The following is a 57,671-nucleotide window of genomic DNA, read 5'->3' as shown; positions in this document are numbered from 1 at the left end:
CTTTCGGAACCGACGGATCCCAGGTTTAGTCCCAACATGGAGGCAATTCCGGAGATGTTCCCCAAACCTCCCATCTCGGACTGTTCCAGCACAAAAGTAGTATCCGCATGGTAAACCGGCTTTTTTAGCAGCGCTACGGCTACTCCCAACAGCGCCCCTAGTAGCACCATTGCTGCCAGAAATCTCCATTTTCGAAGAAACACAAAAAGCCATTGATACAACCTTTCCACGAGTTCTCCGAAGGTTAGTTTGTCATCGAGAATATGTTGGTTTTGCTGTTGCATCAATTGAGTAGTTGGGTGATTACCAGGGCAAGGGTAGCCAGCCCAGTGGTGATACCGACCAAATCGCCGGGCCGAATGGGGAGTCTGGGACCCTTGGTAGGTACAATGATCTCCGATCCCGGTTCCACCTTGGGATACACATTAAATAAGACAAAATTTCTCGTGCGCGCTACCTGCCCATTGGCATAAACCACGTAGGTGCGCCCCTTTTTTGCACGCGTCGCAAAGCCTCCAGCGCGGTTGATGTAATAGGACATGGATCGGAAATCTTCGTGCCGGACAGTGGTGGGATAGATCACGTCGCCCCGCAACCGTACCGTTTGCAATTGACGCGGGACGCTTAAAATATCGCCTTCCTCCACAATCAAATCGTACTTGGAACCTGGATTAGCCAGGATCGCTTCCAGGTCAATTGCGATCGCTTCCGTTTCCCTGATTTTAATCGGCGCCACGTTTTCGCGGGATTCTGAGATTTCATTCAGCAGGTTTTCCCTGGCCTGAATTACCCGCTCCTCCAAGTCGGTACGCGCAGAATCGGGGTTTTCAAACAGATAGTTGCTTATCCGCTCAATCAATTCCTGCTGCGATTCCGTCGGGTCCAGTTCCTCCCGATTGATCCGTTCCAAAAGGTTGAGGAGGCTTCGCTCGTTGCGCATGTCCTCTGATTCGGTTTTGTAGAATTCGGTACGCCGAATCAATCGGGCCCCTTTGGCATAGGCAAAGGCCGTCAGTCCGCCGGCGCGATTAATCAAGTCGGATATTCTTTCCTCGGCATGCTGAATGGCAAAGGTTCCCGGTGAATTCACCTGTCCTTCGATACTGGCCATTCGCTCCAGGCCAAAATTGGTTTTTCTTCGGACAGTTAGCTGATCAAAGGGACGCAGTTCAATGGGCGTTTCGGGCAAACTCAGGTCCCGGCTGATGGGGATTGGGATGATTTGTGAAAACTCCCTCCCTTCAACATCCGAGGCCCGTCTGGCGAGTTCCACACTGGCTTCGGACGCCGCTTCTTTCAACCCGCCTGCCATCAATATCAGGTCCTCCGGAGTCATCTCCTCGGAATAAGGATAGGTGCCCGGCTGAACTACTTCTCCGGCTATTTTTACATATTGTTCTTCCCGTAGCTCATAAATGGACGGTATCCGGATCAGGTCTTCCCGCTTCAGCGGAATATCCGATTCGTTGCCATTCCGGATTTCTTCGAGGTTTACCTGCAACATGCGGGTACTTAGGTCTTCGTTGGTTCGCAAAATTTGTATGCGCTTGCTGTACGCTTCTCCCCGAAGGCCCTCTGCCTTTTCCAAGAGTTGGGTCAGGGTCAACCCCTCCTGATAGGCGTAATTTCCCGGCCTGAAAACAGCTCCTTTTATTTGAATACGGTTGGTGTACCGGTCCAGCACTTCCCCCACCTCGTAGCGGTCACCCCCCTTTACCAAAAACATGTGAAACTGGTCGTTGTAAATATCCGATACCGATCGCTGTTTATCGGTAATCCGCTCCACGTTTACCTTATCCCTGAATGCCTGATCGGTAAAGCCTCCGGCAAAGGACAACACATCGGCGAAAGTCTCGTCTTCTTTCACTTCAAATATTTTGGGCCGCTTGACGGCTCCTTCTACGGTAACCCTACCCAAATAGGGAGGAACCAAAATGATGTCCTGATCCTGCAGCATGTCGTTCATACTGGGGTCTCCATCTGTCAGAAAATCATAAATATCAATTTCCGCAATCTCTTTACCACTTCTTATCAACCGAACACGCCTCATACTCCCGTTTTGATTGGGCCCCCCGGCTGCATACAGGGCATTAAAGACCGTACTAAACGCACTGAGGGTAAACGTGCCGGGTAGCCGGACTTCGCCGACCAAATTTACTTTAATGGTGCGTATATTGCCCAAGTTCAGTTGCAAGAAGGAGGTCGGCCTGCTTCCGCCAAGACCTGCGTAAAAGGTAGAAAGCCGGTTCTTGACAACCTGCGTAGCTTCTTCCAGGGTAAGCCCGGAGACAGAAATGGGTCCAATGTTTTCCAGAATTAGTTGGCCCTCCGGTGTGACCGATGCTTCGTAATACCGCTCTGATTGCCCGTAAATATCGATGTATACCTCGTCCCCAGGACCCAAAATATACGTTCGGGGTGTCGCCATGTTGACGCTCGGTTCAAAGGTCAATCGCCGGTTTTTACTATAAAAAAGATCCATCCCAAAAATCGGATGCTCTTCTGCCAGGTCTGTCCCGACATCTTCCGGAGAGGGAATAATTCCCCGGGTTATTTCATTGAAGTCCAGTTGCCTCCGGGGTTCCCGTTTTCCCTGACGTGCTCCGGAACTTTTCCCATTCGTAAGGCCGAAAACCATCCCTTCTAACCGTTCTTTTAATTTTTCTATTTCCGCAGCCGGTACTCCTCTTACCTGGGCCATTTGTAACAACTCGGCCTCCGAAAGCCCCGCTTCCATGGCCCTGTTCATTAGTACCTGCAATTGTTGATCCGATAACTCATCAACGTCGAGGGACGAGATATCCTGAAGCGATTGTGCCTGCAGCAGGAAAGGCAGCAGAAGCATCATTCCAATAAAAAATAATCGGTACGGGTTTACATGCCTAAAACAAATCATGCGGCTGATTTTAACGTTGATACACAGCTTCGCCAGGTTACCCACAGGCAGTATTCCATGGGGTTATCCAGCATGGATTTAGAAAAATCCGAAAAGCACCCGTAAAGATACGTATTCCTTTCTTTTTGGAACGGATGTTTGGAGATTAAAGCGGAAGAGAAAAAGTATGCAGGTATTTTTTTACATGAAAAATAAGGGAAGCGCAAATGCCAATGATTCGGCATGAAATCCGGGAATAAAAAAAACAGGCACCGACATGGCACCTGTTTTCCACAAAAAAACCCAATATCCAATTTATGGTACCAAGACTTCGTCGATGACGTGAATGACCCCATTGGTAGCGTGTACGTTCAACAAGTCCGGAACGAGCCCGGAAGTGTTGATTTCCAGATTTGCCAGATTAACCGACAACTCTTCTCCCTCGAGCAGGGTAGGCAAATTGGCTCCTTCCCGTAAGTCCTGAGAGAAAGCCCTTGCAGGAACCACGTGGTAAGTAAGAACTGCCGTTAACGTTTCCAGCGGAATGTCTTCGTATCCATCTACCTCCAAGGCCTCGTAGAGTGCTTCGAACGCGGCATCCGTCGGCGCAAATACAGTGAGGTTATCGTCCACTCCACCGCTGACCGCATCTACCAAATTTGCCCTGGTCAGCGCACCGACCAATTGCGTAAATTCAGGTGTTTCTGCCTGTGAAAATCCTACCGCAATCTCAGCGATGGATTGTGTAGGAGGTGTAATGACATAGTCGATCACATGGATTATGCCATTGTCCGCCTCAATATCTGTGTTAACGACCTGGGTGTTGCCGTTTATCCAAACGTTATCATCGGGATCAATGCTCACATAAAACGGAACTCCCGAGAGACTGGGTACACTTCCAGCAACTACTGCAGATGCAGGCACTTCTCCATCTACCACATGGTAGGTCAATATGGAGGCCAAATCAGGCGACTGCAAAAGCTGCTCTGCTGTCAACCCATTGTCTGTAAGGTAAGCTTCCAAGGCCGCATTCGTAGGAGCAAATACGGTAAAAGGCCCCTGCTCCAATAGCGTTTCGTCCAGGTCGGCAGCCAAAACCGCTGCGAGCAGCGTGGAGAAATCCTCATCCCCCATCACAATATCAGCGATGGTGTTGCTTTCCTCTTCCGGCATAAGAATCCCATCAATCGCGTGTATGACACCATTGGATGCAGAGAGATCTTGTGTGATAACGGTAATATCATCGTTGATGGTGATGGTGCCTCCATCGACAACAACGTTGAGGTTAAATCCTTCAAGCAGGGTAGGTACCTCTCCTGTGCTCACCTGACTGCCCATCACCCTTCCATTTACTACATGGTACAATAGAATATCTCGGAGTTGTTCTACAGGAACAGCGTTAACATCGGTAATACCTGCGTCTGTGAATGCTTGATTGGTTGGAGCAAACACCGTAAATGGTCCGGCAGCATTCAGCGCATCTACCAGATCAGCCCGCTGAATGGCGGCTACCAATGTTGAAAAGTTCGTGTTACCGGAAGCTATGTCAATGATGCTTTCCTCCTCGGGTGGCATCGGCGCCGGATCGTCATCCGAACAACCGAATGAAAATAAAAGCGCTGCTGCGAGGAACAGACTCATTAATTTCTGCATTCTCTTTAGGTTTAGTTCCATAATAAATATTGGTTTAGTTAAAACGTAATACAGGGAACAAACAACTAAGCAGGCAGATAGTTTGGATTCAAAAAATAAAAATCACAAATAAGTAAATGAAATAATCATTTATATAAATGAAAATCAATGTATAGACAGCTACCTGAACTTTTTTTGGATTCCATCAACCTTTTCCTAACCATATTCCTACAAAAACCAGGTCCTGTCCCTGTCAACTAGCCATTCCTTTGCAGCAATGTCTTATCTTTGCAGCTATGAAAAGAAGTGCGTATGGAATATCCCTGGGATTCGTTTTCCTGATTTTTTCTAGTTGCGGGAATTCGAACGAACGCTGCACCCTTCCAGATTCCTATTTGGAGATCCCGGTTGAGGTGCGCCTACACCGGATGGAACAACTGTTTTTTGAGGATTTAACGGAAGAAAAACTGACCGAACACCTCGAAAACTATCCCGAGTTTTCCTCGGCTATGTTTGGAAACATGGGCTTTGAAAACGAGGCACAACTGAAAACAGAGCTATTACTCATCCACAGCGATAGCGGCATGCAGGAATTGTACGAGGAAGTAGCCATTCATTTTGACACCGTTGCCGAGATTGAGGAGTCTTTGGAGGACGCCTTTCGAGGTATTTTGTTTCATTTCCCAGAATTCAAGGTTCCTGAGGTATATACGTTTGTGACCGGCTTTGGTACCGACTTGATTGTCGAGGAAGACATTATCATCATAGGACTCGACTATTTTCTACCGGAGGACCATCGCTTTCAGCCGCTAGAACTGCCTCAATACATTGTAAAGCGGTATACCGAGGAACACCTGATTCCTACGATTGTGACGGCAATTTCCTCCCAATTTAATCAGACCGATTTGGGGGATCGCACACTTCTGGCAGAAATGATTTTTTACGGAAAAGCCTACCATTTCACCAAAAGTATCCTTCCCTGCACGCCAGACGAGTACATCATCGGCTACGAGAAAAAGGAAGTCCTCGGAAGCTATGCCAATGAAGAAATGATTTGGGGGCATTTTATCGAAAACGAATTGTTGTATGAAACCAATGCCTTTGAAATCAGACGGTATGTTGGCGAGGCACCCTTCACGGATGTCATAAGTCCGGATGCACCCGGGAGAATCGGCCGGTGGCTGGGATGGAATATCGTGGACGACTACCGGATCAATAATAACCTGAGCCTCTCCGAGTTGATGAAGCAGCAAGACGCCCGGGAAATCTTTAAATTATCGGGATACAAACCGCGCTAAGCCGGTTCGGTCCTTGTTTTGGCAAAATTCGACTACATCTAATAGCGAAGCGACGGCCCTGTCCTTCGCAAAAGAGCGCTCTGCCAGGGATCGGGCATTTTTCCCCTTCCGCGCCAATGCCTCCGGGCAATGTTCCAGCGCCTCCAAGGCCTCCAGCAGGGGTTCGTACGGCTGCTCGTCCTGGTACCAGCCCAGGTCATGAGCGCTGACCAAATCGTTAATCCAACCCTTGAAATTGATCAGAACCGGCATACCCATGGCCAGGGCATCAAAAAATTTATTGGGACTGCTAACTTCCAAAACCCGGAGCCGAAGAAAGGAAATATAAGCTATGTCGGCAGCTTGCATCCGCTCTCGTACTTCCACTTTATTTCCGAAAGGAATGAATTCCACGCGGCTCAATCCTCTTTTAGCTGCCTCCTCTTTTAGTGCAGGCAGCCATTTCCCTTTGCCCATGAGCTGAAACAACCAATTCTTTCCTTTCCTCTTTGCAGCTTCTGCCAAATCCAGGTACTGCAGCAGTCCATTTACTTCTCCTATTGCCCCGGCATACAAAAACGTCAGGGGCTGTTGGTCAAATTGCCTGTTCGGGTAGCGATCCTTCCGGACCTGAAAAAAATCCAGGTCTGCAAAATTTGGAATAAGGACTACCGGTTGTTGCGAAACTTTCTGTTGAATGTACTGCTGCATCCCAGGAGAGAGGGCGACGATTTTCCAGGCCTTCCGGTAAATGGTTTCCTCCATCTTGTACAAGACCTTTTTCAACAGGGAATTGCGGATACTTTTGATCGCAATGGGAGCTTTGGGCCATAGATCCCGGACTTCAAAAACAAAAGGAATACCCCATTTTCGCCGGGCCCAGGTACCTATGAGCCCGGTTGAGAGCGGGGTGGATGTAATGTACAACAAGTCAGGCAAAGGCATGCGACCAAGCAACTTTTTTGCAGCGCGTACAAAGGCAGCAAACGCCCACAGCCGCCGAAAGGCAGAAAAGTTGTTGTCGTAAGGCACTGGTAAAAGGTGTACCTGAACTTTTCCGTCCCACCGGACTTCGTAATCCGGTCGGTTGTGCGCGGTGACCACAGTTACTTCTACCCCTGCAGCGGCCATGCCCTGGGCCAGGTGGTAAGAGCGGATGGCTCCACCCTCCTCGGGCTTAAGGTAATACTGATGGATGTAACAGAGCTTCATAGCTGATTTTCTTCGATCCAATCGTTCAAAAGAAATAGGTTGTACAAGAGCAAATAGTGGTTGCCCAGGTGTTTTTCCGGGTGGCGCGTTAGTGGTTTCCATTCGCTCGGAAGAACCTCCTCAAATCGACGACCAAAATGGATGACGGAAGGCACAACGCGATTCCGAAATCCAGCATGACCCTGCAGCCATTCTTTCAGTGGCAGGCCAAACCCAAATTTCGTTCGCCTGGCATGCGCCGCCAGCCCTTCCTGTCTTAACAACGATTTGATCCAGTGTTTGGGGGCGGCATTCCGTCTATCCGCTTCGCTTCTCCGAAGGCTCCAGTCCACCACTTGCCAATCCAGAAAAGGGACCCTGCCTTCAATCCCATGTGCCATACAAGCGTTGTCATGAATTTTCAGCAAATCATGCACCAAATAAACCTTTTTGTCCCATGCCAGGGCATTGGTAAACGGTCCCTCCTCTTTCGGATACAAACCGCTAAGCTCAGTGGCCAGGCCATCCGGCAAGGGGTAAAGCCCCGCAAAATTCATAAAGGTTCTAATTGGATCGGGGTGAATTCCCCCCAAAAACTGCCGAAGCCTCCTTCCACCCACCGGGAACCTTTTGCCTACCGATGCGGCCCGGTTCCAGAAAACGGGGTTTGCCAGGTACCTCTTGTACGCTGCATGGCGATTGTATCCGGCAAATAACTCATCCGCTCCAGCCCCGCTTAGTAGGATCTTCACCGTATTTCGGGCTTTTTTGGCCACCGCCCAGGTAAGGTAGCTCGCCGCATCGCCAACCGGCACATCCAACTCCCGGATGTAGTCGGGCCAGGTTTCCAGAAACCAATCCGGAGAAATGGTAATTTCCTGGTGAAACGCCCGCTTGCCTGCCACCAACCTCGCGGCAAAATCCGCGTCAGCAAAAGCCCGGCGGTAAGGCCGTTGAAATCCAACGGTAAATGTCGGCACCGCTCCTCCACCGTGTTTGTTCCAAAGGTGGTAAATCAGGGAGCTGTCTGCTCCTCCACTTAAAATCAATCCTGCTGGGACATCGGCGTGAACTTGCTTCAATACAGCATCCGTTAACAACTCTTCGGCGTTTTCACCGGTCTTTGCAGGCTTTGGACCTGCTGCTTCGAAGGGGATTTGTCTCGAACCCAGAGGCTTGCCCTGAAGGTCCCAGGTCCTCAGTTCTCCGGGGAGCAATTCCTGCACCCCCCTGAGGAAGGAATGGGAAGGCAAGGCATGGCGCAGATACATATAAGGTACTATCTGGGCTTCATTCAAGTGGCCAGGTACCAAGCCGGATCGTCGCAGGCATCGAAGTTCAGAAGAGCAAAGCAACACGCCCTTCTCCTGCGCGTAGTACAGCGATTTTACGCCCAGCGGGTCCCGGGCCACCAGGACCCGTTCGTTCTTCCCATCGACGAAGGCAAAGGCATACATTCCCTGTAGCCTACCGACTCCGGCTGCCCCTTTGCGAATCAGCCAGTGAAGCAATACTTCACCGTCCGAAGCAGTTTCAAAATGCACCCCTTCCTGGAGCAATTCATTTCGAAGATCCTGGTAATTGTAGAGGAAGCCATTCCAGGCCAAGTGGGCCTGGGCCGCCCTGTAAACCAGCGGCTGATTGGCCCGATCGTGTAGATCCAGTATTTTTAGCCGGTTAGCCCCGAGGTAGACTCCCGGCGCCACCTGCGACCAGGCCGTATGGTCCGGGCCCCGGTGCCGACAAGTTTGGGTCATGGCTTGTATGGCTTCCTTGTTCCGTTGAGGAAAGGTCAGCAGCAGGTGTACCCCACACATGCTATTTTTTTACGGATTTGGAAACGGAAGGCTTTCCCATTGCCAACGACCCCCCGCTTTTCTCGTAGTAGCGGCAAATAGCCGTGATGCTACAGGCCTCACATTTGGGACTCCGGGCAACGCAGGTATACCGTCCGTGAAGGATCAGCCAATGATGTGCTTTATGAACCACTTCGCTGGGAAGGTGACGAATCAGGTGTTTTTCTACTTCAAGTGGAGTTTTGGCACTTTGGGGCACCAGGCCCAGTCGTTTGGAAACCCTAAAAACATGTGTATCCACCGCCATATTGGGTTGGTTCCAAATGACACTGGTGATGACATTGGCCGTTTTTCTACCTACTCCGGGTAGCTTCACCAACGCTTCGACCGTTTCAGGCACCTCTCCGTCGAATTCTTCCACAAGCATCTTTCCCAATCCAAGCAAATGGCGGGTTTTGTTATTGGGATAGGAAACCGACCGCAGGTAGGGAAATAATTGGTCAAAATCACTGGCTGCCAGGTGAGCCGGGGTGGGAAAATCCCGGAAAAGAGCCGGAGTAACCATGTTGATGCGCTTATCGGTACATTGGGCACTCAAAACGACTGCCAGCAGCAACTGATAGGGTGTCTCGTAGTGAAGTTCTGTTTCTGCCACGGGCATATTTTCCGTGAAATGTGCAACGAAGGCCCGATACCTTTCTTTTTTTAACATATCCGCTGTCGTTCAAGGTGATTTCTATATGCCCGAAACTACTACATCTTTTCGATTGAAACCACAGAAATAAAAAATCCTACCCACGGAAAGCCGTGGATAGGAAATAATCTTTTTTGTTGGTGTTACACTTTTTCCAGTCCTTGAGACCGGGCCTTTTTCTTAATGGCGTTTACGATGCTTTCGGAGGGTTCTACTACTAGGTGATTCAAGTTTTCCAGGGTGTCCAACAAGTCCATGTACTCTTGCATCAAAAATGGTTGGTGTCGCAGGGCTTGTACCACTTGTTCACTTTCCTCCTCCGTCATTTCCTGATAAAGATACCTTATCAGATCACTTTGGGTAAAAGATTTGGTCATAGGCGATATTTATTTGTTTTAGTTTTTTCCTTAAATTGATCAGCGCATACCGCATGCGCCCAAGGGCGGTATTGATACTAACTCCCGTCTGCTCGGCAATTTCCTGAAAACTCAAATCCATGTAATGCCGCATGATCAATACCTGCTTTTGACTCTCGGGAAGCTCTTCGATCAACTGCCTAACCAATGCATAGGTTTCATCCTTTACCTTGATCTCCTCCACATTTTCTTCCGCAAAATGCAGGGTATTAAACACATTTGATCCGTCTTCCATCACCACCATGGGGTGCCGCTTCACTTTCCGGAAATGGTCGATCGCCAGGTTGTGGGCTATACGCATGATCCAGGGATGGAATTTTCCCTCTTCGTTATACCGATCAGAGTTGAGTGTCTGTACTACTTTTACGAATACGTCCTGCAATAAATCTTCTGCCACTCCCTGCTCCTTCACTATCATCAAAATGGTCGTGTACACCTTGTTTTTGTACTTGTCAACCAGCCTTTCAAAAGCAAGCTCACTTCCATTTCTGTATTGTGAGATTAACTCACTGTCTTTAGGTCCTACCCTTTTACTCATAAAACTGATGTTTAAATAACGTAGAGTTTTATCCCATATTGTGGTATTTAAGGTCAATAAAAACGTATCGCATTTTCAAATGTATCGAATCGAATAAAATAACGCAATCATTTTTGTATTTTTTTGCAACAAATGGTACCGTACACCAAACAGTTCAGAATAATATCCTTTTTGTTAAATTTCCTGCCAAATACACTACGGTGAGGATGCCCTGTGGACCGTACCTTAACAAGAACAATACCAAAATAAGAAGCAATCTACGGTTGATCCAGTTCCGGAGCCTTGGAAAACCCTTTGGCAAGTAAACTGTACACGGTCCCTACCAATCCCAGTACTCCACTGATGTAGGCCGATGTTTCGTTCAGAATGGTGGGGTCGTAAAAACTGATCAAGGCGATGGAAATCAATACAAAGCTAAATACGGCCGCTTGTATCATTTTGGCGTTGCCTGATTTCCGTTCGTCTTGTTTGAATCGTTCCACGTCAGCGTCACTCACAAAAAGGCAGACGAAATTCCGAAAGCTATTGCTAAACAATACCAGTCGGTCCCGTTCCGCATTCATTTTGATAATGCCCTTTTGGATCAGCGCTGTCATGGTTTCCTTATTAAAAAAATTGATGAACCCTTCTTTGGCATAATTGTACACCATCTTGCGTTCCTTCAGGCTCAATTCGGCCCATATATTCATAAAATAGGCTTTGTTGTACCGTTGGATGGACAAAATGCACTTTTCATAACGCTCCTGAGAAAGCGGTTCATCCAGCGGATCTCTGGAAAGCTCCTCCGTAATGAGGGTAGCGATCACGGCTGCATGAGGACTGCAGGAAATTTCAGCGGCTAACTCCTGCGTTTTCTCGTCGTTGAATAGCCTGCTGCCGACCTGCATCTTTAACACCTCCCGCTCCGTTTTGTCCATGGATTCCCACGCCTGACCGGGAAACGGGAGCGAGATGGAACTGCTTTCAAAATCCAATGGGACGTATTGGAAGAGAAAGTCAGAGAAAATCTCCGTGATCAGCAGGCGCTTTGATCGGGCGGTATTGGGCTGGATGATCTCCTGTAGTGGCTTTCCAGAGGTAACGAAAAGCCACCGGTTTTTGTCATTGTAAACGTGTTGAAACGTCCTTACTGCCTCCAGCAGGCCGTCGGCTCCTTCCAGGCAATGAATATTTTCAAAAACTACCGCCTGATGCAGGGGTTCCGGATCGGGCATTTCTGTCGGGACCGAAACCGCATTTACCCGCAACACCTGGTGCTCGGACAGGCCAAACTGCCTGAGGATCCAGTTCCTGCTCTGGGCAGCATCCACCCCGATAATAAAGCTTTTCTGCTGCTTGCGGGAACGTTCGGGGAGCAAGGCTATACCATGAGTAAAATGGTAGTCGATAAGGTAGATTTTATTTCCGAGGCGCATGATCATCTGAAAAAACCAGATAAGTACCACGGCCAAGCCAACCAAAACCAGGAGATTCCCTTTCAGCATTTGCAGAAAACCTCTCGTGGATAGGAATTCTTTGAAGCTAAAGTTTGGCGGCATATGAAAAGCTTGCACCATGACCTCGTGTGGGGGTGCCACAAAATTGCGAATCAATTCATCTTCGTGGTTGGAAAACCTGCCAAAGTTGGTTCGCCTAAATTCTTCATGCACCTTGATCAAACCAAAATAAACCTTGTTATTGGATTCCTTGGGCACATCCAATTGGTACGGCTCGTCTTGTTCCACCAAGTTCCAGATGAAACGCTCCTGGCTGAAAATCTGTCTGTGGATAAAATATCCCGGCAAAAACCCGATTATCAGTAGCCATAACAGAAAATTCAGGGCATAGACCCGTTTATCAACGGGCACTCCGGTGAGACGGTTCCAAAAGTCACTAAGCCGTTGGTGTATCCGTTGTAATCCGGCATGTCCTTTCCAGCTACCCGGAGCAAGCGAAGGCAGTTCACGTACACGTGCAAGGCGAAAACACAGGACTTGTAATAGCCCAAGTAAGAGCAAGAAAAACAAGGTCAAAAACAGGTGAAAATCTATCGATTGCAACCAGGACAGCTGAAGCAACAGGTAAGCGGCAAGCAGCCAAAGCAGCACCGAAGCGATGGAAAAGGCAGTGCTATTTTTCAAGTGCCGGACCTTCGGGGAACTGGAAAGCAGTAGAAAATTGCAGGTACCCGATTGGATGGCAAACAGGGCCGACCAAAGGAAAATTTTGAAAATACTCAGTGGCAAAAACAAGTAGACAGCGACAAAGAGCAAAAGATCCAGAAACAATACCAAATTAAGCCAAAGAAATTTGTTTCGCTTGGTTGGAGAAGGACTGTACCACTCAAAGGAAAAGGGAGTATATGCGAGGTAAATACTTGATTTGCTGGTGACCAGGGTTAAAAGTGCCAGTAGTACCAACACCAATACGTAAGGGATAAAAACGGTCAACGCCTCCAGGGAGGAAAGAGAGTGAAGGGAGTGCTGCAGGTTTTTATTTTCCAGGTAGAGTAGCCAGTTTTCAGCGACGAATTGCCCGGAAGGTATTCGGCTAAGCAGCGCCTCGTATTCGTAACCGTTGACATAGATAGGCGTTTTCCATACCTGACTTTCTCCGGCATGGCGGTTGTTTTCGATGAGCGTCTTGATCTCATCCCACTTTTCAGCACCTATTCCTTCCTGCAGGTAATTGATGGGAATATTTACCTTCTGGCTTTTCAAAAGCACTTTTCCATCCGGCTTGAAAACGAAAAAGCGCTGATTCCTACTGATTTTTGGCGCCAACGAATCCAAACGAAAAGTCAACGCATAGCCAATTTCTCCCTGGCTTTTACTGATTACCCCCTCCAGGTTGCCAGTGGATTTGGAGAAGTGTGCGCTAATAAAGTGTTTTTCCGGCTCCTTGGGTCGTTCCTGTACGTAATCCCTGTTTGCAATGGATACAAAGGGAAAATCGCCAAAATCAATGGTTCCATCTACCGCATCGGCATCAGGAATGAGCATGTTAAGGATTTTTCCTGAACCATCAAATTCCAGAAATTCATTGGCATTTTTATCGGGATTCAAAGAATCTGCCCAATTTGCAGCTCCATTGTGGGTGCGGAGTTCCCTGCTAAACCGCCCCAGGTTTTCTATTAGACCATCAATTTCGTCAGAAAAAGCCTGCTTTAAATCCCGCACGTAGTCATCCGCCGGTGAGATGCTGCGGTAATTTTGCACCAGGGAAAAGGAAAAAAAACCTAGGATCAACATCACCAGGATCAACGAAAGTCCCAATCCCATCACTCGTTTTTTCGTTAGCACATCGCCGTCACCCAGGTTGAAAACGCTGATAATCGGAATGGAAACGAAAACCAGCAGCAATAAGGTGAGAAAGGTACTCAAGAGTCTGAAATCGATGCGGAGTGCTACCCGCTCAAATTGGGCTTTTTCTTTGATTCCCAAAAGATAAAACACGTTATTACCAATGATTGCCGGCGACAAAAAACCCTGGTATTCATTGCCAGAGAGTTGTAGGCTGAGTTTTTGCTCGCCCACCGACCGACGCCCACCGAGGGAATCCAGCGGAACCACAGTCAATCCGGCGACATCCCGTGGGTAAATGGCCGTACCGGAACTATCCAACACAAACATCCGGTCAAAAAAGAAACTCTGCAGGTTATTTTCCATCAAGGCATGCACCGGAAGCTCGTGGTCCACTTCGAAGGCCCTGCCGAACAGGGAATCTTGCTCCAGCCTGACTCCCAGCTTTTCTTTGAGGCTACGCGCCAGAAGTTCAGCGCTCAACTCCGGAAGCGTCCCCTGCCGCGTTCGCTCGTCCAGAAAAAAGCGAAAGCCCTTAACACCGATTACATACAAAGAATCTTTCTTTGCCAGTGAAATCCCCCGATGGTGGAGAACCGACCGGTCGTGAGTGGGATCCATTTCAAACGACTTGATCCCCTTGATTCCAAACCTTGATTTGCTATCAATTAGTTGAACCATACGGGAAGCCGCATGGTGCTTCTCAGGTCCAGCCCAGTTGTAGAAATTTCGCTTGAAAAACCCTTCTAATTGAACGTGGTAATTATAAAAAGCTTCGACAAAATTTTGCCTGGCAAGGTGGACTGCCTTGATTCCCTGAGTTTCCAGTTGCTTCTGGTTCGTTTTGGAATGCTGGTACAGGTAGGCACCGATCAGCAGCATGCCGCCAAAAATAAAAATCCAAATGCGTAAGTCCTTGAATTTCATGGTTGGGAGACCCTATTTCTCGGTGGAGGATCAATTTAATGAAATCGACTTACAATAAAAATTTTACAATCGGAATCTCTCCAAATAAACGAACCCAAATTAAATTCCGAACGGTTAAAAATTTCGAAGGGCCTGGGTACGACACGTTCATTTACCCTTCTTCAGAGGCAGCGTCCTTTTCATTCATCCACAGGGGCGCTGTCACAAACCAAAGTACGGTACCCAAAAACATCAATTGTTTGCAGGTATCCGTGTCCATTTCTGCGGAAAAGACCAATATGGCTGGAATGATCGTTAATCCCAGGCCGATAAAAGAAAGGAGTTTTAGGATAATTTTTTTCATTTTTTCTGATTGATTTTACTGGCTACGACATACACCAAAACGGCTACGAACCACCCGGGCAAGCCGAGAAAGAATATTTCCACCCCTGCGACCAAATTGAGCAGCAAACAAAAAACCAAGGTAACCAACCAGGTGACGGCTACGGAACCATTGAGGCTGCTACCACTCACAGCGGCATAATTGGATTGGAGCCCCATCTTCTCCAAGAGGTACACATCCATAAAGATGACGGCGCCCACGGGCATCAGGATCAGCCCGTATAGCGCAACGAATTCCAGGAGCATCATAACCAGGGCGGGGAAACACGCCGCAATTGTCGTAAACAAGCCTACAAATAAGGTTACCTTCCAGGTTTTCCATTGGGGATTGATGGATTGGATGGCCAGGCCTGCCCGATACAGCGTAGGGTTTGCGGTGGTCCATCCGGCAACGACCACACAAATGGCTCCCGCCACCCCTACCGCGCTGTAAGCGATGGGGCCCGGGGCAAACGTGAGGCTTCCCTCGGACTCAATTAAAAACAGGGAATACAAAATACCCGAGGCTATCCAGGCAATAAAATGCCCCAGAAACACTCCTGTGGCAGAAGAAAACCCATACTCCCATTTTTTGGCGTAGCGCAACAAGGAGAGGTCCGCCATGCCTATGTGCATGGCCATGTTGCAAAACCAGGCAAAAAACAAAATGTGCCAGAATCCAAATTTACTCTGCCCTTCCAGAGGCACTCCGGTCCAAATGGTGCTTTCGGCAACAGACCAAAACGACCCCAAATCCGTCACTCCGAGCCGTGGCAAGACGGCCAACGCTGCAGCAATGAATACCATGATCATCCAGGGAGCCGCGACCATAGCAAATTTCGACACCTGTTCGAAACCAAACATGGCGATGATGGTCGTGATGGTACCGACGGCAAACACGGTAACTACCCATCCCAGGTTGTTGGGGTAAATATCCGTGAGTTGCGGCATCGCCATATCAAACGGAATGCCCACCGCCGTGGCGGCTACAGCGATCATGGACCCAGCCAAAAAGCAGAACAACCCGGCATTTACCAGGTTGTAAATCAGCGTAAACCGCTTACCCGCAATTTGCTCCAGTAAATAATACAGCGTAACCCGGGTCTTTACGGCTATTTTTGCCGTCAAAAAAGCCCAACTCAACACCGCCAGTATGTTTCCAAAAATCAAGCCGGTAACCAAATCGATGGCACTCGCACCATGGGCCACAAATAGCGGTCCAATGACGAATTCCGTTCCGGCGGTGTGTTCACCGGCATAGGTTCCCAAAAAACTCCTCCAGCCCTTTAGCTTATTGGTAGGAATGGGCTGTTGCTCGTATTCATTGACCGAGTTTAAGCGGGCTACCAGACTAGTATTTTTTTTCATAGTGAGTCGATTCCTCAGGTAGTTGGGAGCGAAAAGCTCGTTGATATTTTTGATTACAGTTTGAATTTCTTGAAAAAAGCAACAAACCCATGCTTTGGCCCCCGCAGTGCGCAGCGGCGACTAGACGAGCCGGTCACTTGAGGTAGGGAATCCCTCCAGAGTCATCCTAGACCGAGCCCCGATTGATAAACTTAAACACGTTTTTTACGGATTCCTTCTTGTTCTTTTTTATCATGTAGGCAGCGGTTTCACCCATAAGCTTGAAATCCGTGGAAACGACGGTAATACCCAAAAGTTCTTTTAAGGGAGTGTCATTATAGGAAATGATCCCAATCTCTTTACCCAATTCGTAATTTTGTTCCCGGACCTGTTTTACCAAATTCACCAGGTCATTTTCTTCGATTACGATGTACGCATCCTTGGCCCGCAATTCCATGTCTGAATAGACGGTTTCCAGAATTTCAAAATCAAAATCAAAATCCTGACAGAACTTTTTAAATCCTTTGAGTATTTCCTTTGGATAGGGATACACCGTATCGCGGGGATAGACAAGCATGAGCTTTTCGTAATGCTGCAACTGAAAAATGCCCTCGCACAGTGCGTTGTAAATGTCATTTTTAAAATCCTGGTAAATCGCTGCCACCTTTTCTCCCAATTGGGGCACCTGATTGTCCATGATTACTACTTTATCCGCAGGTAGTTTTTTCAGACAGTTCATCACCTCAGCATCCAGGTTGTAATGCGCGTGCTTCTCGTCTTTAAAATGGGGCATGAGCACGTAATAATCATAGGCCCCGAGGTTTTCATTCAGGATATTGATCAACAGTTTGGGATCGCAATGGTAAATGGTTAGATCTACTTGCGCATCTGCACCCATGCTATCAATGAAGGAATTGTACGTCTTAAGCTTATAATTACTGAGTTTGTTCAATAAAAACAGCACACGTACCTTCGACGTAGAAATATTCTTGGCGACGTAGTATCCCTTCCCCTTGACCGAGAGAATGATCTTTTTTTCCTTTAGCTGATTGTAGGCCTTCTCTACGGTGTCCCGTGAGAGGTAATGCTCTTCGCTGATTTCATTGATGGAAGGGATTTTATCTCCTACCAGCAACTGGCAACTTTCGATGTCCTCAATTATCGAATTGACAATTTGCTGGTATTTGGGAATTCGCGAATTTTCATCCAGGCGGATGAGGGTCTTTACTTCAATCATGGGATTCAGGTTATTTTAAGCAGCTACAATCCATCGCACTTTTCCATCCAAGTGCTCTCTAAATTTAATTAAATATTCCACAAAACGTGCAATTCGTTTCAATTAATTGAATTTGGGATTGCCTTCAACCAATAATTTTATTAATGGTGGATCTCGAGGGTAACCGGCCCTACAAGCCCGGAAGGCATTACTTCCCAGGAAGAAGCGTCAAACGGCTGGTAATCGATGTTTACAAAATTGATTTCGTGGTAATTTCGCCAGGTCACCCCTTGCTGATCCAGGTAGCGAATGCGGTTGGCCATCAGGTTCGCCACCTCTACGGTAATTTCATTGATCCCGTCTTTCAGGTAATCTCCTACATCCAGTCGAAAGGGTATACCGAAAGCAAAGCCAACTTCCTGCCCGTTGATCCAAACACGGGCACTTTCCCGTACCTTGCCAAGAGAGAGCTCGTAACGGGCCCCTTGCTCCAGGTTTAGGTCCAGGCTGGTTTCGTACCGGGCCTGCCCGGAAAAATGCAGGCTAAGCGTATCCGCCGACTCGGTCCAGGGCCCAATTTTTTGCAATTGCCGGGATTTGGGTAACGCAGGTCCTCCTTGGTGAAACGTTAGCTTCCAGGGGCTTTCCAGCGTACGTATTTCCGGATCTGAAACCCGGTAATGCCAGTTCGGAATGCCTTGACCCTCGTTGCGCAACACATGCACGATCAGCGATTCGCCCGGTTCCAGGTGTACCCGAACAGACAGTTTTCCATTTTCCCGCCTGGTTTCCGCCAACCCCACTTTCCCTTGCTCCGGAGCCATCAACACAGCGGCTTCTCCCTCCTGGTTTAGCGGAATAGGGGTAGCGATGGTCTCTGCGGTATGGTTGACCAAATAGTAATACCGTTCACCGGCCAAATTCCTACGGATAAACCGAATCCCCTGATCCACAAGGGTTTCCCGTTCCAATCCGGCCAGCTTCATGCCCTGAAGCAAGTCTTCCGACAGAATAACCTTGCCTTTCCCAAAAGTCGCCACCTGGGTAGATGCACTCGTTTCGAAGGAAAGGGTCTTCCAGATGCGCTCTAATGCTTCCCTTCTTTCTGCGTAGTCCTTAAAGCCCGGTACATCCGCAGGCTGCTCCTGAAAAACGACCGTGGCCCCTGACTCGGCCAGCGATAGGAGTCGCTCCAGGGTGGCAAGGGGCAGGTAGCGAAGCCCAGGCACCACCAGTACCTGCGCGGTATACGCGCCATCCGCTGCGGACAGCTGTCCCTCCGTAACCTGCAACTCCTCAATCAGGGCATCCGAGACGAAATCCAAACTGTATCCCTTTTCCATTAGCAGCTTGGAACCTTTATAAAATGGCGTCGGATGCAGCCACTCATCGATGCCGTGCACGGTCAGCATTTTGGATACCCCCTCCGGGTCGGCCCAAACGTCGTACACCGGCCAGTACATAAGCAGTTCGTTATCCGGGGTTCCGGATTGCAGCACCGACTGAACACGCTGTATGTACTCATTAAAGCCTCTAAAATGGGGCCATAGGCTGTTATGTGTATTCAGATTTAAAGAAGCATAAAATAACCATCCCGGAAAATCCACCTCTTCGGGAGAGTAGGTTACTCCATGGTAAAACATGTGGTTGATTCCCGCCAGAAAGGCCTGTTCCAGTTCGGGTTTTGCCTGGGAGAAAGCGGATTTAAAATGCTCTCCCAGCCAGATAAAGGTTTCGGTGGACACCAGGTTTTTACCCCTCAGGTGGGCTGCCGAAGAGGCAAATTTCAGCATGATGGGGTCGGGATCCACGTTTCGGATATCGGCACTATCCCTTCGGATACCAGGAATGGGGAAATAGCTGGAACCAAAGGTTTCGCCTTCGGGAATGTCTACCCGCGCATAAAGATCCAGCAGGTTTCCCGGCGAGCCATGTGCTTGATTCTTGGTCATTTTTCCCCGCTGATTGGCCCAGTCGGTCCATTGCCCGGTAAAGTTTTCTAACAGCATGTCATGGATGGTCTCCCGGTAATCGGACTTGACTCGGCTGCTGCGCTCGGCCGGTTCTTCTGCCAGCAACTCGGGCAGGTAATCCCGTAAGTCATACCCGCGCTTTTCCAGAAAATACCGAAAAAAATCCTGTGTAAAATCCGCCCCGTACACTTCAAAGCTATCGTTATAGAATGCCCGGATTCCGGGAAAATTCTCTCCAAAGGCCGAATCAAAATGGGAAAGGTAATTGCCGACAGATTCGTAGGAATAATGATCCAGCGTAAAACCCTGACCGCCCGGTGCCGCACGTTTCACCCGTTGCCCCGTCTGTACCCGAAATACAGCGATCAATTTCCAGGTTCCAGTAGCGCTCCAGGACAGTTTCCCGGAATCGTCAATTTGATCGGTAAGGTTTACCGGAGATTCGTTTTCTTTATAGGCCATTACCGTATGCAGGACATAGTCAAAGCGAGCGGCTCGGGTATCTTCCAGCAAAATGGGTCGATCCAATCCTTCCGCTTCGGAATAGGTATGCTGTTGCATCACCATGCGCTGGGCGGCCATTTCCGGCTCCACCATGGGACCGCCAAAAGGCCATCCCGTGCCTTGTGTAAGATCGATACCCAGTTCCAGACTGTCTGCGGTAGCCACCGTATGGTGCAACATTTCCATCCATTCCGGGGAAAGGTAGGGCAAAAAACGGTCTTCAAATCCTTTGGCCCCGTAAATGGGTGCAATCTCCAATCCGCCTAGCCCTGCTTCCTCATAGGCTTTCAGCAAGCGACTCAAATTTTCCTTGTCTACAGCACTCCCCATCCACCACCAGCGTGTCCAGGGCTTGGAGGTGCGGGTTTTTTCGGGCCAGTCGCCAGCGCTTACCGCAGTGCGAACCGCACGGTCCTCCTGTTTGCAAGCAAGCGTGCCCAGCAAAAGTGCAGATAGGAGAAGTAAGGATTGCAATAAATCGTATCGGTTTGTCATAGGCGGGCAGGCGTTACAAGGAAAAAACATGGCGTAGCGGCAGTATTTTGGGAGATTGGTCTGCATGGGTCTCCATGAGGTCTGCCATGTAGGCCCACCATTTTTTCATGATTGGTTTCTCCGGAAGGTGGTCCGTTCCGGCACTGTCCTCGTTCAGGTTTTGAAAGGCGAAAAGCGTCCCGCTGGATTCATCCAAGAAGATGTGGTATTCGGCAATGCCGGCCTCCCGAAGAAGTGCGGCTAATTCCGGCCAGATTTCCCGGTGCCGCTTTTCGTATTCCGCTTCGTTTCCGGGTATCAACTTCATCGTGAACGCTACCTGTTTCATACAGAAATTTTTTAGGGCTACATGGACTAAAATAGATGAATGGGTGAAAATAAGGAAAACTTTTGGAAAAACTTTCCTGTGCTTTCCGGTTGATCCTGAATGCCAATTTTAATTCTGCAGGTTATCCACTACCTTTGTGAGACTAAACAAAACCTATGAAAATCAACGAAAACACCGTCGTAGGGCTTACCTACGAACTAAAAGTGACCAATGAAACTTCTGAGGAACTGCCCTTTAGTGTGGAAGTACGGGACGAGGCGGATCCCTTTTACTTTCTCTATGGCAACAGCGGACTGCCGGAGGCCTTTGAAAAAAAACTAAAGGAAAAAGCCAAAGGCGATCGCTTTCAATTTGTGCTGGAAGTAGCCGAAGCGTACGGAGAAGCCGATGACGAACTCATTGTCTCCGTACCCAAGGCGCAGTTTAACACGGAGCGGGGATTTCAGGAAGAAATGCTGCAGGAAGGCAACTTCCTTCCCCTGGTAGACGAAGACGGCTATCCCATGCAGGCAAAAATCGTTAAGGATCTTGGCGAGGAATTGCTCTTGGACTTCAACCACCCACTCACGGGCATGAACCTGCATTTTGAAGGCGAGGTTTTTGAAGTCCGGGAAGCGACGGAAAAAGAAAAAGAAGAGGGGTTTATGGCCTGAGGCGTGCTCAGGCGGGCAAATGCAGGACACGCGACTCATCCCAGGTCAACTGAATGGTTTGCCCCTGGGAAAAACCACGCTGAGGATCGGCTACCTGCCAGGGTTGCGCGGCTCCCGCTACTGCCACGGTGAGCAGATCGTGTTCCGGAAAATACCGATTGATTAGCACCGTGCCGGTTGCCTTACCCTTCCCTTCCGGTACCGTAACGTCCGCGGGCCGGAGATAATATCCTTCCCTACCGGGTACGGCATTTAGTGGACCAAAAAAGCCCGCTACGTAGGCCGACTGGGGATGCTGATGAATTTCCCGAATCGTTCCCTGCCTCACCAGCTTGCCTCCCGGGGATACCACGCAAAGGCGATCTGTAAGCAGCAAGGCGTCCTGAATATCGTGGGTTACCATCAGTAACGTGAGCTCCAACTCACGGAAAATCAGGTTGAGCTCGTCCAGCAAATCCCGTTTCTGCAAACTATCCAGCGAATTAAACGGCTCATCGAGCAAGAGCACTTCCGGTTCCAGACTTAGCGCCCGGGCGATGGCCACCTTTTGTTGCTCTCCGCCCGATAATTGCCGGGGGTAGGCGTCCCGTTTGTGCAGAAGCCCAAAAAGCGCAAGCAAACTTTCCAACCGTTCAGCCGCATACGTTTTGTCGTACTGCAGAAGTGGACGACGGATATTTTCAGCCACGGTGGAATGGGGATAGAGCCCATTGTCCTGCCGGACCAGCTGAATGGCATCGTATCCGGCCACGAGTTTTTCGTTGGAATTTTTGATTTTTTCTCCGTCCAGCAGCACCTCTCCGGCATCCTGGGCTTCCAGTCCTGCGATGAGCCGAAGCAAGGTGCTTTTGCCGCTACCACTGGACCCAATGACCGCCCAACGTTCTCCCTTTTGGATTTCCAGGGATAAATCGTGCAGGGCAACAATATCTCCGGGGTAGGTTTTATCCAATCCCCTGATGCTCAAAAATACCATTAACAAAATTGTTCTTTAATTTTCTTGGGAAGACCCGCAAAGACCAGGTCATAGGAGTGGTCCACCAATTCCAGAATCAACGGGTCGCTAACAGAACCGTCGAAAGACACGGTGTTCCAATGCTTTTTATTCATGTGGTAGCCCGCCTGAATCCCCGGGTATTGCTCACGCAGTAGCAGGGCTCTTTCCGGATCACATTTTAGGTTCACGCTTTCAAAGCGCTCGATATCGATGATTGCAAAAATTTTACCTCCTACTTGAAAACAAAGCGTGTCTTCGCCAAAAGGCGTGGACTCCGTTGCTCCGTTTTTTTTCAAGCAATAGTCTCTGAAAAAATCGATCTTCATTGCTACACGATGCGTTTGATGATCCAGAAGATAAGTGCAGCGAGGAACACAAGTATGGATATCTTATTGATGCCGTGCATCATACGCAGGTTGAAATTACTCTTTTTTGTGGGGTCCGGCTTTTGGAAAACCCGGATAAAATAATTCCCAACTTCTCCTACCTGAAAGAACTCCTTTAATTTATTGGACATGGTTCGTGTTGATTTAGTCGTTAATGATGGTGTTCACTGGCCTCGGGCTCGATCCACTGCCCGTCCTGCCGGATGATTTCGATCAATTCATCCACGGCCCTTTCGGAGGGTACGGCGCGTTTGACCACTTCTTTCCCCTTGTACAAGGTGATCTTACCTTTACCCGAACCCACGTAGCCGTAATCGGCGTCCGCCATCTCACCGGGACCATTGACAATGCAGCCCATGATTCCGATTTTTACCCCCTTCAGGTGATCGGTCCGCTTTCGGATCATGGCGGTGGTTTCCTGTAGGTCAAACAAGGTGCGACCACAAGACGGACAGGAAATGTATTCGGTTTTTGACATGCGCGTCCGGGCTGCCTGAAGCACACCGAAACTGACCGAATTGTGCAATTTAACCTGGTCCAACAACTCCTGCCGCTGATCCAGTTTCAGCCGATCCAGGCCGATCAGGATGCCGTCTCCGAGGCCATCAATCAATAAGCCCCCCACATCGGTGGCAGCATAGAGCGTGGTCTTTTCGGTATCCTTCTCTGCATACGTGACCTTGGATACAACCGGAAGCTCAATTCCCGCTTGAATCAACGTCACAAATGCCCGTCTCAATGCCTGCATCTGGTGATCCTTATCCGTAGCCAGCACAATCACCAGTGGATGGCTATTGGTGAGCAGCGGTACCGCATCCTCCACTTGCTCGCAAGCAAGAAAAAGGAAATTCACCTCCGGATGCAGCTCCCTTTTTTCGCTCAAGACTTCCGGCGAAATCGCCGGGTAGCTATTTTTCTTATCTGAATGGCCAATCCACACCTCGTAATCCACAATCTCCTTCACCCCATTGGGAAGCATAAAGGGGACGGGCTTACTTCCCGAATACAGGTAGTCGCATCCTTGATCGTTCATTTTCCATTTGTCCAGTTCGGGCAAATAAAAGTGGCCCGTGCCTTTCAGCTCTTTTGGCTCCAATTGTTCAAGTCGGGAAATGTCGGTTAGCACACGGGGCACGTTTCCTCCGCCAAAATTACCTACTTCCACCGTTTTTCTTTTGGTGTAGCTGAAGGGATCCAGTGGGTAGGAATCCAGCGGAAGGATGCCCGATTTTTCCGGACGGTGCAGGTAGCGATCGATGAGTGTTTTGACCACAGGGGATTCAAACTCCGGATCTTCGGTCAGGGACACACGCACCGTATCTCCCAGTCCGTCTTCCAACAGGGCCCCGATGCCTACGGCAGACTTCACCCTACCGTCTTCTCCGTCACCGGCCTCGGTAACACCCAAATGCAAGGGATACGGCTTAAACCCACCTTCGTCCAATTTTTGAACCAGGAGACGGTAGGCCTGAACCATTACCTGGGTATTGGACGATTTCATGGAAATCACAATATCGTGGAAGCGTTCGTCTTCGCATATACGTAAAAATTCAAGGGCGGACTCCACCATTCCAAGCGGTGTGTCCCCATACCGGCTCATGATCCGGTCCGAAAGGGAACCGTGATTGGTTCCAATCCGCATGGCGGTACCGTTTGCTTTACAGATTTTTACCAGGGGCAAAAACCGTTCGCGGATGCGTTCCAACTCCGCCTGATAGGACGCATCGGTATATTCCAGAACTTCAAATTTCTTTTTATCGGCGTAGTTCCCGGGATTTACCCGTACTTTTTCCACGATCTGGGCTGCCACTTCGGCTGCATTCGGCGTGAAGTGAATGTCTGCAACCAACGGCGTGCGGTATCCCCGTTCCCGCAATCCTTCCTTGATCTTGCGTAGATTCTCCGCTTCTTTGATACTGGGTGCTGTGATTCGGACGAGTTCGCAGCCACTCTCAATCATTCGGATCGCTTGATCAATGGACCCTTGGGTATCCATGGTATCCACGGTGGTCATTGATTGTACCACGATGGGATTATCCCCTCCGATGATCAAATCACCTACCTTTACGGGAATGGTCTCCCTTCGGGAATAATCGGTAAGGCTATTGCAATAGCGGATCTTTTCTTCGATGGTTTTCAGTTCCATAGTTATATATCACCTAATTGTGGCCGGATTACTATCTCTTCAACAACAGAACGGGGTGAAAGGTTATACGCAGCCCATACTGATTCTGCTACATCGGTGGCTTTCATAAAGCGGTCTTCGGGTAAATCCACCCCTTCCCAACTCGCCGTGTAAGTCGCGCCGGGCAATACGGAGGTTACCCGTATGCCATGCGGCATTAATTCCTGACGAAGGCATTTGGTAAATCCCAGCATGGCCCACTTGGAAACGGCGTAGCTACCGCCATTGGCATACGCAGTGAGCCCGGCAATGCTTCCAATGGAAAAAATATGTCCGCTTTTACGATCGATGAATGCGTCGGTAAATGCGCGGGTGAGGTAGTAGGCACTGAAAAGGTTGGTATGCATCGTTTTTTCAAAATTACCTTCTGGCTCCTCGTGCAGGCTTCCGGGAATAAAAATACCGGTATTATTTATCAAAACATCGGGGATGGTGTTTTTTTTTACAAAGGCCGCAAACGCCTTGACCTCCTGTTTTTGTGACAAGTCGGCCTGCATCACCTGTACCTGGACCTCCGGGTACAGGTCCGCCATTTCCTGCTGAAGCGAATTCAATTCGCTTCCGTTTCTACTGCAGCTGAAAACATCAAACCCCTCTCGGGCAAATCGGTGAATGATCGCCTTCCCAATCCCTTTGGTACCACCTGTGACCAGAATACTCTTTGCCATTCGTTTGTATTTTAACTATTCGTACAACAACCAAATAATCCGCACAAAGTTACATTTTTTCCCGGGCTATGCCTAATCAGAACAAGGCAGAAACCTGCATGCGACCTGTATGTACCAACCGATCCAGGCCTTGGGAATTTCTGCCCTCATAAATCAGGTTTAACTGGAGGCCTTCGCCAATTTTTTGGAGCCAGTTTACCGTCCAGGAGGTATTGTTTCCGGGAGTAAGGGCTTGCAGCATTTCGTACCCTACCGGACTGTTTACCTTTCCGTTATACTCAATATAGGTGTAGGCAACCTGTGCATTTAGCGTCGTTTGGGTGGCTTTCGCCAGGCGTAGATTAAGCGCCGCTTCCTGAAGCTGTGCCCGCTCCTCAAATTCCAGATTGGCCAGATTCTGTTTTCCTGTCATCCGGTATTTTAATGAGGCACGGAAAGCTGGCGATGGCTGCAAATTGAATTCCGGTCCAAAGGTGTGCTCCCGGATGGTAAAATCGCGGTTTTCCAGAAAATCGGAGGCCGAATTTCTCCATCCCCTGTTCCAGTAAAACAGCATGTTCCACTGAGTGTTTAACGAGTACCGGGCATTTACCCGCCAATCATCCCGGGAAAAATCTTCAAACCCGCCGGTGAGCAGCTGTTTTTGGTGGGTATTAAAAAAGGAGACATCCAGCCCGTAGACCGACGAGGCACGGTTAAAAAACAAGGACGAGCGAAAAGATTGCCGAATGGAAAGCAGGGAAGTATCGTTGGCGTTGGCTAGCAAGGGACTGATGCGCTGAAAGAAATCAGAAGAGGTGATTTTTTTTTCCACATTCCAATTGGTCTGATTGGAAAACCGGGAAAGCCATTTCTTTAACCCCGATGCTTCTTTCCAATCCGTAGGAAATTTTGCCTGCAACCGATAGTTGAAAAGCGTGGTGTAAGCTTGCACGTATTCATCGGTAGGTACGAATACTTTGATGTAATTCTTTTCCTCCGGGTTGATTGCCAGGTAAAACTCGTTTAATTGCTGCACGCCGTCTTCGTTATCGTCCCGCCAGGTGTGGGTGCCCTCTCCGGTGGGCACCGGCAGAAAGACGAACTCCCGCCGCAATTCCCGTCCGTTGCCCAGGGCATAGGTCAACTCATTGGTCAGGTTGTTTTCAAAAACAGAGCTGCGGTAGTCCATTTTACCCATGACCGTGATTTCCTCCAGCTCCTCCTGGCGCAGAAACAGCAGCTCCCGGTAGGTAAACGAGGCCTTGACCGAATGGGGGCCAAAGGTTCCCCGCAACCCGTAGCTGCTTACAAAGGCCCGGGTATCCGGCACCAATGTGCCATTTGCTACAGCCTGGTCCTCGCGAATACTGGCAGTGGCAAAGGCCTGATAGGCCAGGCTATCGTTGGTTTGCAGGGATACCTGATGTTCCTTAAAGTTCATCGCCGTTCGGATCACTTGTTCATTTTGCGGGTTTGCAACCACATTTCGGTCTACACTGAACCGGTACGCCGGCACCAGGTACCGGGAAAGGTATTTTAGTTCTCCTTGATACCGCAACCAGTCGGAGCGAAACGACTGAACCTGACTGGCCAGGTGAAAAAGTTCGTTGGATAGCAACCAACGTTTTCCGAAACGCTGATTAACCAGTGCGTTTTGTTGTACCCCCGAAAGCTGCCCGGAGCGTTCCCTCAGGTCCAGGGTATAACTCAGCTGATTTTGTGGGTCCTTGGTCAGGGCAACTTTCGCCTGAAAGAGCTTTTCAGAGGCATTGGGAAGCGTTTCACCGGCGGGGAGTCCCCAATCCCTGTCGAATTCAATGTACCGGAGCCGGTCAATAAACGAAAAATTAGTGGAGTTGTATTCCACGGTCGTGTGCGCATCAAATCGGTAGCCCTCCAAGGAAGGTACGGTGCGGCCCTCCGACACGATCCCGGCTTTCAGGGCAACCCCCGTATTATCTTCGTTGTCCAGGGGCGAATAGCGATTTTCATCCCGGTTTGAAAGAGCAATTTCCGAAAACACCTTTTCGTGCGCGCCAATACGGATCGAGGTACCCCCGGTAATCATTTGCCGCTTAGTGGGAGCGGGCAGCGGGGTACGAATGGAATAATTGCCTTGGGGCACACCATCGATAGGAGGAACGAATGCATACACCACACCACTGGCCAGTTGTTGTTGCCTTCGGTAATGCCCCCTTCCCTGTCCGGTTTCGGTAAAACTGACCGCATAAAAAGCCTCCTCCGGATCGGTACTGTAGGCATAATACGTCAACGTTTCTCCCACTTCCGTGATCTCGGTAACCTTTTTGTACAAAATCCGGTTTGAGTCAAACGCGATGCTATCAATGCGGGGAACAGCAGCTGCGTTGATATCGTCTCCCACAGCCGCCAATAAGTTCTTATCGGCATCCGAGAGTTCCATAAAAAGCGGGCGGTTGGGATCATCTTGTTCGCGGTAAAAATTAAAATAAACCGAGACGTTTTCGTTTTCCTGCTGGTGACTGGCGGTTAGAATGGATCTGGAGAAATTTCGCTCGGCGTATTCAAAATCCACGCGCACCCGGGAATACTGGGTGATCAGGACACTGGGAGTAAAGGTAATCTCCCCTTGGTTGTAGTCAATGGTATAGTCATTGTTAAACCCCCGCCGGAGTTGTTTGCCATCCAGAAACACTTTTTCGGAGTTGGCCATGATGATCACAAAGCGTTCTTCTCCGGGTCCCCGAATACGGTAGGGGCCGCTGACTCCCTCCAAGACCTCCAGTACCTGCGATGCAAATTTGCCTTTGGCAATGGCGGCACCGGCACGGGTAGATGCTTTCCAGTCGGCACCCATTTCGTATTCCCTGGTAAATTGCAGCCCCTGCACGTTTTTGTAGTAGCGCAAAAATTCAGATTTTCGCTGCTGTAGCACCACATCGCCCCCGGAGAGGTTGAATTGATCGTTGTAGAGGGCTATCAAAACATTGTCAAAATCCTGAATCTGTTGGGTATTTCCTTCTGGCTGAAACGGTACGTTCTGGTCGGTGATACTGGCCCGTATTTGTAGATTGTCCGCCAGTTCCCCATCCAGCTGCAGGTTCAACGCGGAGTTAACGAAGACGTTTTGGGAATTCCCAAACGAGATCCCCCGGGTCAGGTTACCGGATTGATTAAGTTTGTTGGAGGTAAATACCTCCTCCCGAAAATCCATGACGGGTTTCTTTTTCGGGGGCGTATCCCTGAAGAAGGCCAGGGAATCGTAATCCTCCGACAGGGAGCGTTTTTGATAGGTATGGTGAAAGGAAAAAGGCAAGCGCTCGTAGCAAAGCCGCACTGAGTCGGGTAAATCAGCCTCTGCTACGCCAAAAGAAATCTTGCCGGTACTCAAGGTGTAGGAATGGGGAATTTGGTCACCGGAAGGTCCAAAAACCCGGAGGGTAGACGGTCGTATGCTTAGGGAATCCAGCAACAATTCATTGGCATTACTGCCAATTTTTTTCCAACGGCAGATCGCCGGCATCGACTGAGCCAAAGCCGCCAGCCCCGAAAACGCTGTCAAAACGGTTAAAAAATACTTCACCAACCACATAACGCAGACAATTACCGGGCACTAAAGTAACAAATTCCCCGGTATAAATTGTGTAGCTACCCAATTAGGGGAAAACGCAGGTAAAAGACAGTACCTGAGTCCTTTGTCGTACGAAACCAAATTTTCCCGCCTGCTGTCTCCACGCCACGCTTCGCAATTGCCAGCCCCAGACCGGAGCCATCTGTTTTCGTGCTGAAGTTGGGCAAAAACACTTTGGCTTTTAATTCCTCGTCGATCCCTCGACCATTATCCCGGATAGCCAATTGTATCGTTCCTTCCTTTTCGTAGCTGAGCCGAATCACAATCAGCGGTCTTTTCCCCTCGGGAACTGCCTGTATGCCGTTGATAATCAGGTTTGAAATTACTCTTCCGTATAGTTTTTCATCCCCCATTATTCTGGCGGAACTGCCTTCTGGTGTGCAATCTTCGAATTCCAGCTGTACGTCCTCCCGGGTGCAAAAAAGCGAAACGCATTCGTTCACCACCGCACGGAAATCAAGTTCCTGGTTTTTGGGAAGCGGCATTTTGGCAAAGGTAGAAAAGGAGCTGGCAATGTCACTCAGGGTATCCACTTGGTGAATGATGGACAAAATGGGCCTTTCCAGCGCGTCGCCCTGTTCCAGTTTATTCTCTGCTTTCAACCGCAGCAGGTGCTGAAGGGTCAGCTTCATTGGCGTGAGTGGGTTCTTGATTTCATGGGCCACCTGCTTGGCCATTTCCCTCCAGGCAGACTCTTTCTCGTTGGAGGCCAACACCTTCTTACTGGCTTCCAGTTTAAATAGCATGTTGTTGTACTCATTGACCAACAAGCCTATTTCATCCCGGGACGGCCAGACCATGTATTCGTTGTTTTCCAGGTTGGTATCTTTTAGTTTTTGGGTAAGTAACTTAAAGGGGTGGGTGAGATGCCTCGAAACAAAGTAGGAAATGACCAAAAAGATCAGGAACATGACCACAAAAATCACCAGGATATTACTAAAAACCTCCGTTATCATCGCATTCAATTCCTCCTCTGCTTCAAAAAAAGGAATGGCGATGATGGCCTGCAACTGTTGGTTTTCACCATTTTTTAAGGCCAGGTATACGGTTTTAAATTGCATATTGCCTACACGCTCGGTCTGCAAAAGACGATTCTCAAGCAATTCAATAAACATAGCATAGGCCCGGGGATGCAGGTAATTTGTCAGGATTTTTTTATCGAAAATAGCGGGCTGGTTGGTTGCCAGGAGCAGCCCATCGGGTAGATACAAGTTGATATCCGCATCTGTGGCACTGGACAGTGCATACAATTCGCTATTGATGTCGTCCTTATTCATCCCGCTAAACTGATCCCCTCCCAGGTTACGGTTGAGATTGTCCCGAATGATACCGGCTTTCTGGAAGTACTGCCGGTGCAGGTCCTCCGTATACGAATGACTCAAAAATCCTACGGCGATGATGCTGATGATCAGCATGGGAAAGAAAAAAGCGAAATTCAGGTACAGCTGCAGTTTGGTGGCATAATTGAACCGTAATCTGTTCACCCCGGCCAGAACCAAATAGACACATATTGATAGTAGCGTGACGATCAGGTAACTGACAAAGAAAAAGGCGATGTCTCCCAATATGTAATTATCCGGGTATTGGGGGGAGGTTACGACAATTATTTTTTCACCGTATGGCACGCCAAAATGATGGTAGCCACCCTGGATAACTCCCCGTGTCATCAATGCCGGATCGCTTAAAATCTCTTCTATTTCTGGATTGCGGTAGCTGTATACACCCGAGCTGTATTCCAGATTTCCCGACTCAAAAATCGCAAAATCAAAATCTACCTGTATGTAATTCGATGCGTACTGATTGTCCATCAGCAGTTTTGGAAAGGCCTTGCCGGATTCCAACCGCTGCTGGTTCAATTCAATCACGATGGTTGCTAAAAAATTCCCCTCTTTTTGGAGTTTGATGAATGCAACCAACCGGTTTCCTGTGTTGGTTTCTGTAGTTTTCACGTGATACAGATTGTACACCTGCGTTGCGTAATCGCTATTCATGTACTTCCGCTTGTATTCGTCCAGGCTTTGCTCCTCTCTGCCCCCAACAAGCAGCTGACCCGATGAATTGTAAATAGAAATGTGTTGGCTGTACTGATCAAAATAGCCCGAGAGGTAGATTTTTCGTAATTTCCGCTCAATGGGATCCTTTGAAAGAAGCGGGTCGGACAACCGGTTTATGATAAACAAGTCTTCCTGAATGCGGTCAATGATTTCCTCCAACAAAAACTCACCCATAACATCCCTGTCCAACATGATTGTATTGGCAAATTTTTCCTTGGAGCGGATTTCGTCGTTTCGGTTGTGCTGGTAAGAAGCCGCACCCGTGATAATCGCCCCGACCAGGCACGCAAAAAAGAAGGTCAGAAACGTATTGAATTCAAGTTTAAAAAGCTTGTTGTACAACTTAAAACTAACGATACCGATTACCAATATCAAATGGGCCAGAAAAGCCAACAACAGGATAAAATCCGCAAAAAACAGCAACAGGATCACTGGAAACGAGATGGCCAGCACTACCTTTAGCGGATAGAAAACCTGATCCGTACGCTTGTAGAGCACCATGTTCAAGCCAATTATGGAAAACAGCAAGTAGGCCGCACCACCAAGGAAAACCACCAGCAGACTGATTCCTTTCAGGTAATTGAAGGTGGGAATAGACGCAATACTAAGATTCCACTGGGCATTTTCGACAATGTTTAGGTAAAGAAAGAAAAACAAAAACATCAAAACCGTGGACAACAGGAAAGCGGCTGCCAACTGAACCCCATACCCGTACTTTTTTCGGAATTGAATAAAATTTATCAACACCCGCTTTTTCCCGAGTATCGCAATGACCATGCTTAACACCACCAGGTAACATACGACATTAAGCAGCAAATCACCCAGGCTGGGGTTGATCCGGGAAGAGGCATACAAACCGGGATCAAAAATGCCGGTCTGAAAAAAATCTTTGGGAAAACTAAAGGCAAGCATCAATAGTCGGATGCAGGCCAATATCAGAAAGGTATACAAGGTAGCCATAGATCGCCTGCCTTTGTTCCACAGGGTGTAAACGAAATCACCTCCTAAAATCAGGACCAAGCCCAGCAGGGAAAAAAAGAAGACCAATAAGGTGTGATTAAATGACTGCCCAACCGGATCGTACCCGACCCTATAAAAAATGGAGTACAGGTACTCGCCTTCTACGGCAACATCCTGGTAGCCCGCTTTGGGTTGATTGGATAAAATGAAGCGATCATTCCCAAAAACCTCCTCATTGAAGCCACTTATCAGGTATTCATTATCAATGTCCACCTTACTCACGAGGGGATACACCTGAAGTAACCAGAAAGCGGAATCGTTTCGGTCCATCCTCCTGAGTTTTGCAAAATAAAGACCCCGCTCATTTTCCAATAATTGATACTTTCTCGAAAGTGAAAGGCTTTCAAACCGAGGTACCATTTCTACATCGGACCAATAATACAACTCGCCTCCTTCGGAAAAAAGGTAAAACGCATAGTGGCTGGAAAAAGTGAGGGAGTGAAAGGTTGGATTTTGGTTGGGACGGTTACGCATTAGAATTTCGATATAATCCTCATCGAAACCCGCAATTACTTCGGCCATTTTGCCTTCCAGTAATGAACGATGTACTTCCGGTGCCTGTCCCCGATCGTTCCCCATAAAAAAATTCACCGACAAAACGATCCCAAGCATGAGAATGGATGCGATAAGTATGAGTCTTCTTTTCTTTAGCATTGTCGTTCGGCCAGTCTATAAAGCTAGAAGCAACCAAGCAAAATCCGTTCTACTTTTGATAAAAAAAGTAAGCCTTGGATAAGAAAACAAAACACAGCGGTAACCGCCAAAAAAATAACGCCTATGAACGTAACGAAAAGCGCTTCTTCTGTTTCGCTTTTTTGTACCAAAAATAGCCGATAATGGACAATAGAAGGTAAGGAGCCAGAAACAGATACAGGATACCTACATTCAATCCAGCGCCCACGGTGGTGTCGCCATTACTTACATTGTTTTCAATGGTCGCTCGGCACATGGCGCACTGCGCAGCCACTTGCTGTAAACTTAGCATTGCGGTCACCAGTCCGGCAATAAGGTATTTCGCACGATTTCTCATCTGTATCCTAAACGGTTTTCATGTCAACAAAGTTCTCGCATGCGGAACAAAAAACCTCAATGCGTGTAGTAGGGGCTGATCATTAAGTAAACGATTACACCAGTGACCGTCACATAAAGCCAAATCGGAAACGCGTATTTCACCACCTTCCGGTGCCGGGCATACTGCCCGGTATAGCCATAATAGTAAGCCCAAAGGATGGGAAACAAGGCTACAGCGGCCAAAATGATGTGCGTAATCAAAAGAAAATAATACAGGCCTCTAATCCAGCCCTCACCGCCAAAACTGGTACTTTCTGCCGAAGCGTGGTACAACACGTAACTGACCAAAAACAATGCGCCTAATGCAAAGGCAATGGTCATGGAAGCCTTGTGCCAGGCGACCTTACCCTGCTTGATAAAGACGACTCCGAGCACCAGCGCCAAAGTAGCCGCGGAATTGATAACCGCATTCAAATGGGGCAAAAAATAAACCCATTCCTGTCCCGTATCAATTTTTGAAGGCATAAAAAGCAATACGGCCACCACAATGGGCACCAATACGGATATTAGGGTAATCCAACGCAACATGGATTTATCCTGGTTCTCTAATTCGATTTTATTTTCCATTGTATAATAAAATTTTTGTTTCTACTATCAATTCATCCACACTTTCTCTTTCGGTACCGCTGTAATACCCCCTAATTCTACCCAACTCATCCACCAATACGAATTTATCACTATGGATAAAATCCTCCGGTACCGAGTCCCCATCGATGGTAGGTAGCACAAATCCGCACCTGGCCAGCTCGTAAATGGAACCCTTGTCTCCCGTAAGGAAAAACCATTTGTCACGTTCTGCCCGATGCCTGTCGGCATATTCGGATAGTACTTCAGGCGTGTCGTAGGTAGGATCAATACTGATGGAAAACAACTGCACCCGATCGTCGTTTCGGAAAGCATCCTGCACCCGCTCCATCTCCGAGGACATCACCGGACAAATGCTGGGGCAGCTAGTAAAGAAAAAATCGACTACCGTAATCTTTCCCCCCATATCTTCCCTTCCGATACTCCTGTCGAATTGATCTACCAGGGAAAAATCCGGTATGAAATGCTGTCCGGTATTTCCCCCGTAATCGCACTGCTGGTAAGGATCTTCCACCCCTTGCTCGTACAAGATGGGAATGGAATATTCGTTAGACGTAAACCCCCGTAAAAATAGAATAATCAATACAGGGATCATCAACACACAGATCAACACCAGGATTTGAAGAAAGCGTAACATTTTCATACTATCTCATAACAAAAAAAATGGTTGAAGATTCCACTCCAACCATTCATTGATATACATTTTTACCGCCTACTTACCAACGCATCAAAAAGATATCCGAACCTTCCTTGAAAAGGGCGATGATCAACCAGATCAAAAAGATAAGCGGAACAATAATCGAATAAAACAGCGGTTTTGCTTCTTCCCCGAGGTGCATGAACTCCATCATGATGTATTTGGCTTTCACAATCGTCAACACGATGAAAATGATGTACAGCAACATTCCCCGCTCCATGGTAAAAGCAAGTAGAAATTCCACGGCAGTCACCACAAGAAGGATCAATGCCGTCATCCATATTTTCTTAATCTTTGCCGAGTCTCTTGGAATGACTTCCAACCCGTTTTTACTTTCTTGTGCCATAATTCAACTATGCGGTTAATGTTCTAAATCAAATAGAAAAAGGTAAATACAAACACCCAGACCAAGTCCACAAAGTGCCAGTACAAGCCAATTTTTTCAATCATTTCGTAATGTCCTCGTTCTTCGTAGACGCCAACTGCTGCCTGGTAAAATGCGAGAAACAGTAGAAATACACCAATCGTTACGTGGAACCCATGAAATCCGGTAATAAAGAAAAACAACTGTGCGAAAGGTGCCGGTCCGTATTCGTTAACCAACAGGTTAGCTCCATAAACCGTCTCGCTAACCACGTTGTTGAATGAATTGACATAGGTAAGCATTGCTCCCTCATCCGTGCCATGAATAAAGTGCGTCCACTCCCAGGCCTGACAGCTAAGGAAAGTTATCCCTCCAAGCAAGGTCCACAGCATCCACTTTACCACGTCTTTCTTATCGTTCCGGTGCCCGGCCTCTACCGCCAAAACCATCGTAACCGAGCTCAAAATCAAAATGAACGTCATTAAGCCCACAAACACCAATGGAAAATGCCCCCCATGTACGAATGGGATCGCATCGAAAATCATCTCGGGTATGGGCCAGTATTCGTTGGAACTTACAAAATCGGCGACTTCTCCCCCATAGGCGGGATAACTGACCCGGATTGCCCCATAGGTAATCAGAAAGGCAGTGAAAGTAAAAATATCAGATAGCAGAAAAAACCACATCATGAGCTTGCCGTAGCTTGCTTTCAGCGGCTCGTTTCCACCACCCCATACGCCTCTTTTGGATTGGATTTCAATAGCAGTCGAAGACATAATTATTAAGTTAACTTAAATTTTAATGATTTAGAAGCAAAAACATAAACAGATACAACCACAAGCCTCCCAGAAAGTGCCAGTACGTCACACACATCTCCAACTGGGGCATGTTTTGGGAATGGATTTTGTTTCCTAGAGACGAAATTAATACAATAATTAGAAAAATCACACCACTAACCAGATGTAATCCATGCAAACCCGTAAAAACATACATAAACGAACCTGCTGGATTACCTACAAAATACACATCCTGCTCCACCAGCGCGATCCAGCTATACCATTGACCGACCAGAAATGCAAGCCCTAGTAAAGTCGTGGCAATCAATCCAAGTTTAAGTGAATTAAACTCATCCTTTTTCGCCGATAGATACGACCAGTGAATGCTCAAGCTACTCAGCACAATGATCCCCGAATTGTACCAAAACACATCCGGCAGATCAAACTCCAGCCAATTACCCTCCGACTGCCGAACAATGTACGCACTAGTCATTCCCGCAAAGACCATCACCACACTTACGATAAACAACCACAAAGCAAACTTCTTCGGGTGCATGGATAGGGGCTGCTCGGCACCTTCTACAAACGCTAATTTCTCTTCCATTCCTACTAAATTTTATCCAATAAATAAGCGATTTGTACAATCGGTAGGTACAAAAAGGAACCGAACATGATCTTTAATGCAGATTTTCTGGAACAATCCCGCATTAGTGAGAAGGTTTGCGCCAAAAATAACACCCCGCAAATAGTAGCCACAATTCCGGAATTCAACCCGGTAAACCCAAAATAGGTCGGCAATAAACCTAAAGGCAGCAGAAACAAGGTGTAAATCATGATCTGTATTGCGGTGTTCAAATCCTTTTGGCCACCGGATGGCAACAATTTAAATCCTGCTTTCTTATAATCCTCGTCACTCACCCAGGCGATAGCCCAGAAGTGCGGAAATTGCCAAATAAACTGAATACCAAAAATAATCAATGCTTCGTAGGAGATTCCCCCTGTAGCCGCTGTCCACCCCAACAAAGGCGGCATCGCCCCGGGCACCGCGCCTACCAACACCGCTATGGGCCCTACGCGTTTTAAGGGTGTGTAAACAAATACGTACAACACCATGCTTAATACGCCCAACCCAGTCGTCAGCCAATTGGTAAAATACGCCAGCAAAAGAACACCGGCTACCGCAGCGATACTAGTAAACCAATACGCTTCCCTGACGGAAATTAACTGCAACGGAAGGGGCCTATTTTGCGTCCGCTTCATGAGTTTGTCGTATTCCCGCTCCATGATTTCATTGGCCGCACCCGAAGCTCCACTAACCAAAAAGCCACCTGCAATCAACCCAAAAAACGTTGTCCAGGAAAACACCTGACCGGAATGGCCGAGAATAAACCCAAACACCGCAGAGAACGTCACCAGCGCTGAAAGCCGCACCTTGAGCAAGTCCATGTATGCCCGATACCGCACTTTCCAGGCATCAAAAACCAATTTATCCGATATATCTAGCGTACTCATACCAAAACATTCTTTTTAGGTTGGTGGGCCACAACACCCATTTCCAGCCATAGGTAATATTGAAATCCAATTATCAACGACCCCAGCAGTAAATGCAGGGGTTGAACAAACGCCGGGATACCTAAATAAGCCATCACAACGCCTGAAAGCACCACGGTAAGCATCAATCCTACCAGCCACTTAAATCGGTTTATCAGCCCGCTCTCCCAGCCTCCGGATCGAATGATGCGAAACAACAAATAGGCGTGCATGCCAATCAATACCAACGAAAACGAGCGATGAATGTAAAAACTGCTACCCAATCGAGAAATCCACAATGAGCGATCTTGGTAACCCAACTCCACTGCTATCAGGTCAATTTGCTCGCGCACCTGCGTTCCCAAAACTACCTGCACAAACATCAAAAGAATCCCTACGCCAAGCCAAAACCGGACCCGACTCCGCTCGTCCGGACCCACATCTTGCCTATCCAACACCTCACCAAAATGAACCAATCTTCCAGAACGGAAGTAAATGTACAACAATAGGCAAACTAAAACCAATGCCACAATCATGTGTACGCTTATCATCCACTGCAGCAAGTTGGTCGACACGACAATGGAACCTAGCCAACCCTGAAAGACAACCAGAACCAACGCCAGGAAAGACAAAAGCGTTGCAGTTAAATCAATTTTTCTAAGCCGTATGGATTGCAGGAAAGTCGAGACGATCAGGAAGCCGATAACGACACCGATTAGTCGGTTAATGTATTCGATCCAGGTTTTCGTCGCATTGAATGGCTCGGACTGCAAGATCGAATCGTCTTCTTCAATCTGCTGCGCAAGGGACGAAAAGCCCAATCCGCCAAGCAACGCAACAAATCGCTCATTTTTAGCCACCCGCTGGGCCACATAGACCGACGCATAATCGTCCGGAAGCTGTTCCTCTGAAGTCGGAGGTATCCAGCTACCAAAACAGGTTGGCCAATCGGGACATCCCATACCGGCTCCGGTACTACGAACAATCCCGCCTACCAAAATAAGAAAGAAAACAGCAACCGTCGTAACCAAACTGATCCGACGGAAGCTACTTATTCGTTTACGATCCTTTTGATTCATCGGCTACCAACACGTCACCTTCCTCCGCCATAATCTCTTTTTCTAATTGCACCAGCTTATTTTCATGAGGCAGGTTTGATTCAGGAGTAGCGGAAAGAGGCACCGTTTGAGGGATAAAATCTTCCTTAGCTCCCGGCTTGCTGTAATCATACGGCCATCGGTACACAGCAGGAATCTCACCCGGCCAGTTTCCATGCCCTGGGCTGATCGGCGTCGTCCATTCCAGTGTGTTTGACTGCCAGGGGTTAGCGCTCGCCTTTCTTCCTTTATACATGCTATAGAAGAAATTGAAGACAAAAATCATTTGTGCACCAAATGTCACAATCGCCGCTACCGATACGAACATATTCAGATCGGTATACATATCTGAGAACGAGTAATTTGTCCAGCTATAGTACCTTCTAGGAAAACCCGCGATACCAATATAGTGCATGGGGAAAAATACCATGTACACACCAACGAAGGTCAGCCAAAAATGAACATGCCCTAATTTTTCATCCATCATGCGGCCAAACATCTTGGGGAACCAATGGTAGATACCAGCCATCATCCCAAAGAAAGAGGCAGAACCCATCACCAGGTGGAAGTGCGCTACCACAAAGTAGGTATCGTGTAACTGAATATCAATCGCAGAGTTTCCCAGGAATATTCCCGTAAGACCACCCGAAATGAAAAACGAAACCAAACCAATGGAAAACAACATCCCGGGTGTGAAGCGCAGGTTTCCTCGCCAAAGAGTGGTCAGGTAATTAAACACTTTCACAGCTGAGGGAACCGCAATAATCAGGGTCAGAAACATAAAGATGGAACCCAGGAATGGATTTAAGCCTGACACAAACATGTGGTGTGCCCACACCACGAAAGACAAAATCGTAATGCCCAACATGGAAATGATCATCGCCTTGTAACCAAATATTGGCTTCCTGGAATTCGTAGCAATGATCTCGGAAGTGATTCCAAGAGCGGGCAAAAGGACAATATATACTTCCGGGTGGCCCAGGAACCAGAACAGGTGCTGATACAACACAGCACTACCTCCCGTATTTGGCAAGGCCTCTCCTCCGATATAAATATCGGACAGGTAGAAACTTGTCCCGAAACTCCTATCAAACACTAACAGTAATGCTGCCGAAAAAAGAACTGGGAAGGACAATAATCCAATCACAGCCGTAAGGAAAAACGCCCAAATCGTAAGCGGCAACCGAGAAAACGACATGCCCTTGGTTCGGAGATTAATTACTGTTGTGATGTAATTGATACCTCCCAACAACGAAGAGGCAATAAAGAAAGTCATTGCAATCAACCACAATGTCATCCCCAATCCGGACCCCGGGATGGCTTGCTCAAGCGCCGACAAGGGAGGATACACTACCCACCCTCCAGCGGCGGGCCCTTTTTCCAGAAAAAGTGACGCAAACATGATGACTCCGGAGATAAAAAAGAACCAATAAGAGAGCATGTTCATGAATCCGGAAGCCATGTCCCGGGCGCCAATTTGAAGCGGGATGAGAAAATTTGAGAACGTTCCGCTCAATCCGGCGGTCAACACAAAGAACACCATGATCGTGCCGTGCATCGTTACCAATGCAAGGTAGAAGTTCGGATCCAACTTCCCGCTAGAATCAATCCATCCGCCCAGAAGTGGACGCAAAAAGGAAAGATCCATCTCGGGGAAACCTAGCTGTAACCTAAATAGCACCGACAAAAACCCGCCAATAAATGCCCAAAACATTCCTGAAATCAGGTACTGCTTGGCGATCATTTTATGGTCTGTGGAAAATATATACTTCGTAATGAAGTTTTCTCTGTGCTCATGGTCGTGATGGTCGTGATGCGACACATCATGCGCTGAAACGTTTGCTACTGCCATGTTATACGTAGTTTATCAATGAGTATTATTCTTCGTTAATGTAAATATCCGCCAATTCCTTCAAGTCAGCTGGCAAATCGACTACCAAATCCGGGTTGCTTTTGATAAAAGGCGTTTGTTCCGCCATCCATTTGCGGTATTCATCCGGCTCAACAACGGTAATCGTCTTTCGCATGGAGAAGTGGCCACTTCCGCAAACTTCTGTACACGCGATCTCGTATTCAAACTCCTCGTCGCCCAATTCCGCCCGCATTTCGGCGGTCGTTTTATTTGGAACGAACCAGAACCGGGTTGGCATGCCTGGTACTGCATCCATTTTCAGTCGCATGTGAGGAGCAAACACCGAATGCAACACGTCACGTGCACGTATCTTGAACAATACCGGCTCGCCTTTAGGAATCACCACATTTTGGGCCGGGAAGTCGTCAAAGGAGTTCTTGTCCGTAAAATCAATACCCCTGGAATTCATGGCCGTTGTCAAGCGGTAATCGTAATCGCCCAACTGATTGTCTGCACCAGGATAACGAATGTCCCATGCAAACTGATACCCCATGATTTCCACCACGTGGGCGTCTTCAGGAGCAGGCCCTGTGATATCCGACCAGGCTTTCCATCCGGAGATAACCAAAACAGCCAGGACAACTGCCGGAACGAGCGTCCAAATGATTTCCAATTTGTTGTTATCCGGATAGTACGCAGCACGCTTATTTTCCTTGTATTGGTAGTGATAGCTAAACCAAAACAGCAAAATGTGGGTAAGGATAAAGATAAAACCAGTAACGGCCATGGTAATCCAAAACAGACGATCCGTGACAATGCCGTGTTCAGAGCCGATAGGTAGTTGGTAATTATCAAATTCTTTGATAGAATACCAAACCATCAACCCACCTGCTCCAATGAGAAACACCATGAACAAGGCCGCATTTACTTTATTACTGGTGGTCGCTATTTTCTTATCGGAACCCTTGGCAACCGAAATCAGGGTCTGAATTCTGTACACCATCCAGATTACCAGAATCAGAAGTAATACACCTATTGAAATAAGAAGTCCGTACATAATTTATAACTGTTTCGGAATGTAATTAAATGTGATGATGATAACTTTCTTCCAACATGGGATGGTTTTTGGCGATCAGGTTGTGCTTGGAGAGATTACTGAGCGCCACAAAAGCGAAAGCAGAACCATAAACCAGTAACATTCCCAACTCCATCAATCCAACGCCACCGTTATGCCCGAGTGTTCCCGGTTGAACCATCAGAAAGAAATCAATCCAATGCCCAAGAATTATCAGCGTACATACCAGTTTCAAGAAGATATTATGCCTTTTTGCATCTCTTGTCATAAGAACAAGAAAGGGTAAAACAAAGTTTAACACAATGTTTACAAATATATACGGTCCATACACGTCACTGGAAAGCCTTTCTATAAAATACACTGACTCTTCTGGAATGTTCGCATAATAGATCAACAGGAACTGAGAAAACCAGATATAGGTCCAAAAAATAGAAAAAGCAAAAACGAATTTTCCAAGATCGTGGATGTGATTTTGATTGACCATTTCCAGGTATCCCTGGTCCTTCAAGAATATAGTGACCAAGGTTATGGCAGACAAGCCGGCAACAAACCAGGATGCAAAAACATACCATCCAAACAATGTCGAAAACCAGTGGGTATCAATGGACATCACCCAGTCCCAGGCGCTTATGGAGGAAGAAACAGCAAAGAAAACCAGAAAAATGGCTGACCATTTTCGGATGGTATACCAATACGAGGTACCACCCTGTAGGTCTTCTTCGTAAGATAAGGACTTCAATTTATTAAAGAAAAACACCCAAAAGCCAAAAAACACCACCATCCGAACGATGTAAAAGATCGGGAAGGTCCCTTTTTCCATCGGCCAATAGAAAAAATTTCCCTTTCCATCGATGATGCGGTCGTAGGCCGGGTCGGCTTTGTCAAATACATAACTATGCGTCCAGTGAAACAGGTCGTGGTTGGCTACGAAAAAGGTGGCAAGCATCAAGACAGCTGCGATCGGTAGCCAATACCCGAAAGAAATCATTATTCGTAGCAATGCCGTGGACCAGCCCGCCTGCGCCGCATACTGGATCGCAAAGAAAAAGACGCCAATTATTGCTATTCCGGTGAAATACACATTATTAATCCAGATATTGGCAAAAAGACGCTTGGTCCAATGAAAGGCATGTCCGCCCTCTTCTCCCGCTCCATGACCACCACTTAAAGCAGCGGAAAGAATCCCGATCACCAACAGCAAGGCACCAATGCCACCCAGAATGAAAATAACCTTCTTTACCGAAGCGGTAAAATCAAATCTCTGATCCAAATTGTAGTTGTTTGCCTGTGCCATTATTGCGTCTGAATTTCTTGTTTAACATAGTGTACGATTTTCCACCTTCTGTCAGCAGTAATCTGCGAACCATGTGCACCCATTCTACCTTTGCCGTGTGTGATCACGTGAAAAATGTGACCTTCCGGTAGGTTGATATAGGCGCCTCCTTTCAAATTGGCCACACCTCCGATCACTTCTCCGACCTTTCCGTCACCTTCTCCTCCGGTACCATGGCAGGAAGAACAATACTGTACGTACAATTCCCTTCCTTCAGCAAGTACCTGATCGTCCACCTCAATGGGATTCTCTACCAATGCAGCGCCTTCCAAGTCTGCTACCCGCAACCGGTAGGGCAATACACCTCGTGGATCTCTCGGTACCGTATTGGGAACAGGCATACGCATGTTCATCTTGTGTTGATTGTTGGGGTTGCTATTGTAAAACTCTCCCTTACCATCTTCCCGGTTAGAAAGCCACATGCCTTCTTCTTCGTTCGGAATCTGGCTCAACGGCTCGTAAGGGACGGAATGATACATTTGAGGCGCGTATTCTGTTCCCGGATAGTCTCCTTCGGCACTGCAGGAAACCATTCCAAGTGCGATACCGACCACTGCCAAGCTATATATGGATGTTACTCGTTTCATTTGATAGCGATTACTTAGTCAAAACTTTTACTATTCACCTCCGTGGCGCCGGAACTCTTCAAGGCATCCTTGATTTTTTCCATATCCACGGAAGCATTGGTGGCGACATCGATGGCCATAATGTGCTTATCATCGGTACTTCTCAGGTCAAAAATCCGGGGTTGTCCCCAGGGCTTTAGGTTACTGCTGATCATAAACACCCCGACCATCCCAAAAGCTGCCAACAATACGGTCAACTCAAAGGTAACGGGAATAAAATCCGGAAAAGCTGCGTGGTCCTTGCCACCGATGATCATCGGCCAGTCGAATTTCATCATATAAAACTGCATGGTCAAGGCCAAGGTGGTTCCCAAAAGTCCAAACAGAAAAGCGGCAATGGGAAGACGGCTTCTTCTGTAACCCAGTTCCTCGTCCAGTCCATGAACCGGATACGGGGAAAATACTTCGTGAATTCGGATTCCAGTGGCGCGTACCTCTCTAACGGCATTCAGCAGAATGTCCTCATCATCAAAGACCCCCAGAATAAAATGCTTGTCTCTTTCCATGATTAGTTAAGTTTTTTTTCAGATGAAGATTTCAAAACTGACTTTACCTCTGCCATATTGATCACTGGGAAAAATTTGGCAAACAATAAAAACGCGGTAAAAAAGAAGCCAAAGGTAAAGAGGTAAACGCCAACATCGGTGATCGTCGGATAAAACATCACCCAGGAAGAAGGGAGGTAGTCGCGGTGTAGCGAAGTGACGATGATCACAAAACGCTCAAACCACATCCCTATATTTACAACCAGGGAAAGAATAAATGTCGCTACGATCGAAGTCCGGATCTTTTTGAACCAGAAAAGCTGTGGAGAAATCACGTTGCAGGTCATCATGGACCAATAGGCCCACCAATAGGGACCAAACATCCGGTTTACAAACGCATACTGCTCAGCCGCTACCCCGGAATACCAGGCGATAAAGAATTCCGTGATGTAGGCGATCCCCACAATAGACCCGGTAATGATGATCACAATATTCATCAACTCTATATGGCCGATGGTGATGTAATCTTCCAACTTGAATACTTTTCGGGTCACAATCATCAGCGTGAGTACCATGGCAAACCCGGAAAAGATTGCCCCTGCCACAAAGTAAGGCGGGAAAATGGTGGTGTGCCATCCAGGAATCACCGAAGTAGCAAAGTCAAAGGACACAATCGTGTGTACGGAAAGTACCAAAGGCGTGGCCAAACCGGCCAGAATCAGCGAAACACTTTCGTACCGCATCCAGGTACTGGCAGCCCCGTCCCATCCAAAACTCAACGCCCCGTAAATGGTCTTGCGCAAACCCGTCGCCCGATCCCGAATCGTGGCGAAGTCCGGAATCAACCCGATGTACCAAAAGACAAGTGAAACAGAAAAATAGGTGGAGATAGCAAATACGTCCCAAAGCAGGGGAGAATTGAAATTCACCCACAGCGACCCGTAGGTGTTTGGCAGAGGCAATGCCCAAATGGCACCGATCCAAGGTCTACCCATGTGAATCAAGGGAAACAGCGCCGCACAAATAACCGCGAAAATCGTCATGGCTTCTGCGGCCCGATTGATCGATGTCCGCCATTTTTGTCTGAACAAAAGCAAAACCGCCGAAATAAGGGTACCTGCGTGGCCGATTCCGACCCACCAAACGAAATTGGTGATATCCCAGGCCCAGCCTACGGTCTTGTTAAGCCCCCACATGCCAATGCCTTCCCAAAGGGTAGCTACCAGGGCCAAGCTGCCTATCAAAAGTGCACCTAAAGACACCGCCAATCCAAGCAACCAACCAACGGTAGGCTTTCCTTCGACCTGCCTGGCAATATCATTGGTGACGTCCTTGTATGTCTTACCGCCGGTGACCAGCGGATCGCGTACGGGTGAAGTAACCTGCATAGTTTATCGTTTTATTTTTTAAGCTTCGTTTTTGTCCTTATTTCTGATCTTGGTAAAGTACCACACGTTCGGGCTCACATTGATTTCCTCAAGCACGTGATAAGCCCGTTCCTCATTGACCTCCTTGATCGCCTCGGTTGAATTCTCTTCAATCTTCAGCATGCGGGAAACTTTTGACTCCGGATCGTTCATGTCACCAAAAACCAGCGCTTCGGAAGGACAAGCCACGGCACAAGCCACGTTAATATCTCCATCCTTGATCTTTCGGTTTTCACGCTTGGCGGTCAATTTACCCGCCTGAATACGCTGTACACACATGGAGCATTTTTCCATCACCCCTCTGGCTCTCACCGTTACATCCGGATTCAGAACCATTTTACCCAAATCATCATTTTGAGCCGTATTCACACCCGCAAACTCCTTGTTGTCGTGGTACTTGAACCAGTTGAATCGCCTTACTTTATACGGACAGTTGTTGGCACAGTAACGGGTACCGATGCAACGATTGTACGTCATTTGATTCAAGCCTTCGGAACTGTGCGTGGTCGCCACAACCGGGCAAACTGTTTCGCAAGGTGCATTATTGCAATGCTGGCACATCATGGGCTGGAAGGTCACTTCCGGGTTGTCAGCAGCCTGCTCCAATTCCTTGTTGGAACTGGCAGCTTCCGGCGAACTGTAGTACCGATCTATCCGGATCCAGGCCATTTCCCGGCGATTAAGCACTTCCTGCTTCCCAACAACGGCCACGTTGTTTTCCACCTGACAAGCGACGGTACACGCCGAACATCCGGTACAGGAATTCATATCAATAGCCAATCCCCAGTGGTGTTGGCTGTATTTATGTCCAGACCACAGCGAGATTTTGCTTGGCTTTACAAACTCTCCATCCTTGTATATTTCCGGATGATACCTTCCGGCACTTGCGTCTTCTTTGTATTCGCCCAGGGTAGCTTCTTGTATGACAAAACTCCTTCCCATGTACGTCTGATGCGTCTGGGTCTGCGCAATGCTGTACGCTTCTCCACTAAGACTCACACTCACCCCTTCGGTCAGGTCGTAGTTGACAAAGCCCTTGCTGCTGTTCAACAAAGCGTACGCATTCACACCCAATCCGTCGGCGACCCTACCGGCAGCCGTACGCCCGTAGCCAAGCGCCAGCCCGAAGGTACCATCCGCTTGTCCAGGCTGCACCAATACGGGAACCGTAAAGGAAACCCCATTGGCAGAAACATTCGCCAACTGCGTGGCTCCCTCCTTCATCTGCAAGCCGTTCTCATTGGCCCATTTTTGGGATACCGTGAGGTAATTGTCCCAGGTAGCCTTTGAAATCGGATCCGGCATTTCCTGCAACCAGGGATTGTTGGCAAATGCTCCGGAACCAATACCGGTTTTGACGTATACGGCCAACTCGGATCCAGATCCTTGCGCCTGATAGGTTTTGCCTATGGCCGCAGCTGCTGCTGCAATATCTCCGCTAGCGACAACCGTCGTTTCTTCGGCACCTTCTACTTCCGGAGCCTGATAGACCCCGTCGTGCAGACATTTGTCCCAGAAAGTTTGAAAATCGGAACCGTCGTCCAATCCTTCGTGTACTGCTTGCCAGGCTTCACGGATAAAATCGAAATAAGAAGTCGTATTTCCGGCCCATTTCAAAAAGCTTTCGGGCGCCTGTCTGGTATTAAACAAAGGAGAAATGGTTGGCTGAGCCAGGCTGTACATGCCTTTCTTCGGCAGGTAATCGTTCCAGGATTCCAGGTAATGGTGATCCGGCGCCAGGTACTGCACCAGCGAGGCGGTCTCGTTTTTCACTTCAGCGGTGGATACCGACACTTTCGCCTTGGCAATCCCTTCGGCCAGGGCCTGTCCACCACCGAAATCGTAGACTGGGTTGCAATTGTAAAAAATAACTGCTCCCACACGTCCACCGTTCAGGTCCGTGATCAGCTGATTCATGCGCCGATCGTCACCCTTGCGGAAATGGACCGGATGTTGAAAATCTACGGTAGTACCGGCATTTCCCAACAGTTCGTTGATCGCGTGGATGACCACCTGCACGTTCGGATCGTTTGACCCGGACACAACCAGAGAATTTCCACGGCTGGCCCATAGTTCATCGGCTGCTTTTGCCAGGTAGGGCAAATCCACTGATGCGCCCGCAACAGTGCCGGACCCGGCCTTTTTGGCGAGCAGGTTATAAAGTGACAATACCGCCAGTCCGCTTTGGGAAGGGCTAATTGGGCTGCGGTAATCTGCATTAGCTCCGGTAAGGGATAAGTTGGATTCAAACTGGAAATGTCGGGACATTTCTGGTTTTTCTTTTGAAATTTTTCTACCCTTGCTGTATTGCCGGGCAAATTCGATGGGAGAAATCCAGCTGCCCAAAAAGTCTGCCCCAAAACTCACAATGACCTTCGCCCGGTCAAAGTAGTACGAAGGCAATATTTTCGAACCATAAAAAGATTCGCTGGCCCGGGTAATGCCGTAGTTGGAAATTGGATCGTAGGTAACCAAATCCACGTCCCCAAACCGTTCAGCAAACTGCTCGATCGCACGTTCGGTACTTGGGGAGAGGATCGTATTCGCAACAATTTTGATGGAGCCAGCCGATGCCAGTTTGCTACCCAATTCCGCGTCCAATGCACTCCATTCGGCAGGTTGTCCGTTTATTTGAGGACCGGTCAGTCTGGCCTTATCGTACAAGGAAAGCACCGAAGCCTCCACAATGGCGTTGGTGCCGCCTCCCGTAATGGGAGAAAGGGTGTTTCCATCGATCTTTATGGGACGCCCTTCCCTTGTTTTTACCACAATGGAAGCATAATCACCGCCATTGGCAAAGGTAGATGCGTAATAATTGGGAACAGATGGATTGATATCAACGGGCTTGTTAACGTAGGGGATGGCTTTTCTCACGGGAGCTTCGCAAGCGGCCAAAGAAGCTGCTGCCACACTAAATCCCATCATCTTCAAAAAATCCCTTCGGGAAGATCCGTTATCCTCGGCCTGGCCTTTTTTGGAAGTAAAACCCGGAAATTCCTGATCGGCATGTTTTACAAACTCGGGATCGTTTGTCAACTGTTCTAAGCCTTTCCAATATGTCTTTTTATTTTCTTTCATTGTATATTAAAGAAAAGAAGGTTCGTAAAGATTTAATAGTGACACTTCGCACATTCCAGTCCACCAATATCCTTGACCTTCAAGGCATCTTTGGATTCGGAATGCAACTGCACGAGTTTATCGTAATATTCGTTGCCTTGCGTGGTTATCTCCGTATTGCGGTGGCAATCGATGCACCAGCCCATGGTGAGGGAGCTGTGTTGGTACACCACTTCCATTTCCTCAATGGGACCATGGCAGGTCTGGCACTCCACACCGCCCACGGCCACGTGCTGGGAGTGATTAAAGTAGGCCAGATCGGGTAGGTTGTGGACCCGCACCCACTCGATGGGCTGATCGTTGTCCACGGCTGCATAGATTTTGGCAATTTCCGGAGAAATGCCCTCTTTTCCACCGACATTCTGAATATGCATGTGGCAATTCATACAGATATTGGCAGAAGGAATATTCGCTGACTTGCCGATCTCTACACCTGTGTGACAGTATTGGCAGGGGATTTCGTACTGTCCTGCATGCAGCTCGTGGGAGTACGCAATGGGCTGAGAGGGAGCGTATCCCTGCTGCACCCCAATGGTGTACAAGCCATCAACCGCTGTTTTGACCACAAAAGCCAAAACAATGGTGGTAACGATCACGATAAACCCATCACTTTTCAATATGGATAGGTAATCGGTTTTCTGATTAATAAATTCTTTGTCGTCGGCATCCAGCTTGTCGCTGTTGTTCATGTATTTGGTAAGTACCGACACGATCAACCCAAGCACCACCAGCACCAAAATCAGGACGATCACCAGGACCACCAAAATAATGGTCAGGTATTCACTGGGAATTCCTCCTCCGGAACCGCCCCCCACTGCTGCCCCGCCTGCTGCCGCACTGGCCGCAGCCTCGGGGTCTGCCTTGTCGCCATACTCGATGTAGGCCAATAGGTTCATCAAGTCCCCATCACTCAAAAAGTCGTGTGCTGGCATGACGGCATTGTTGTATTCTTTGTAGAGCGCAACCGCTGTCGCATCTCCACTCTGAATCACTGCCTGTGAGTTGAGGATAAACCGCTTGGTCCAGTCTAGCTCCCTCCGTTCGGTAACGCCTCGCAATGCGGGACCGATTAATTTCTGATCCAGCCGGTGACAGGTTTTACAGTTGGCATTGAAAATAGACTGACCCGCGGAGATAGCGTCCTCGCTATCCGGTACTTCAGGGTCCACCGCGTAGGCCTGCAACCCTATAAAGAGGAAGATAAGGACCATCAGGTGGAATACGCGAAAGGAAACCCCTAATAATGAGCGTTTGATCGACATAGTTATGTATACTTTTTCAGATTATCTCAGTGCAATTCAAATTCCCCACAAATGTACTACCCAACTTCTATTTTTCAAACTTGCTGCGAAGGGGGGTAGCTGATTGGTTAAAAATTGTAAAATGATTGTAATTCTTTGTATTTCAATGTATTACAAAAAAGGTTACCGCCAACCAATTAATTTAGAATTAATATAAATAAAGCTATTTGCACATAATTTGCAAAATATAATTACCCGGGGATACAAAGGCCGGCTCCGGATCAAAATATTCGCAAAAAATAGGGGCTTTCATTGAAAATAATATTTTTTAACCGGTTGATTTGAATGGGGAGTATTTAATCCCTAAATTTGCGCTTCGATTACGAATCAGGTCGAGTGGCCGAGTGGCTAGGCAGAGGTCTGCAAAACCTTGTACAGCGGTTCGAATCCGCTCTCGACCTCCGAAAAGCACCCCATAAAGGGTGCTTTTTTTTGTTTCTCCTTCCGGGTACGCGTCAACTCTTGGCGGCTAACGGGAAGGAATTTTTGCCAAAAAAAGTACCCATTGGTAGAAAAAAGAGAACAAAAAAAGCGCTAACCGTTTCCGGAAAGCGCTTTTGTACACCAATCGATTGCTCGATTACTTTTTGGACTGATCCATCTTTTCCTTCAATGCAGACAAGGCATCCAAATCCCCCAAGGTGGACTTTTCCGCTCCGGCACTGCTATCGGATCCGGTAGTCTTTTTCTTGGCGCCGGTAGCCGCTTTCTTTGGAGCTGCTTTTGGCATGGCTTCCTCTTTGAAAGTCGCCGTATGGGAAAGTACGATGCGTTTGTCGTCTTTAGAAAATTCCGTTACCCGGAAATCCAGGCTTTCGCCCGCTTCTGCTTGCGTTCCATCTTCCTTTTCGAGGTTTTTGGCAGTAGCGAAGCCTTCGAGCCCGTAAGGCAACTCCAATACGGCACCTTTGTCGTTCTTGGAGATAATGGAGCATTTGTGGCTAGAACCGATCGGGAACACACTCTCGAAGGTATCCCATGGATTTTCCTCCAGCTGCTTATGGCCAAGGGCCAGTCTTCGGCTATCCAGATCCAATTCCAAAACAATGACATCCAACTCGTCTCCCACCTTCACAAATTCGGAAGGATGCTTGATCTTCTTGGTCCAGGAAAGGTCGGATACGTGAACCAGACCATCGATTCCCTCTTCCAGTTCCAGGAACAGGCCGAAGTTGGTAAGGTTACGCACGATTCCTTTGTGCTTGGTACCGATGGCGTATTTTTCGCCCATTTCTGCCTTGGTCCAGGGATCTTCGGTCAGCTGCTTGATGCCCAACGACATCTTGCGCTCGTCCTTGTCCATGGTCAGTACCACGGCATCGATTTCATCTCCTACTTTCACAAAGTCGGCTGGGTTTCTCAGGTGCTGAGACCAGGACATTTCAGACACGTGAATCAGGCCTTCCACACCGGGCGCCAGCTCAAGGAATGCTCCGTAGTCGGCCACGTTGACAATTTTACCCTTCACCTTAGATCCGACTTCCAGACTGGCTGACAGGGAATCCCATGGATGCGGCGTCAATTGCTTCATGCCCAGGGAAATTCGCTTCTTATCATCGTCGAAGTCCAGTACCACAATCTGCACTTTGTCGTCCAGGTTAAGCACTTCTTCGGGATGATTGATTCGGCCCCAGGAGATATCGGTAATGTGCAGCAGTCCGTCTACACCACCCAAATCGATGAATACACCGAAGTTGGTCATGTTTTTGATCACGCCTTCGAGTACCTGACCTTTTTCCAGGTTGTTTAGGATCTCGGCTTTCTGCTTTTCAAGGTCTTTTTCTATCAATACTTTGTGGGAAACCACCACGTTGTCATTGGCATGGTTGATTTTCACCACTTTCACTTCCATCTTTTTGCCCACGTAGATATCAAAATCACGGATAGGCTTCACATCAATTTGCGATCCGGGAAGGAAGGCCTCCACACCGTAGATGTCCACGATCAATCCGCCTTTGGTTCGTCGCTTCACCAAACCTTCGATCACGTTGTCTTCTTCCAATGCCTCTTCGATCGTCTGCCAGGCTTTGACCATCTTTGCTTTCTTGCGGGATAGGACCAATTGCCCCAGGGAATTTTCCTGCTCCTCAATGAACAATTCCACCTCGTCGCCGATTTTCAGGTCTTCAAGGTCACGAAATTCGTTCAACGGAACCAGCCCGTCTGATTTGAAACCAATGTTGATGATCACGTCCTTGTCGTTGATTCCCACTACCGTACCGGTAATGACTTCCTTCTCGGTGATCTCCGTCAGGGTCTTGTCGTACAGCTTTTCCATCTCGGCCCGCTCAGCCTTGGTATAGCCTTCTCCAAAACCTTTGGTTTCGAATTTTTCCCAGTTAAACTCTTCTTGATTTGACATATTACTTAGTACAACCCTGATTTTCAACAGCCTTAGGGTCATCTGGCTGAGGTTTTATTTCGGATTTCCCCGCAATGGAGGAACCGTTCACCCGAACGGACTGCAAATTTACGAATTATTTTACCAATAGAAACGGGTAATCCACAAAAAATCAAGTTCTTTCTACGCCTGTTCCAAAACTAGCCCACCGGCTTGACCTCCAAAAAGGGCAACCACTCGGCCGCATGCCGTTCGGCATATTCTGCTAAAAAATAAGACAGCGTAGGCCGGAACGGTAGGGTGCGCAGCGTCATGCCTGCCTGTTCCGGTGTCTTGTCCCCCTTTAAGGTATTGCAGCGGTGGCAGGCCGTGACCAGGTTTTTCCAACTGCTCTTTCCTCCCTTTGACCGGGGAATCACGTGGTCCAGCGTCAAACGCTTATCGCCACCACAATACTGACAGGTATGCTGATCCCGCTTAAACAGGTTGTTTCGATTCAGCATCACCCCCTTGTAGGGAATGTTTTTGTACTCGTACAGTCGGATGACAGCCGGATACGGAAAAATACGGTCGACGGTACGGATTTCCAGGTAGTCAAAATGAACCAGTGAAGTTGCCTTTTCCAGAAAAGTCAGTACCAGTGCCTTTTGCACGTTGACAATGCCTACTGGCGTATGATCCAGATTCAGCACCAGTACCCGTTTTTCCATTCGCTCCTTCATTTTTTCATGAGATTTTTAACATGAAGAACCTGAGCGTTAGGAAATTTGTTTTTCGAAGGAAGCCAATTTTCGGGATCAAAATCCAAAAAACGAACTTTCCCGTCTATTCGCAGCAATTGCCCCTCCCCTGCATACAGACCGGCCTGGGAAGGGATCCCTTGTTCGTTAGCAAAAATCACCACGTCCCCTGCCTGCATGCCGGACAGGCCTACCTCCTCCCCGGCGGTCAGCAGTTCGGACAGGTAGTTCGGCACCCGATAGCCACCGATTTTAAAGACCAACTGCAGCCAACTTCCGTCAAATAGCCCGAAAAGACTTCTCCCACCGGAAAGGTAGGGTGCGTTGAGAAACGACCCGGCAATGGTAAGTAGTTGCCTTCGTGTCAGCTTTTCCGCGAAAGGCCGGCTTTCCCCCCTGAATGAAAATGAGGCCGCCCAGTCAAAAAGCTCGTTTCGGTCGGCGTGCAGCTGGCTTCCGGGCAGTAGGTGCAGCGGTGTTTTGTCCCAGATTAGTTGGCTGATAGGACTCGTGGTGATGTGTAAAGCCAACTGCCCCAACTGTTCAAACTCCGCTTCCTCCAGCGCATGGTGCTGGGAGGCCAGCATCCAGCCGGAGCCTGCCTGATTTTCTCCGGCTGAAAATAGCCATTTTCCATCTTCGCTCCGGCGGGAAATACGGTACCGTTCCCCAAAAAGCAGCTGGGAACTCATCCCGGAACCCGGCACCGGCTCCCGGTACAAGGAAAGCACCGCTATCCGACAGATTCCAAAAGCCGCTTCAGAAAGCCATTCGTTGGAGGTCGCGTTTTGCATCTTTTTCTTTTATGGATTGCCTTTTATCGTGTATTTTCTTTCCCTTCGCCAGCGCAATTTCCATTTTGGCGAGGCGCCGATCGTTGATGTATATCCGTACCGGTACAATGGAAAGGCCTTTTTCAGAAAACTTATTTTGAAGTTTCCGGAGTTCCTGTTTTTGTAACAGAAGTTTGCGCTCACGTACCGGGTCGTGGTTGTAATGCGTGGCAAGGGTGTAGGGCGCAATGTGCATCTGCTTGATAAATAACTCTTCGCCTTTAAAATAACAATAGGCCTCAGTCAGGGAAACCTTGCCCTCCCGGATCGATTTGATTTCCGAGCCCCGCAGTACCAGGCCCGCTTTGAATGTATCGATAAATTCAAACTCGTAGCTCGCCTTTTTATTTTTAATGTTGATGATCTTATCAAACGTGTTTTTCTTAGCCATGGTATCCAATTTTCATTTTTGCCAGCGGACTGATGTCCAGTTCGCAAAATTTCCCTTCCAGGAACTTATAATGTGCCGCCATGGCCACCATGGCGGCATTGTCGGTGCAATATTCCAGTTTAGGCAGATAAACTCGCCAGTTGTTTTCTTGCGCTGCTTCTTTTAACGCACGGCGCAGGCCGGAGTTTGCCGAGACCCCTCCTGCAATGGCCACCTCCCGAATCCCCCGTTCCCGGCTGGCTTTCACCAGCTTCTTCATGAGCATTTTGATGAGCGTATGCTGTACCGAAGCGCAAATGTCTTCCAGATTTTTGGCAATAAAACCCGGCTCTTTTCGACTATTTTCCCTCAGAAAATACAAAACGGCCGTCTTGATTCCGCTAAACGAAAAGGCAAGGTCCTTCATGTCGGATAGAGGAAAGGCAAAGGCCCCTGGGTCACCTTTTGCCGCCAACCGATCCAGATGAGGCCCACCGGGATAGGGCAATCCCAGTATTTTGGCAATCTTATCAAAGGCCTCTCCAACTGCATCGTCCAAGGTCTCACCAAGCACTTCCATATCCAGGTGGCTCCTGACAAGCACCAGCTGCGTATGCCCTCCACTTACCGTCAAACAGATAAAGGGAAATGCTGGTGAAGGGGCTTCGATAAAGTGCGCCAATACATGCGCCTCCATGTGGTTTACGTCAATCAGGGGGATATTCAACGCATAAGCAAATGCCTTTGAGAAGGAGCCGCCAACCAGCAGTGCCCCCATCAGGCCTGGCCCCCTGGTAAAGGCCACAGCGCCCAGGTCTTTTTTGGAGACGCCGGCTGAGCTAAGGGCTTCCGAGACCACCGGTATCAGGTGTTGCTGATGGGCACGGGAGGCCAACTCGGGCACCACCCCCCCATATTTCTCGTGCACGGATTGCGTGGCCACAATATTATTAAGTATTTTGCCATCAGAAATCACCGCTGCCGACGTTTCATCACAAGAGGATTCGATAGCCAATATAGTACAACTCATTTAGCGTCTGTTGGAAAATAAACCGAAAGTTAAGGAAATTTTGCTGAAAGCCCTCAGGAGAGTCTCTCTTGTCCTGCGCTACCTGCTGTTCACGCTGCTCTTCCTGACACTGCTCCTTCAAATTCCGGGAATTCAAACCTATCTAGTCGGGATTGTCACCAACCGGGTTTCTGCAAATACAGGCTACCAGACCGATATTGGCCGGGTGAACATCCGCTGGTGGGATGCAGTCAGCCTCCGGAACGTACGAATTTACGACCTTCAGGACAGCCTAATGGCCGATCTGGATGAAGTGTACATTGACTTTTCCGTACGGGGATTACTTGACAGCGAAGAGCCCGGCCTGGACGAAGTGAATCTACGAAATGGAAACGTCCGCCTATTGACCCATCCGGGCGGAGAAGGACTGAACATTTCGGTGTTTCTTGAACGCCTTCGAGCTGCCTTTTTCTCAAAGCCCAGGGAGAAAACAAACCAAACGTCGACCTTTCACATTTCCTCCATTTCCTTTGATCAGACCTCGCTGGACATCATTGACTATACCCAGCCCGAAATAGACATCCCGTTTGATTATGCCAACCTGCTGTTTCGGGACCTGGTGGCCAAGGCCGAAGATTTCTACGTGCGCCGGGACACCCTGGGATTTGACCTACGCTACATGAAGGGGGTGGAAGCCAATTCCGGCATGGTATTTCAACAGTTGCGAACCGATTTCACCTATTCCAGCACCGGGATGGAGTTTAAATACCTCTTCCTGAAATCCAACGAGACCGTGATCAAAAATTACCTGCGCCTGGATTACGAAACGGTCGCCGATTTGAGGGACTTTAACCGAAAAGTGGATTTAATCGCCCAACTGGACGAATCGGTGCTGGACATTCGCGACTTGGGCTATTTTTCGGACAATATTCCGGCCATTGACGACCGGATTTACCTCAGTGGGGAGATTATCGGTAAAGTAAACTCCATCTTTTCGGAAGAACTCCTGCTGCGGTTTGGCGAACGAAGCGCACTTTTCGGCAAATTCAACATCGAAGGGCTGCCCCAGGTCGCACAAACCTTCTTTAACCTCTCCCTGGCTAATTCCGTGTTGCTACCGGAAGACCTCTATCCATATATCAGTTCGGAAGCCCGGAGGGAACTGGATAAATTCGGAACAATCCGGTTTGATTCCGATTTTGACGGGTACCTGACCGACTTTGTGGCCAAAGGAGATTTTCGCACAGAAATCGGTCTGCTCAAAGGGCAACTCAACTACCGGGACGAAGCCGGTGTCCCTACCTATGAGGGGCAGTTGGAAGCCCGTGAGGTGGATTTGGGAGTATTGACCGAAGAACCCGAAAATTTTCAAAAAGTTAGTTTTAACGGAGACTTGAAAGGAACCGGACTTACCGTAAACACCGCACTTATCGAGTTGGATGCGCGCATCAGTAAAATCGGCATCAATCGCTACGAATACACCCAAATAGAAACCAAGGCTACCTACGGAAAAGACTTGTTTCAAGGGACCCTTCGTGTAAACGACCCCAACCTGGTGATGGAGGTGGACGGAACCCTGGATTTGCGCAACAACAAAGATTCCGCAAACCTGACCCTGCGATTGGATACGGCATTTCTCAGCCCGATCCAACTCACCGAAAAAGACATCTTTCTGAGCGGAAATTTCGAATTGGATACCAAAGGGATTCACTGGGACACCATCGAAGGCGTGACCCGATTCCGGGATGTGCTGATCAGCTACGATGGCCGGGATCTCTTCCTGGATTACTTTTTATTCCAGTCCCTATTTACGGAGGACTCCCGGGTCATTTCCCTGAATTCGGATTTATTGGTGGCGGGAATCAGCGGGGATTTTAAGGTGCAGCAATTGGGCCAGGACCTGCAGCGTCTATGGGAAGACTATTATGCCATCCTGACGAACGACTACACACCACCCCCTACGTCCCAGATGCAAGCCGGAGAACCGTACCACATTGACCTGACGTTGGACCTGCGGGATCCAAACCCAATTCTCAACCTGATCGATCCCCGACTGTTTATTTCCAGCAATACGCAGGTGGAGGGCGCTTTTTATCAAACCGAGCGCAATACGGTATTTAATTTCTACACCGGGATCGATACCATCTATTACAACAGCAATTACTTTTTCAATACCGATATTGATCTCAATACCTCCAAATACAAAGACAGCGAGGAGGTCTTGGCCTCCTTTTACGTAATTTCCCAAGAGATCCAGTTAAACTCCGGATTTAATTTTCACAACCTTTCCATGGAAACCATCTGGGACCAGTCCCGGCTAAACCTTTCCTTTTACATGGACCAATTGAACACGGAAAGCTATGCGGATATTTCTGCGGCGATCAATCTGTCAAGAAACCAGACCCAGATAACGTTTGCCCCCTCTGAAATAAAGCTATTGGAGGATTACTGGCAATTCGAACCGGGAAATAGCATCACCATCGGCAGTGGCGAAACACAATTTGAAAATCTCAAAATCTTTCACGAAAACCAATACCTCTCCGGAGAGGGGAAAATTAATACGGATCCGGGTGATCAATTGGAAATCGCCATTCATGAACTGAATTTGGATTTTCTAAACTCTTTTGGGATGCGTGA

The 57,671-nt window shown here is 48.3% G+C and carries 45 protein-coding genes and 1 tRNA gene (2 of these 46 cut by a window edge); 4 read left to right on the top strand and 42 right to left on the bottom strand.

The features are described 5' to 3' along the window. The 3 genes from GCU44_RS00475 to GCU44_RS00465 form a co-directional block, all read right to left on the bottom strand. Nucleotides 1-284: the start of a GumC domain-containing protein gene (locus GCU44_RS00475; RefSeq protein ID WP_154852329.1), read on the bottom strand. The gene continues 793 nt to the left of window position 1, outside the view; only the first 284 of its 1,077 coding nucleotides appear in the window; the start codon lies at nucleotides 282-284; its stop codon lies beyond the left edge, outside the window. Next, nucleotides 284-2,848 carry an SLBB domain-containing protein gene (locus tag GCU44_RS00470; RefSeq protein WP_241684791.1) on the bottom strand — a complete coding sequence of 855 codons (2,565 nt, stop codon included), beginning with the start codon at nucleotides 2,846-2,848 and terminating at the stop codon, nucleotides 284-286. Before GCU44_RS00470 ends, GCU44_RS00475 begins: the two co-directional genes overlap by 1 nt. Nucleotides 2,849-3,190: 342 nt before the next feature. Beyond that, nucleotides 3,191-4,528, bottom strand: coding sequence for a fasciclin domain-containing protein (locus GCU44_RS00465; RefSeq protein WP_161993873.1), 1,338 nt, complete (start codon nucleotides 4,526-4,528; stop codon nucleotides 3,191-3,193). A 275-nt stretch (nucleotides 4,529-4,803) separates the two neighbouring features. Between GCU44_RS00465 and gldB the strand changes: the two genes are divergently transcribed. Next, nucleotides 4,804-5,805: a gliding motility lipoprotein GldB gene (gene gldB, locus GCU44_RS00460; protein WP_154852320.1), complete on the top strand. Its 1,002-nt coding sequence runs from the start codon at nucleotides 4,804-4,806 to the stop codon at nucleotides 5,803-5,805. Here the strand turns inward: gldB and GCU44_RS00455 are convergent. The 11 genes from GCU44_RS00455 to GCU44_RS00405 all read right to left on the bottom strand — a co-directional run bounded on the left by GCU44_RS00455 (nucleotide 5,782) and on the right by GCU44_RS00405 (nucleotide 20,850). Beyond that, on the bottom strand, nucleotides 5,782-6,996 hold the full coding sequence (locus GCU44_RS00455) for a glycosyltransferase family 4 protein (protein ID WP_154852317.1): 1,215 nt from the start codon (nucleotides 6,994-6,996) through the stop codon (nucleotides 5,782-5,784). The genes gldB and GCU44_RS00455 overlap by 24 nt on opposite strands. Then, on the bottom strand, nucleotides 6,993-8,792 hold the full coding sequence (asnB, locus tag GCU44_RS00450) for an asparagine synthase (glutamine-hydrolyzing) (RefSeq protein ID WP_154852314.1): 1,800 nt from the start codon (nucleotides 8,790-8,792) through the stop codon (nucleotides 6,993-6,995). The genes GCU44_RS00455 and asnB overlap by 4 nt, the downstream gene beginning before the upstream one ends. Before the next feature lies 1 nt (nucleotide 8,793). Next, nucleotides 8,794-9,483 carry an endonuclease III gene (gene nth / locus GCU44_RS00445; protein ID WP_154852311.1) on the bottom strand — a complete coding sequence of 230 codons (690 nt, stop codon included), beginning with the start codon at nucleotides 9,481-9,483 and terminating at the stop codon, nucleotides 8,794-8,796. Between the two features lie 125 nt (nucleotides 9,484-9,608). Continuing rightward, nucleotides 9,609-9,842 (bottom strand): anti-sigma factor, encoded by a 234-nt coding sequence (locus GCU44_RS00440; protein ID WP_092172257.1) that lies wholly within the window; start codon nucleotides 9,840-9,842, stop codon nucleotides 9,609-9,611. Then, nucleotides 9,817-10,419, bottom strand: a complete 603-nt coding sequence (locus GCU44_RS00435) for an RNA polymerase sigma factor (RefSeq protein ID WP_092172254.1) — start codon at nucleotides 10,417-10,419, stop codon at nucleotides 9,817-9,819. The genes GCU44_RS00440 and GCU44_RS00435 overlap by 26 nt, the downstream gene beginning before the upstream one ends. A 257-nt stretch (nucleotides 10,420-10,676) precedes the next feature. After that, the gene (locus tag GCU44_RS00430; protein ID WP_154852307.1) at nucleotides 10,677-14,627 is read right to left on the bottom strand and encodes a hypothetical protein; all 3,951 of its coding nucleotides are present in this window, start codon (nucleotides 14,625-14,627) and stop codon (nucleotides 10,677-10,679) included. Between the two features lie 151 nt (nucleotides 14,628-14,778). Continuing rightward, complete coding sequence (locus GCU44_RS00425) at nucleotides 14,779-14,970, bottom strand: hypothetical protein (protein ID WP_092172248.1); 192 nt, start codon at nucleotides 14,968-14,970, stop codon at nucleotides 14,779-14,781. Beyond that, nucleotides 14,967-16,355, bottom strand: coding sequence for a purine-cytosine permease family protein (locus GCU44_RS00420; protein ID WP_092172245.1), 1,389 nt, complete (start codon nucleotides 16,353-16,355; stop codon nucleotides 14,967-14,969). Before GCU44_RS00420 ends, GCU44_RS00425 begins: the two co-directional genes overlap by 4 nt. Before the next feature lie 166 nt (nucleotides 16,356-16,521). Continuing rightward, the gene (locus GCU44_RS00415; protein ID WP_154852304.1) at nucleotides 16,522-17,571 is read right to left on the bottom strand and encodes a GntR family transcriptional regulator; all 1,050 of its coding nucleotides are present in this window, start codon (nucleotides 17,569-17,571) and stop codon (nucleotides 16,522-16,524) included. A gap of 140 nt (nucleotides 17,572-17,711) precedes the next feature. Beyond that, entirely contained in the window at nucleotides 17,712-20,522 is a 2,811-nt protein-coding gene (locus GCU44_RS00410) for a glycosyl hydrolase (RefSeq protein ID WP_154852301.1), read from the bottom strand. A gap of 13 nt (nucleotides 20,523-20,535) precedes the next feature. Beyond that, nucleotides 20,536-20,850 carry an L-rhamnose mutarotase gene (locus tag GCU44_RS00405; RefSeq protein WP_092172236.1) on the bottom strand — a complete coding sequence of 105 codons (315 nt, stop codon included), beginning with the start codon at nucleotides 20,848-20,850 and terminating at the stop codon, nucleotides 20,536-20,538. Nucleotides 20,851-21,005: 155 nt separating this feature from the next. Here GCU44_RS00405 and GCU44_RS00400 point away from each other — a divergent pair, with 155 nt between their 5' ends. Further along, a complete protein-coding gene (locus GCU44_RS00400) occupies nucleotides 21,006-21,503 on the top strand; it encodes an FKBP-type peptidyl-prolyl cis-trans isomerase (RefSeq protein ID WP_154852298.1) in 498 nt (165 codons plus the stop codon). Between the two features lie 7 nt (nucleotides 21,504-21,510). Here GCU44_RS00400 and GCU44_RS00395 read toward each other — a convergent pair whose 3' ends face one another. From GCU44_RS00395 to GCU44_RS00285, 23 genes are all read right to left on the bottom strand, one after another. Then, on the bottom strand, nucleotides 21,511-22,479 hold the full coding sequence (locus GCU44_RS00395; protein WP_154852295.1) for an ABC transporter ATP-binding protein: 969 nt from the start codon (nucleotides 22,477-22,479) through the stop codon (nucleotides 21,511-21,513). Then, nucleotides 22,479-22,826, bottom strand: coding sequence for an MmcQ/YjbR family DNA-binding protein (locus GCU44_RS00390; protein WP_154852292.1), 348 nt, complete (start codon nucleotides 22,824-22,826; stop codon nucleotides 22,479-22,481). Before GCU44_RS00390 ends, GCU44_RS00395 begins: the two co-directional genes overlap by 1 nt. 2 nt (nucleotides 22,827-22,828) lie before the next feature. Further along, nucleotides 22,829-23,017 (bottom strand): DUF6728 family protein, encoded by a 189-nt coding sequence (locus GCU44_RS00385; RefSeq protein WP_092172224.1) that lies wholly within the window; start codon nucleotides 23,015-23,017, stop codon nucleotides 22,829-22,831. Between the two features lie 20 nt (nucleotides 23,018-23,037). Next, nucleotides 23,038-25,032, bottom strand: coding sequence for a (E)-4-hydroxy-3-methylbut-2-enyl-diphosphate synthase (ispG, locus tag GCU44_RS00380; protein WP_154852289.1), 1,995 nt, complete (start codon nucleotides 25,030-25,032; stop codon nucleotides 23,038-23,040). A gap of 2 nt (nucleotides 25,033-25,034) precedes the next feature. Next, on the bottom strand, nucleotides 25,035-25,739 hold the full coding sequence (locus GCU44_RS00375; protein WP_154852286.1) for an SDR family oxidoreductase: 705 nt from the start codon (nucleotides 25,737-25,739) through the stop codon (nucleotides 25,035-25,037). 76 nt (nucleotides 25,740-25,815) lie between these two features. Continuing rightward, nucleotides 25,816-29,292, bottom strand: coding sequence for a hypothetical protein (locus GCU44_RS00370; RefSeq protein WP_154852283.1), 3,477 nt, complete (start codon nucleotides 29,290-29,292; stop codon nucleotides 25,816-25,818). Nucleotides 29,293-29,348: 56 nt separating this feature from the next. Then, nucleotides 29,349-33,059, bottom strand: a complete 3,711-nt coding sequence (locus tag GCU44_RS00365; protein ID WP_154852280.1) for a sensor histidine kinase — start codon at nucleotides 33,057-33,059, stop codon at nucleotides 29,349-29,351. A gap of 121 nt (nucleotides 33,060-33,180) precedes the next feature. Continuing rightward, on the bottom strand, nucleotides 33,181-33,435 hold the full coding sequence (locus GCU44_RS00360; RefSeq protein WP_154852277.1) for a hypothetical protein: 255 nt from the start codon (nucleotides 33,433-33,435) through the stop codon (nucleotides 33,181-33,183). A gap of 56 nt (nucleotides 33,436-33,491) precedes the next feature. Then, on the bottom strand, nucleotides 33,492-34,043 hold the full coding sequence (locus tag GCU44_RS00355) for a DUF420 domain-containing protein (RefSeq protein WP_092172207.1): 552 nt from the start codon (nucleotides 34,041-34,043) through the stop codon (nucleotides 33,492-33,494). Further along, complete coding sequence (locus GCU44_RS00350; protein ID WP_154852274.1) at nucleotides 34,033-34,704, bottom strand: SCO family protein; 672 nt, start codon at nucleotides 34,702-34,704, stop codon at nucleotides 34,033-34,035. Before GCU44_RS00350 ends, GCU44_RS00355 begins: the two co-directional genes overlap by 11 nt. A 73-nt stretch (nucleotides 34,705-34,777) precedes the next feature. Further along, the gene (locus GCU44_RS00345) at nucleotides 34,778-35,104 is read right to left on the bottom strand and encodes a cytochrome C oxidase subunit IV family protein (protein ID WP_092172201.1); all 327 of its coding nucleotides are present in this window, start codon (nucleotides 35,102-35,104) and stop codon (nucleotides 34,778-34,780) included. A 23-nt stretch (nucleotides 35,105-35,127) separates the two neighbouring features. Continuing rightward, the gene (locus GCU44_RS00340; protein ID WP_174238218.1) at nucleotides 35,128-35,898 is read right to left on the bottom strand and encodes a cytochrome c oxidase subunit 3; all 771 of its coding nucleotides are present in this window, start codon (nucleotides 35,896-35,898) and stop codon (nucleotides 35,128-35,130) included. A gap of 22 nt (nucleotides 35,899-35,920) precedes the next feature. Further along, the gene (locus tag GCU44_RS00335) at nucleotides 35,921-36,502 is read right to left on the bottom strand and encodes a cytochrome c oxidase subunit 3 (RefSeq protein WP_154852270.1); all 582 of its coding nucleotides are present in this window, start codon (nucleotides 36,500-36,502) and stop codon (nucleotides 35,921-35,923) included. Between the two features lie 5 nt (nucleotides 36,503-36,507). Then, entirely contained in the window at nucleotides 36,508-37,410 is a 903-nt protein-coding gene (gene cyoE, locus GCU44_RS00330) for a heme o synthase (protein ID WP_092172193.1), read from the bottom strand. After that, nucleotides 37,407-38,507: a COX15/CtaA family protein gene (locus GCU44_RS00325; RefSeq protein WP_154852267.1), complete on the bottom strand. Its 1,101-nt coding sequence runs from the start codon at nucleotides 38,505-38,507 to the stop codon at nucleotides 37,407-37,409. Before GCU44_RS00325 ends, cyoE begins: the two co-directional genes overlap by 4 nt. Beyond that, nucleotides 38,488-40,377, bottom strand: a complete 1,890-nt coding sequence (locus GCU44_RS00320; RefSeq protein ID WP_154852264.1) for a cytochrome c oxidase subunit I — start codon at nucleotides 40,375-40,377, stop codon at nucleotides 38,488-38,490. Before GCU44_RS00320 ends, GCU44_RS00325 begins: the two co-directional genes overlap by 20 nt. Nucleotides 40,378-40,402: 25 nt before the next feature. Then, nucleotides 40,403-41,434 carry a cytochrome c oxidase subunit II gene (locus GCU44_RS00315; RefSeq protein ID WP_154852261.1) on the bottom strand — a complete coding sequence of 344 codons (1,032 nt, stop codon included), beginning with the start codon at nucleotides 41,432-41,434 and terminating at the stop codon, nucleotides 40,403-40,405. A 25-nt stretch (nucleotides 41,435-41,459) separates the two neighbouring features. Then, nucleotides 41,460-42,746 (bottom strand): quinol:cytochrome C oxidoreductase, encoded by a 1,287-nt coding sequence (locus GCU44_RS00310; protein ID WP_092172181.1) that lies wholly within the window; start codon nucleotides 42,744-42,746, stop codon nucleotides 41,460-41,462. Continuing rightward, nucleotides 42,746-43,372, bottom strand: coding sequence for a c-type cytochrome (locus GCU44_RS00305; RefSeq protein ID WP_092172178.1), 627 nt, complete (start codon nucleotides 43,370-43,372; stop codon nucleotides 42,746-42,748). The genes GCU44_RS00310 and GCU44_RS00305 overlap by 1 nt, the downstream gene beginning before the upstream one ends. Before the next feature lie 14 nt (nucleotides 43,373-43,386). Beyond that, nucleotides 43,387-43,917, bottom strand: a complete 531-nt coding sequence (locus tag GCU44_RS00300; RefSeq protein ID WP_154852258.1) for a DUF3341 domain-containing protein — start codon at nucleotides 43,915-43,917, stop codon at nucleotides 43,387-43,389. Between the two features lie 2 nt (nucleotides 43,918-43,919). Beyond that, the gene (nrfD, locus tag GCU44_RS00295; protein WP_092172173.1) at nucleotides 43,920-45,284 is read right to left on the bottom strand and encodes an NrfD/PsrC family molybdoenzyme membrane anchor subunit; all 1,365 of its coding nucleotides are present in this window, start codon (nucleotides 45,282-45,284) and stop codon (nucleotides 43,920-43,922) included. Between the two features lie 18 nt (nucleotides 45,285-45,302). After that, on the bottom strand, nucleotides 45,303-48,401 hold the full coding sequence (locus GCU44_RS00290) for a TAT-variant-translocated molybdopterin oxidoreductase (protein ID WP_154852255.1): 3,099 nt from the start codon (nucleotides 48,399-48,401) through the stop codon (nucleotides 45,303-45,305). 32 nt (nucleotides 48,402-48,433) lie between these two features. Further along, the gene (locus GCU44_RS00285; protein WP_154852253.1) at nucleotides 48,434-49,702 is read right to left on the bottom strand and encodes a c-type cytochrome; all 1,269 of its coding nucleotides are present in this window, start codon (nucleotides 49,700-49,702) and stop codon (nucleotides 48,434-48,436) included. 369 nt (nucleotides 49,703-50,071) lie between these two features. On the opposite strand from GCU44_RS00285, the gene GCU44_RS00280 reads away from it, so the two are divergent. After that, a tRNA-Cys gene (locus GCU44_RS00280) sits at nucleotides 50,072-50,142 on the top strand. Nucleotides 50,143-50,321: 179 nt separating this feature from the next. Here GCU44_RS00280 and rpsA read toward each other — a convergent pair. The 5 genes from rpsA to tsaD form a co-directional block, all read right to left on the bottom strand. Next, nucleotides 50,322-52,103 (bottom strand): 30S ribosomal protein S1, encoded by a 1,782-nt coding sequence (gene rpsA, locus GCU44_RS00275; RefSeq protein WP_092172164.1) that lies wholly within the window; start codon nucleotides 52,101-52,103, stop codon nucleotides 50,322-50,324. Nucleotides 52,104-52,282: 179 nt separating this feature from the next. Further along, nucleotides 52,283-52,792: an HNH endonuclease gene (locus GCU44_RS00270; RefSeq protein ID WP_092172818.1), complete on the bottom strand. Its 510-nt coding sequence runs from the start codon at nucleotides 52,790-52,792 to the stop codon at nucleotides 52,283-52,285. Nucleotides 52,793-52,800: 8 nt separating this feature from the next. Beyond that, on the bottom strand, nucleotides 52,801-53,616 hold the full coding sequence (locus tag GCU44_RS00265) for a C40 family peptidase (RefSeq protein WP_154852250.1): 816 nt from the start codon (nucleotides 53,614-53,616) through the stop codon (nucleotides 52,801-52,803). Beyond that, the gene (gene smpB / locus GCU44_RS00260; RefSeq protein ID WP_154852247.1) at nucleotides 53,582-54,046 is read right to left on the bottom strand and encodes an SsrA-binding protein SmpB; all 465 of its coding nucleotides are present in this window, start codon (nucleotides 54,044-54,046) and stop codon (nucleotides 53,582-53,584) included. The genes GCU44_RS00265 and smpB overlap by 35 nt, the downstream gene beginning before the upstream one ends. Further along, entirely contained in the window at nucleotides 54,039-55,055 is a 1,017-nt protein-coding gene (tsaD, locus tag GCU44_RS00255; protein WP_154852244.1) for a tRNA (adenosine(37)-N6)-threonylcarbamoyltransferase complex transferase subunit TsaD, read from the bottom strand. Before tsaD ends, smpB begins: the two co-directional genes overlap by 8 nt. Before the next feature lie 10 nt (nucleotides 55,056-55,065). Here tsaD and GCU44_RS00250 point away from each other — a divergent pair, with 10 nt between their 5' ends. Beyond that, nucleotides 55,066-57,671, top strand: the 5' portion of a protein-coding gene (locus tag GCU44_RS00250) for a translocation/assembly module TamB domain-containing protein (protein ID WP_154852241.1). It continues 2,002 nt past the right edge of the window; 2,606 of the gene's 4,608 nt are visible here — the first part of the coding sequence; the start codon lies at nucleotides 55,066-55,068; the stop codon falls past the right edge of the window.

Source organism: Cyclobacterium xiamenense, assembly GCF_009467825.1.
Lineage (GTDB): Bacteria > Bacteroidota > Bacteroidia > Cytophagales > Cyclobacteriaceae > Cyclobacterium > Cyclobacterium xiamenense.
The sequence above is the reverse complement of the archived record's forward strand: the minus strand, read 5'-3'. Positions and strand labels throughout refer to the sequence as shown.

Excerpts from the sequence above, each read along its gene's own strand:
- GCU44_RS00435 (WP_092172254.1), bottom strand. The coding sequence starts at position 10,419 with ATGAGTAAAAGGGTAGGACCTAAAGACAGTGAGTTAATCTCACAATAC.
- gldB (WP_154852320.1), top strand. The coding sequence starts at position 4,804 with ATGAAAAGAAGTGCGTATGGAATATCCCTGGGATTCGTTTTCCTGATT.
- GCU44_RS00415 (WP_154852304.1), bottom strand. The coding sequence starts at position 17,571 with ATGATTGAAGTAAAGACCCTCATCCGCCTGGATGAAAATTCGCGAATT.
- cyoE (WP_092172193.1), bottom strand. The coding sequence starts at position 37,410 with ATGAGTACGCTAGATATATCGGATAAATTGGTTTTTGATGCCTGGAAA.
- nth (WP_154852311.1), bottom strand. The coding sequence starts at position 9,483 with ATGTTAAAAAAAGAAAGGTATCGGGCCTTCGTTGCACATTTCACGGAA.
- GCU44_RS00360 (WP_154852277.1), bottom strand. The coding sequence starts at position 33,435 with ATGAGAAATCGTGCGAAATACCTTATTGCCGGACTGGTGACCGCAATG.
- rpsA (WP_092172164.1), bottom strand. The coding sequence starts at position 52,103 with ATGTCAAATCAAGAAGAGTTTAACTGGGAAAAATTCGAAACCAAAGGT.
- GCU44_RS00440 (WP_092172257.1), bottom strand. The coding sequence starts at position 9,842 with ATGACCAAATCTTTTACCCAAAGTGATCTGATAAGGTATCTTTATCAG.
- GCU44_RS00335 (WP_154852270.1), bottom strand. The coding sequence starts at position 36,502 with ATGGAAGAGAAATTAGCGTTTGTAGAAGGTGCCGAGCAGCCCCTATCC.
- GCU44_RS00290 (WP_154852255.1), bottom strand. The coding sequence starts at position 48,401 with ATGAAAGAAAATAAAAAGACATATTGGAAAGGCTTAGAACAGTTGACA.
- GCU44_RS00455 (WP_154852317.1), bottom strand. The coding sequence starts at position 6,996 with ATGAAGCTCTGTTACATCCATCAGTATTACCTTAAGCCCGAGGAGGGT.
- GCU44_RS00270 (WP_092172818.1), bottom strand. The coding sequence starts at position 52,792 with ATGGAAAAACGGGTACTGGTGCTGAATCTGGATCATACGCCAGTAGGC.
- GCU44_RS00345 (WP_092172201.1), bottom strand. The coding sequence starts at position 35,104 with ATGGCACAAGAAAGTAAAAACGGGTTGGAAGTCATTCCAAGAGACTCG.
- GCU44_RS00410 (WP_154852301.1), bottom strand. The coding sequence starts at position 20,522 with ATGACAAACCGATACGATTTATTGCAATCCTTACTTCTCCTATCTGCA.
- GCU44_RS00400 (WP_154852298.1), top strand. The coding sequence starts at position 21,006 with ATGAAAATCAACGAAAACACCGTCGTAGGGCTTACCTACGAACTAAAA.
- GCU44_RS00355 (WP_092172207.1), bottom strand. The coding sequence starts at position 34,043 with ATGGAAAATAAAATCGAATTAGAGAACCAGGATAAATCCATGTTGCGT.
- GCU44_RS00430 (WP_154852307.1), bottom strand. The coding sequence starts at position 14,627 with ATGAAATTCAAGGACTTACGCATTTGGATTTTTATTTTTGGCGGCATG.
- GCU44_RS00305 (WP_092172178.1), bottom strand. The coding sequence starts at position 43,372 with ATGAAACGAGTAACATCCATATATAGCTTGGCAGTGGTCGGTATCGCA.
- GCU44_RS00420 (WP_092172245.1), bottom strand. The coding sequence starts at position 16,355 with ATGAAAAAAAATACTAGTCTGGTAGCCCGCTTAAACTCGGTCAATGAA.
- GCU44_RS00405 (WP_092172236.1), bottom strand. The coding sequence starts at position 20,850 with ATGAAACAGGTAGCGTTCACGATGAAGTTGATACCCGGAAACGAAGCG.
- GCU44_RS00320 (WP_154852264.1), bottom strand. The coding sequence starts at position 40,377 with ATGGCAGTAGCAAACGTTTCAGCGCATGATGTGTCGCATCACGACCAT.
- GCU44_RS00315 (WP_154852261.1), bottom strand. The coding sequence starts at position 41,434 with ATGTACGGACTTCTTATTTCAATAGGTGTATTACTTCTGATTCTGGTA.
- GCU44_RS00375 (WP_154852286.1), bottom strand. The coding sequence starts at position 25,739 with ATGGCAAAGAGTATTCTGGTCACAGGTGGTACCAAAGGGATTGGGAAG.
- GCU44_RS00350 (WP_154852274.1), bottom strand. The coding sequence starts at position 34,704 with ATGAAAATGTTACGCTTTCTTCAAATCCTGGTGTTGATCTGTGTGTTG.
- tsaD (WP_154852244.1), bottom strand. The coding sequence starts at position 55,055 with ATGAGTTGTACTATATTGGCTATCGAATCCTCTTGTGATGAAACGTCG.
- GCU44_RS00390 (WP_154852292.1), bottom strand. The coding sequence starts at position 22,826 with ATGAAGATCGATTTTTTCAGAGACTATTGCTTGAAAAAAAACGGAGCA.
- GCU44_RS00325 (WP_154852267.1), bottom strand. The coding sequence starts at position 38,507 with ATGAATCAAAAGGATCGTAAACGAATAAGTAGCTTCCGTCGGATCAGT.
- GCU44_RS00265 (WP_154852250.1), bottom strand. The coding sequence starts at position 53,616 with ATGCAAAACGCGACCTCCAACGAATGGCTTTCTGAAGCGGCTTTTGGA.
- GCU44_RS00425 (WP_092172248.1), bottom strand. The coding sequence starts at position 14,970 with ATGAAAAAAATTATCCTAAAACTCCTTTCTTTTATCGGCCTGGGATTA.
- GCU44_RS00470 (WP_241684791.1), bottom strand. The coding sequence starts at position 2,848 with ATGATGCTTCTGCTGCCTTTCCTGCTGCAGGCACAATCGCTTCAGGAT.
- GCU44_RS00395 (WP_154852295.1), bottom strand. The coding sequence starts at position 22,479 with ATGGTATTTTTGAGCATCAGGGGATTGGATAAAACCTACCCCGGAGAT.
- smpB (WP_154852247.1), bottom strand. The coding sequence starts at position 54,046 with ATGGCTAAGAAAAACACGTTTGATAAGATCATCAACATTAAAAATAAA.
- GCU44_RS00340 (WP_174238218.1), bottom strand. The coding sequence starts at position 35,898 with ATGTCTTCGACTGCTATTGAAATCCAATCCAAAAGAGGCGTATGGGGT.
- asnB (WP_154852314.1), bottom strand. The coding sequence starts at position 8,792 with ATGTGTGGGGTACACCTGCTGCTGACCTTTCCTCAACGGAACAAGGAA.
- GCU44_RS00365 (WP_154852280.1), bottom strand. The coding sequence starts at position 33,059 with ATGCTAAAGAAAAGAAGACTCATACTTATCGCATCCATTCTCATGCTT.
- ispG (WP_154852289.1), bottom strand. The coding sequence starts at position 25,032 with ATGGAACTGAAAACCATCGAAGAAAAGATCCGCTATTGCAATAGCCTT.
- GCU44_RS00385 (WP_092172224.1), bottom strand. The coding sequence starts at position 23,017 with ATGTCCAATAAATTAAAGGAGTTCTTTCAGGTAGGAGAAGTTGGGAAT.
- GCU44_RS00465 (WP_161993873.1), bottom strand. The coding sequence starts at position 4,528 with ATGCAGAAATTAATGAGTCTGTTCCTCGCAGCAGCGCTTTTATTTTCA.
- nrfD (WP_092172173.1), bottom strand. The coding sequence starts at position 45,284 with ATGCAGGTTACTTCACCCGTACGCGATCCGCTGGTCACCGGCGGTAAG.
- GCU44_RS00300 (WP_154852258.1), bottom strand. The coding sequence starts at position 43,917 with ATGGAAAGAGACAAGCATTTTATTCTGGGGGTCTTTGATGATGAGGAC.
- GCU44_RS00370 (WP_154852283.1), bottom strand. The coding sequence starts at position 29,292 with ATGTGGTTGGTGAAGTATTTTTTAACCGTTTTGACAGCGTTTTCGGGG.
- GCU44_RS00310 (WP_092172181.1), bottom strand. The coding sequence starts at position 42,746 with ATGGCACAGGCAAACAACTACAATTTGGATCAGAGATTTGATTTTACC.
- GCU44_RS00285 (WP_154852253.1), bottom strand. The coding sequence starts at position 49,702 with ATGTCGATCAAACGCTCATTATTAGGGGTTTCCTTTCGCGTATTCCAC.